The sequence below is a fragment of the Myxococcus guangdongensis genome (genome assembly GCF_024198255.1).
GTDB lineage: Bacteria > Myxococcota > Myxococcia > Myxococcales > Myxococcaceae > Myxococcus > Myxococcus guangdongensis.
Genome location: NZ_JAJVKW010000001.1, coordinates 742728 through 800398 on the forward strand (window position 1 = coordinate 742728; position 57671 = coordinate 800398).

General features: G+C 70.2%; 48 protein-coding genes and 1 tRNA gene (2 of these 49 cut by a window edge). 23 read left to right on the top strand and 26 right to left on the bottom strand.

Translation table 11 applies throughout. The annotated features are described in order from the left end of the window. Positions 1–129: the start of a hypothetical protein gene (locus LXT21_RS03010; RefSeq protein WP_254036561.1), read on the bottom strand. Its footprint begins 780 nt before the window's first position; the window shows 129 of its 909 coding nt (coding positions 1–129); the start codon lies at positions 127–129; its stop codon lies off the left edge, out of view. 66 nt (positions 130–195) lie between these two features. After that, entirely contained in the window at positions 196–1329 is a 1134-nt protein-coding gene (locus LXT21_RS03015) for a hypothetical protein (protein ID WP_254036562.1), read from the bottom strand. Between the two features lie 236 nt (positions 1330–1565). Here LXT21_RS03015 and LXT21_RS03020 point away from each other — a divergent pair, with 236 nt between their 5' ends. The 4 genes from LXT21_RS03020 (at position 1566) to LXT21_RS03035 (ending at position 5907) form a co-directional block, all read left to right on the top strand. Beyond that, positions 1566–3128, top strand: coding sequence for a hypothetical protein (locus LXT21_RS03020; protein WP_254036563.1), 1563 nt, complete (start codon positions 1566–1568; stop codon positions 3126–3128). Between the two features lie 150 nt (positions 3129–3278). Further along, positions 3279–4832, top strand: coding sequence for a fibronectin type III domain-containing protein (locus LXT21_RS03025; protein ID WP_254036564.1), 1554 nt, complete (start codon positions 3279–3281; stop codon positions 4830–4832). Positions 4833–4874: 42 nt separating this feature from the next. After that, entirely contained in the window at positions 4875–5399 is a 525-nt protein-coding gene (locus LXT21_RS03030; RefSeq protein WP_256571219.1) for an alpha/beta hydrolase family protein, read from the top strand. A gap of 79 nt (positions 5400–5478) precedes the next feature. Then, positions 5479–5907: a CC0125/CC1285 family lipoprotein gene (locus tag LXT21_RS03035; protein ID WP_254036566.1), complete on the top strand. Its 429-nt coding sequence runs from the start codon at positions 5479–5481 to the stop codon at positions 5905–5907. Between the two features lie 17 nt (positions 5908–5924). On the opposite strand, the gene LXT21_RS03040 is transcribed toward LXT21_RS03035, so the two are convergent. Both LXT21_RS03040 and LXT21_RS03045 read right to left on the bottom strand, forming a co-directional pair. Next, on the bottom strand, positions 5925–6290 hold the full coding sequence (locus tag LXT21_RS03040) for a cupin domain-containing protein (RefSeq protein WP_254036567.1): 366 nt from the start codon (positions 6288–6290) through the stop codon (positions 5925–5927). Between the two features lie 202 nt (positions 6291–6492). After that, a complete protein-coding gene (locus LXT21_RS03045) occupies positions 6493–6696 on the bottom strand; it encodes a cold-shock protein (RefSeq protein WP_046715299.1) in 204 nt (67 codons plus the stop codon). Between the two features lie 351 nt (positions 6697–7047). Between LXT21_RS03045 and LXT21_RS03050 the strand changes: the two genes are divergently transcribed. Genes LXT21_RS03050 through LXT21_RS03065 form a run of 4 tightly spaced genes read left to right on the top strand, consistent with a single transcriptional unit; the run spans position 7048 to position 10135 of the window. Next, positions 7048–7563: a periplasmic heavy metal sensor gene (locus LXT21_RS03050; RefSeq protein ID WP_254036568.1), complete on the top strand. Its 516-nt coding sequence runs from the start codon at positions 7048–7050 to the stop codon at positions 7561–7563. 36 nt (positions 7564–7599) lie between these two features. Further along, complete coding sequence (locus LXT21_RS03055) at positions 7600–7842, top strand: hypothetical protein (protein WP_254036569.1); 243 nt, start codon at positions 7600–7602, stop codon at positions 7840–7842. A gap of 14 nt (positions 7843–7856) precedes the next feature. After that, positions 7857–8537 (top strand): response regulator transcription factor, encoded by a 681-nt coding sequence (locus LXT21_RS03060; RefSeq protein ID WP_254036570.1) that lies wholly within the window; start codon positions 7857–7859, stop codon positions 8535–8537. Continuing rightward, positions 8537–10135, top strand: a complete 1599-nt coding sequence (locus LXT21_RS03065; RefSeq protein ID WP_254036571.1) for a sensor histidine kinase — start codon at positions 8537–8539, stop codon at positions 10133–10135. Before LXT21_RS03060 ends, LXT21_RS03065 begins: the two co-directional genes overlap by 1 nt. Positions 10136–10146: 11 nt before the next feature. Here the strand turns inward: LXT21_RS03065 and LXT21_RS03070 are convergent, their stop codons facing one another. The 5 genes from LXT21_RS03070 to LXT21_RS03090 form a co-directional block, all read right to left on the bottom strand. Continuing rightward, positions 10147–10986 carry a carboxypeptidase regulatory-like domain-containing protein gene (locus tag LXT21_RS03070; protein ID WP_254036572.1) on the bottom strand — a complete coding sequence of 280 codons (840 nt, stop codon included), beginning with the start codon at positions 10984–10986 and terminating at the stop codon, positions 10147–10149. Between the two features lie 83 nt (positions 10987–11069). Beyond that, positions 11070–11927 (bottom strand): ABC transporter permease, encoded by an 858-nt coding sequence (locus LXT21_RS03075; RefSeq protein ID WP_254036573.1) that lies wholly within the window; start codon positions 11925–11927, stop codon positions 11070–11072. Beyond that, a complete protein-coding gene (locus tag LXT21_RS03080) occupies positions 11924–12913 on the bottom strand; it encodes an ABC transporter ATP-binding protein (RefSeq protein ID WP_254036574.1) in 990 nt (329 codons plus the stop codon). The genes LXT21_RS03075 and LXT21_RS03080 overlap by 4 nt, the downstream gene beginning before the upstream one ends. 31 nt (positions 12914–12944) lie before the next feature. Then, positions 12945–13829 carry a heme o synthase gene (gene cyoE / locus LXT21_RS03085; protein ID WP_254036575.1) on the bottom strand — a complete coding sequence of 295 codons (885 nt, stop codon included), beginning with the start codon at positions 13827–13829 and terminating at the stop codon, positions 12945–12947. Positions 13830–14117: 288 nt separating this feature from the next. Then, positions 14118–16490 carry a tetratricopeptide repeat protein gene (locus LXT21_RS03090; RefSeq protein ID WP_254036576.1) on the bottom strand — a complete coding sequence of 791 codons (2373 nt, stop codon included), beginning with the start codon at positions 16488–16490 and terminating at the stop codon, positions 14118–14120. 193 nt (positions 16491–16683) lie between these two features. Here LXT21_RS03090 and LXT21_RS03095 point away from each other — a divergent pair. The 4 genes from LXT21_RS03095 (at position 16684) to LXT21_RS03110 (ending at position 22201) form a co-directional block, all read left to right on the top strand. Then, positions 16684–16759, top strand: a tRNA-Ala gene (locus LXT21_RS03095). 106 nt (positions 16760–16865) lie between these two features. Then, a complete protein-coding gene (locus LXT21_RS03100; protein WP_254036577.1) occupies positions 16866–17474 on the top strand; it encodes a DUF2760 domain-containing protein in 609 nt (202 codons plus the stop codon). Positions 17475–17535: 61 nt separating this feature from the next. Next, positions 17536–19398: an Hsp70 family protein gene (locus LXT21_RS03105; RefSeq protein WP_254036578.1), complete on the top strand. Its 1863-nt coding sequence runs from the start codon at positions 17536–17538 to the stop codon at positions 19396–19398. Positions 19399–19423: 25 nt separating this feature from the next. Beyond that, complete coding sequence (locus tag LXT21_RS03110; RefSeq protein WP_254036579.1) at positions 19424–22201, top strand: Hsp70 family protein; 2778 nt, start codon at positions 19424–19426, stop codon at positions 22199–22201. A 204-nt stretch (positions 22202–22405) separates the two neighbouring features. Here LXT21_RS03110 and LXT21_RS03115 read toward each other — a convergent pair whose 3' ends face one another. From LXT21_RS03115 to LXT21_RS03125, 3 genes are all read right to left on the bottom strand, one after another. Continuing rightward, positions 22406–22798: a hypothetical protein gene (locus tag LXT21_RS03115; protein WP_254036580.1), complete on the bottom strand. Its 393-nt coding sequence runs from the start codon at positions 22796–22798 to the stop codon at positions 22406–22408. 224 nt (positions 22799–23022) lie between these two features. Beyond that, the gene (locus LXT21_RS03120) at positions 23023–24816 is read right to left on the bottom strand and encodes a bifunctional metallophosphatase/5'-nucleotidase (protein WP_254036581.1); all 1794 of its coding nucleotides are present in this window, start codon (positions 24814–24816) and stop codon (positions 23023–23025) included. Positions 24817–24861: 45 nt separating this feature from the next. Further along, complete coding sequence (locus tag LXT21_RS03125; RefSeq protein WP_254036582.1) at positions 24862–26154, bottom strand: myxosortase-dependent phytase-like phosphatase; 1293 nt, start codon at positions 26152–26154, stop codon at positions 24862–24864. 140 nt (positions 26155–26294) lie between these two features. On the opposite strand from LXT21_RS03125, the gene gmd reads away from it, so the two are divergent. The 3 genes from gmd (at position 26295) to LXT21_RS03140 (ending at position 28789) form a co-directional block, all read left to right on the top strand. Continuing rightward, on the top strand, positions 26295–27269 hold the full coding sequence (gene gmd, locus LXT21_RS03130; protein ID WP_046715314.1) for a GDP-mannose 4,6-dehydratase: 975 nt from the start codon (positions 26295–26297) through the stop codon (positions 27267–27269). After that, positions 27270–28202, top strand: coding sequence for a GDP-mannose 4,6-dehydratase (locus LXT21_RS03135; RefSeq protein ID WP_254036583.1), 933 nt, complete (start codon positions 27270–27272; stop codon positions 28200–28202). It abuts the gene before it with no gap. A 77-nt stretch (positions 28203–28279) separates the two neighbouring features. Then, a complete protein-coding gene (locus LXT21_RS03140) occupies positions 28280–28789 on the top strand; it encodes an NADAR family protein (protein WP_254036584.1) in 510 nt (169 codons plus the stop codon). A 9-nt stretch (positions 28790–28798) separates the two neighbouring features. Here the strand turns inward: LXT21_RS03140 and LXT21_RS03145 are convergent, their stop codons facing one another. The 3 genes from LXT21_RS03145 to LXT21_RS03155 form a co-directional block, all read right to left on the bottom strand. Next, positions 28799–29524 (bottom strand): hypothetical protein, encoded by a 726-nt coding sequence (locus tag LXT21_RS03145; protein ID WP_254036585.1) that lies wholly within the window; start codon positions 29522–29524, stop codon positions 28799–28801. 34 nt (positions 29525–29558) lie between these two features. After that, complete coding sequence (locus LXT21_RS03150) at positions 29559–30059, bottom strand: hypothetical protein (protein WP_254036586.1); 501 nt, start codon at positions 30057–30059, stop codon at positions 29559–29561. Positions 30060–30156: 97 nt separating this feature from the next. Continuing rightward, on the bottom strand, positions 30157–31260 hold the full coding sequence (locus tag LXT21_RS03155; protein ID WP_254036587.1) for a glycosyltransferase family 4 protein: 1104 nt from the start codon (positions 31258–31260) through the stop codon (positions 30157–30159). Positions 31261–31289: 29 nt separating this feature from the next. Between LXT21_RS03155 and LXT21_RS03160 the strand changes: the two genes are divergently transcribed. The 4 genes from LXT21_RS03160 to LXT21_RS03175 all read left to right on the top strand — a co-directional run bounded on the left by LXT21_RS03160 (position 31290) and on the right by LXT21_RS03175 (position 39373). Continuing rightward, positions 31290–33524 (top strand): glycosyltransferase, encoded by a 2235-nt coding sequence (locus LXT21_RS03160; RefSeq protein ID WP_254036588.1) that lies wholly within the window; start codon positions 31290–31292, stop codon positions 33522–33524. Continuing rightward, on the top strand, positions 33521–34156 hold the full coding sequence (locus LXT21_RS03165) for a hypothetical protein (RefSeq protein ID WP_254036589.1): 636 nt from the start codon (positions 33521–33523) through the stop codon (positions 34154–34156). Before LXT21_RS03160 ends, LXT21_RS03165 begins: the two co-directional genes overlap by 4 nt. Before the next feature lie 224 nt (positions 34157–34380). After that, positions 34381–35184: a glycosyltransferase gene (locus LXT21_RS03170; RefSeq protein ID WP_254036590.1), complete on the top strand. Its 804-nt coding sequence runs from the start codon at positions 34381–34383 to the stop codon at positions 35182–35184. Between the two features lie 409 nt (positions 35185–35593). Next, a complete protein-coding gene (locus LXT21_RS03175; protein ID WP_254036591.1) occupies positions 35594–39373 on the top strand; it encodes an FAD-dependent oxidoreductase in 3780 nt (1259 codons plus the stop codon). Positions 39374–39398: 25 nt separating this feature from the next. Here the strand turns inward: LXT21_RS03175 and LXT21_RS03180 are convergent, their stop codons facing one another. Continuing rightward, the gene (locus tag LXT21_RS03180; protein WP_254036592.1) at positions 39399–40073 is read right to left on the bottom strand and encodes a hypothetical protein; all 675 of its coding nucleotides are present in this window, start codon (positions 40071–40073) and stop codon (positions 39399–39401) included. Between the two features lie 155 nt (positions 40074–40228). On the opposite strand from LXT21_RS03180, the gene LXT21_RS03185 reads away from it, so the two are divergent. Continuing rightward, positions 40229–40762 (top strand): SixA phosphatase family protein, encoded by a 534-nt coding sequence (locus LXT21_RS03185; protein WP_254036593.1) that lies wholly within the window; start codon positions 40229–40231, stop codon positions 40760–40762. Between the two features lie 16 nt (positions 40763–40778). Further along, positions 40779–41111, top strand: coding sequence for an iron donor protein CyaY (cyaY, locus tag LXT21_RS03190; protein ID WP_254036594.1), 333 nt, complete (start codon positions 40779–40781; stop codon positions 41109–41111). Here cyaY and LXT21_RS03195 read toward each other — a convergent pair. From LXT21_RS03195 to secA, 6 genes are all read right to left on the bottom strand, one after another. Next, positions 41099–42067 (bottom strand): diguanylate cyclase, encoded by a 969-nt coding sequence (locus LXT21_RS03195; RefSeq protein WP_254036595.1) that lies wholly within the window; start codon positions 42065–42067, stop codon positions 41099–41101. The two genes, cyaY and LXT21_RS03195, sit on opposite strands and share 13 nt — an antisense overlap. Further along, a complete protein-coding gene (frr, locus tag LXT21_RS03200; protein WP_254036596.1) occupies positions 42067–42624 on the bottom strand; it encodes a ribosome recycling factor in 558 nt (185 codons plus the stop codon). The genes LXT21_RS03195 and frr overlap by 1 nt, the downstream gene beginning before the upstream one ends. 44 nt (positions 42625–42668) lie before the next feature. Further along, positions 42669–43421, bottom strand: coding sequence for a UMP kinase (gene pyrH / locus LXT21_RS03205; protein ID WP_254036597.1), 753 nt, complete (start codon positions 43419–43421; stop codon positions 42669–42671). 215 nt (positions 43422–43636) lie between these two features. Then, on the bottom strand, positions 43637–44290 hold the full coding sequence (tsf, locus tag LXT21_RS03210; protein WP_254036598.1) for a translation elongation factor Ts: 654 nt from the start codon (positions 44288–44290) through the stop codon (positions 43637–43639). A gap of 159 nt (positions 44291–44449) precedes the next feature. After that, the gene (gene rpsB / locus LXT21_RS03215; RefSeq protein ID WP_407666952.1) at positions 44450–45430 is read right to left on the bottom strand and encodes a 30S ribosomal protein S2; all 981 of its coding nucleotides are present in this window, start codon (positions 45428–45430) and stop codon (positions 44450–44452) included. A gap of 367 nt (positions 45431–45797) precedes the next feature. Beyond that, complete coding sequence (gene secA, locus LXT21_RS03220) at positions 45798–48647, bottom strand: preprotein translocase subunit SecA (protein WP_254036599.1); 2850 nt, start codon at positions 48645–48647, stop codon at positions 45798–45800. 343 nt (positions 48648–48990) lie between these two features. On the opposite strand from secA, the gene rlmM reads away from it, so the two are divergent. After that, positions 48991–50013, top strand: a complete 1023-nt coding sequence (gene rlmM, locus LXT21_RS03225; RefSeq protein WP_254036600.1) for a 23S rRNA (cytidine(2498)-2'-O)-methyltransferase RlmM — start codon at positions 48991–48993, stop codon at positions 50011–50013. A 57-nt stretch (positions 50014–50070) separates the two neighbouring features. After that, the gene (locus tag LXT21_RS03230; protein ID WP_254036601.1) at positions 50071–50778 is read left to right on the top strand and encodes a nucleotidyl cyclase domain-containing protein; all 708 of its coding nucleotides are present in this window, start codon (positions 50071–50073) and stop codon (positions 50776–50778) included. A 343-nt stretch (positions 50779–51121) separates the two neighbouring features. Here the strand turns inward: LXT21_RS03230 and LXT21_RS03235 are convergent, their stop codons facing one another. The 4 genes from LXT21_RS03235 to LXT21_RS03250 form a co-directional block, all read right to left on the bottom strand. Continuing rightward, the gene (locus LXT21_RS03235) at positions 51122–52033 is read right to left on the bottom strand and encodes a M23 family metallopeptidase (RefSeq protein WP_254036602.1); all 912 of its coding nucleotides are present in this window, start codon (positions 52031–52033) and stop codon (positions 51122–51124) included. A 219-nt stretch (positions 52034–52252) separates the two neighbouring features. Then, positions 52253–53050 carry a Stp1/IreP family PP2C-type Ser/Thr phosphatase gene (locus LXT21_RS03240; protein ID WP_254036603.1) on the bottom strand — a complete coding sequence of 266 codons (798 nt, stop codon included), beginning with the start codon at positions 53048–53050 and terminating at the stop codon, positions 52253–52255. Between the two features lie 60 nt (positions 53051–53110). Further along, entirely contained in the window at positions 53111–54850 is a 1740-nt protein-coding gene (gene recN, locus LXT21_RS03245) for a DNA repair protein RecN (RefSeq protein WP_254036604.1), read from the bottom strand. Between the two features lie 145 nt (positions 54851–54995). Further along, positions 54996–57671 carry the 3' portion of a DEAD/DEAH box helicase gene (locus LXT21_RS03250; protein ID WP_407666953.1) on the bottom strand. It continues 594 nt past the right edge of the window, so only the last 2676 of its 3270 coding nucleotides appear in the window; the start codon falls outside the window, past its right edge — the gene reads right to left on this strand; its stop codon occupies positions 54996–54998.

Here is a 57671-nt window from a genome sequence, read left to right on the forward strand (position 1 = left end):
CGGCGGCACCTTCCAGCGCAGCGTCACCGGCGCGCTCGCCCCGGCCCCGGACGCCGCGACCGCCAACCCCGGCAACAGCAGCGACAGGGCGAAGAACCACGCGAGGCGGCGTTCCGAGCAAGGGGCCATGGCGCCATCATCAGGGGCCCGCCCGCCGGAACGAAAGTCCCCCTCCAGGGGACGGGCCCCGGGTCATCACTGAATCGTGGAGTTCGTGACGGTGATGGGCGTGTCCGAGTGATTCGAAATCTGGGGATGCGTCACGTACCAGGAGCCGCCCAGGTTGTTCTGGATGACCGAGCGGTCGATGCGGATGTCGCCCGAGTGGTCATTGCTCACGAAGAAGATGGCGCTGCCGTGGGCGTTGACCTCGTTGTGCTCGATTCGCGTGCCGCACAGGGACAGCGTCATCGTGTTGCCGTCGTTGTAGATGGCGCCGCCGCTGCCCCCACCCGGAGTCCCCGGGCGCGAGGGATTGGCGCCGTTGCCGATGGCCCGGTTGTGGGAGAACAGGCTGTTGATGACGGTCCACGACACGCCGATGCTGCTGATGCCGCCGCCGTTCGAGCAGGCGCCGCCGTAGCCCGCCTTGCCGCCGAAGGTCGTGTTCACCACGAACACCGGCAAGTCGTTGTACTGGTCGAACACGCGCAGCGCGGCGCCGCCCACGTCGGGCCCCACGTCCGCGCACGCGTTGTTGAAGAAGCGGGTGTTGATGACCTTCACCCGGCCGCCGCGCACCCAGACCGCGCCGCCGCCGTCGAACTCCGTCTCGCTCTTGGAGCTGGCGTCGATGAAGGTGAGGTTCTGGAGCGTCAGCCGGGGGTGGTCCTGGTTGTCGCAGTGCGAGGTCGTCCAGACCTGATTCCTGTCACAGGTGTTCATGTACAGGATGCGGTGCCGGCCCGCGCCGCTGAGCGTCACCAATCCCTTGCCGTCGATGACGATGTCCGGCCCCTTGTCGTTGAAGACCTTCGCCGTCCTGTCGAGCGTGAGCGTCACCGGCTCCGGCCCGCAGTCGAAGGTGATGACCCCGCCCTTGGCCACGGCGTCGATGAAGGCCGCGCTCGTACAACTGGCGGGCGTCCCCGTTCCGACGACGGTGGTGGGCCTGGAGACATCCGCGAGCCCCGCCTCCGCGGGGACGCTGCAGGTGGCCTCCGCGTTCGGGTTGCCGGCCGGGGGACCGTCCTTGGGGTTGGTCAGCGGGTTGGGCACGTCCACGCCGGGCTCATCGTCGCTCGAGCAACCCGCCGCGACCAGGAGCGCGACGCTCATTCCGAGCACCACGGAGCGAGAAGACCATCGATGACGCCTCTTCGGATGCATGGAGTCTCCAGGAGGCGGTTGGGGGCCACGCCTCGGCGCGAGGATACCCCACGGCGCACCTCCTCCTGAAAGCGCGGTTCCTGGAAGGACGGAGCCCACGCGGGGAAACGCAGGCAGCCTGCGGGCGTATCGGCCGGGCCGGGAATGATTGCGCCGTGAAGGCCCGTCCGCGACTGCAGAAGCAATCGTGCTACCGAGGCTCGGAGCAAATCCAACCCGTGGAGAGGTGGTCTTCGATGATGCAACTGCTGAGCAGGTCGCTCCTGCGGGGGGCGACGTGTGCCCTCTGCGTGATGGGATGTGGGAGCGGACCATCCGACGCCACGAAGCTGTCTTCGGCCCACGCGCCGCTCGCCGAGGACGAGGTGCTGGTGACGAGCACCTCGCGCTTCCACACCTCGGTGGGCATCGCGGAACGACTGGACGACTTGTCCGCGAATCCTCCGGAGATCCATCTCCAGACGGGCGCGTCCTTCATCCGCATCACCGGCACTCCGGTGGCCGGAGGGTGGCTCTTCACGGGCGTCCCCAGGACGGAGTACTACCTGCGCACGCACCCACTCAGCCGGGCAGACATCCTCACATCCGCCCGCCACGTGGACATCGGCACCCACCACATCGGGCGCGCCGACGCGGAGTACCCGGGAGTCGACGGGGTCCCCGTGCAGCTCAACCTGCGCAACCTCTCTCCCTGGCGGCGCCTGACAGGGCAGTATCAACCGGGCTCCAGCCTTCAGGCGGTGGCCACGGACGTGGACATGGTCGGAGACCTGCTCGTTCCAGAGAACACTCCCGAAGGAGCGACCTCCATCGTCACCGACGAGTCCTTTCTGGTCGCCTACAACCTGATGAGCATGCCCGTCTTCCAGGCGAACGCCGGGGACCGGATGTATGTCCATCAATCCAGTGAGTTCACCGCCGGAGGGATGCCGGATGGGACGCGGGTGGGCTACTCCTCCGTCGAGCGCTCCGTGCACCTGCCACCGCTCGACTTCGTGCCGGAATGGGGCCCGTCCCCCCTGACCATCGACGCGGAGCTCCAGCCGCTGCCGCTCCAGGAGTTCCCGCTCGACTGGCGTCTGTCCGAGTTCGCGCCGCAAGCCTCGCAGGTCCACCCTCGCGCCCTTCCGGGCACCATCTGGTTCGAGATCCATCCCACGCCCCACACGTCCGCGGAGCAATGGATGGGCTTCACCCAGCCCCTGCTCCGGCTGCTCATTCCCCGAGGAAGTGCTTCGGATTTCGCGGCCCATCTGAGGTACGGCAATCCGTACCCCTCGAGCTGGGACGTGGTCGGACGGGTCAACTACAGCACCGTCTATGCCGCGCAGATGTCGGGCAATCCCTCACGCACCATCAACCTGGTGGGGGGCTATACCGCCGTCGAGAAGCTCGAGGACCTCGCCTCCGGCCCCATCGCGCCCAAGCTGTCGCCGCCCCGCTCCCTTCGCATCGATTGGAAGTCGGCCAGTACGTCGCGCGAAGTGAGCTCGGTCCACCCCGTGATTTCGTGGCGCCCGCCAGCCGTCGGCACCCCCACGGCCTATCGGGTGATTGTCCGACAGCTCTTTTCCCAGTTCGGAACGACCTCGACCACGGGCTCCATCAGCGTGCCAGCTTCCATCCAGGAGCTGCGCCTGCCGCCCGGCCTGCTGACCTCAGGCCCCCAGTTCTACGTGAGCGTGATTGCCGTCAACGCTCCCCACTGGGACGTGGAGCAAGCACCGCTCTCCACGCAAGAGCGGGTGCCCTACCACTCCGCCACCGCCTACAGCTCCATCTTCACCGTGGCGCCGTGAAGGGCCCGACGTAGGGCGCGCGAAGATGTCTCGGGCGGTCCCGCGAATACTTGCACCGTGAAGGGTCCGCCCAAGCCTCCCCGCGCCCTCGTGCTATCGGCCCGGTGAAGCAATCCCCACGTGTATGGAAGGTGGTTCTCGATGATGCGAATGAGCAGGTCACCCCTGCTGGGGACGGCGTGTGTCCTCTGGCTGGCGGGATGTGGAAGTGAGCGGTCCGACGTCGCGAAGGCGTCTTCGTCCCAGGCGCCGCTCGCCGAGGACGAGGTATGGGTGACGAGCACCACGCGCTTCCACACCTCGGTGGGAGTCGCGGAGCGGCTGGAAGACCTGTCGGAGAATCCTCCCGAGATCTACCTCCAGAGCGGTGCGTCCTTCACCCGAATCACCGGCACCGCGGCGGCCGGTGGATGGCGCTTCAGAGGGGTGCCGCGGACGGAGTACTACCTGCGCCTGGCCTCGTCCTACAGGGTCGACGTCGTCACGTCCGCGCGCCACGTGGACATCGGCGCCCACCGCATCGGTCGCTCCGACGCGGAGTACCCGTGGGTCGACTGGGTCTACACGCAGCTCGACCTGCGCAACCTGTCTCCCTGGAGGCACCTGAAGAGCCCGCAGCTACCGGGCTCCAGCCTCCATGTGGTGTCCACGGACGTGGAGACGTTCGGGGAGCTCATCGTCCCGGAGGAGACTCCCGAAGGAGCGACCTCCATCGAGACCGACGAGGCCCTCCTGTTCGCCTACAACACGGACAGCCTCCCCATCTTCCGGGCAGACGCCGGAGACCGGTTGTATGTCCATCAGCTCAGTGAGTTCATCGCGGGGGCGCTGCCCGATGGGACGCGGGCGGGGTACTCCGCCATCGAGCGCTCCGTGCACCTGCCGCCGCTCGACTTCGTACCGGACTGGGAGGTGACGCCCCTGCCCATCACCACGGAGCTGCAGCCACTGCCGCTCCAGGAGGTCCCCCTGGATTGGCGTCTGTCCGAGTTCGCGCGCCTGGTCCCGCAGGTCAACGCTCGCGCCCTTCCAGGTTCGATCTGGTTCGAGGTCCTCTCCACGCCCCATACCTCCACCCCGGAGCAGCGCGTGGCCGAAAGCCTGCCCATGCTCCGAATGGACCTGCCCAGGGGGAGTGCCTCCGACTTCGCGGCCCCCCTGCGATTCGGCAATCCCTACCCTTCAGACTGGGGCGTGGTCGGACGGGTGAACTACAGCACCACCTATGACTTGCAGAGGCCGGACAACCCCGAGCGCTTCGTCAACGTGTTCGGAGGCTATTCCGCCATCGAGAAGCTCGAGGACCTCACCTCCGGGCCCATCGTCCCGAAGCTGTCGCCGCCGCGCTCCCTGCGCATCGACTGGAAGTCGGCCAACACCCCCCACGAGGTGGACTCGGTCCATCCGGTGATTTCCTGGCGGCCTCCGGCGGTGGGCCATCCCACGGCCTATGAGGTGGTGCTCCGACGGTACTACCCGATGTTCGGGGTGCTCGTGAACAGCGGCATCATCGACGTGCCCGCCTCGGTCCAGGAGGTGCGCCTGCCGCCAGACCGGCTGGAGCCGGGCACCCACTTCGTCGTGAGTGTGATTGCCATCGACGCCCCCCTGTGGGACGTGGAGCAGGCACCGGTCGCCACACGAGAGCGAGCCCCCTACCGCTCCTCCATGGCCTCCAGCGCATTCTTCTCCGTGGCGCCTTGAACGCACTCGACAGGCGGAGGACAGTGCCGCCTCCGCCTGTCGATGCCATCCCAGACGCCCCGGGTCCATGCCCATGCAAGTCCTTGTCATCCTCGCCATCCCGTCGAGGCGAAGAAGTATCTGGCCAGCCTCGCCTATGTAGACGGCGAGCGCGTGGCCATCCTGGGCCCCAGCTATGGCGGCTACATGGTGCTCGCGGCCATGGCCTTCCACCCCGACGTCTTCGCCGTGGGCGTGGACGCGTTCGGAATCACCGACTGGCTGAGCGCGCTCGAGGAGCTGCCGCCCCACAAGGAGGCGCTGCGCGAGGCGCTCTATCAGGAGCTGGGCAATCCCCAGACCCAGGCGGCGATGCTGCGGGAGATTTCGCCCCGGTTCCACGCGGAGCGGATTCGCAGGCCCCTGCTCGTCATCCAGGGGGCCCAGGACCCGCGCGTGCCCAAGGCCCGGACGGACGCGTTCGTGGAGGCCGTGCGGAAGAACGGCGTGGCCGTCGACTACTTCGTCCTCCCCGACGACGGCCACGGCTTCAGCAGCAAGAAGAGCGAGGCGGAGACGTCCTCGTGAATCCTCTCCTTCCTGGAGCAACACCTCCGGACACCTGAGGCACGACCAGGAAGCGAGGCTGCGTCCGAATAGACAGAGGATGACCTTCTCGCGCCGAGCCCTCGCCGCCTGCGTGCCGCTGCTCTGCGGCGCGTGCGTCACGCCGTACCAGCCCATGACCGGCTCGGGCGGCTATCACGACATGGAGGTGGCCCCAGGCGTCCTCCAGATTGAAGTGCGCGGCAATCCGCAGACGCACCTGGGCACGCTGCAGGGCTACTTCCACCGACGGGCCGCAGAGCTGTGCCAGGGGCGCGAGTACGACTGGTCCTTCGACACGGGGAGCCAGGGCGGGCCGCTCCTCTTCGTCGGGAAGAGCTCGAGCACGTCCCTCATCGTCACGGACTCGCCCGTGAACCGGCGCCACTGGGTGAAGGGCACCATCCAGTGCCGCGACGCCACGCAGGCGACCTCCGACGTGGCACTGGAGGCGGCGGAGCCCCTCGAAGAGGCCCCGCCGGAGCCCTGAAGCCCCACGGCCCTCCGTCACGCCTTCGCGGGCTTCTGCTCCGCGCCCTCGTCGCGGCCGTGCACGGCGGCGGGAGGACTGGTGGCCTCCACCGCGGAGAACGTCTCCAGCACCTTGTACGTGTGGCTGGCGCCGCGCGGCACGAGCCACGAGTCGCCGGGGTTGAGCAGGATGAGCTGTCCCTCCAGGTGCAGCTCCGCGCGGCCCTTCAGCACGAAGCCCACCGTCTCGTAGTCGCGCGGCGCGGCCGGCTTGGGCTCCCCTGGCGGCTCGTCCTCCCACAGCCGCATGGACACCCGTACGCCGGAGGCCAGGTACTTCTGCCCCATCTCTCCCCGGGGCGAGTGCCGGCTCTCCACCTTCTTCACGCTGGTATCCCCCATGGCTCGTCTCCTTCGCCCTCGGGCGTCAAGGCGGCGGATGCGCCGCGCGTTCCCGTCGAAGGTAAGCCCCGCGTCCGGGACACACGCACGCCACGCTCACGCCCGCCTGCCCGACGGGCCGGACCCCGCAAAGACGAAGGCCCAGCCTCCCCTAGGGAAGACCGGGCCTCGGGCTCACTCAAGGGTGGCCAGGATGACGCGATTAACCCGCTGCGCGGACGTTCTGCGCCTGCAGGCCCTTGGGGCCACGGGTCACCTCGAACTCCACCTTCTGCCCCTCCTGCAGGGTGCGGAAGCCATCCATGTTGATGGCGGTGTGGTGGCAGAACACGTCCTCACCGCTGTCCTGCGCGATGAAGCCGAAACCCTTGGCGTCGTTGAACCACTTCACAGTACCGAATGCCATGTGACCTTCTTCTTTCTGCTAGACGGCGACCCGGGACCAGCCGGACCGCCAGTGCGGGGCGGACATCGCTCCGACACTGAAGCGAGAATCTACCTCAACTTCTCCTTTGTCCACCCGACCCCCACCCAGCGGGCAGGCGGTCGTCGGCCAGAGGACAGTCCGAGGGGCTGAAAATCGCTCCAGAGGTCAACAGCCTACACTCGCTCCTTCATCCCGAGAAGGTGCGAAAGCGCTTCATGTTTCTTCACGGGGTCCCGGGCGTTGGCTTCACACCCGCCCTCTACCTTCCTGCCCATCCAAGACGGAAGCGCGCCATCCCGGCCCGCTCCGCTGGGAAGGAGCAGGACCCTCATGTTCGGATTTCTGTTCGGCTCGGCCTGTCTGGCCGGCCTCTTCTACACCGTGCGGGGTGGCCGCGGCTGGCGCCACCAGGGGCCTCGTCGGGGCGGCCGCTTCGGATGGCGGATGCGCCTGCGCTGGCTGTTCGAGCGGCTGGAGACCTCTCCGGGCCAGGAGAAGGTCATCGTCCAGGCGACCGAGGAGCTCACCGAGGCCTTCGACAAGCTGCGTGACGAGGTGCGCCCCAGCCGTGCCGCCATGGGCGCCGCGCTGAGGGGGGAGCACTTCGACGGGGCCGCGTTGCGGGAGCTCTTCGCGCGGCACGACGTCGCGGTGGAGAACGCGCGCAAGACGCTGCAGGGCGCGCTCTCGCAGGTGCACGAGGCGTTGGACCCGCGCCAGCGCCGCGAGCTGGCGGACCTCCTCGAGCACGGCTGGGGCCATGGCTACGGCGGAGGCCCCGGGTGGCACGGGCGCCGCTGTGGCGGGCACCGGGGCTGGCGAGGCGATGACCACCCGATGGTCTGAAACCCATTCACCCACGAATCGGAGAACCCCATGTTCATGATGCGACCCCGCCGCGGCATCCTCATCGTCGTCCTCACCCTGGGCGTCATCGGAGGCTTCATCTCCGGCTTCCAGAGCCTCTCCCGCCATGACAGCCCCTGTCGCGGCGACAGGGGGGCGGAGCGCTGGGGACGTCGGGCGCCTGCGGCCAACGGGCCCGAGTGCCCCCCGGACGCCACCGCGGCCGCCGACTCGCCGCCCTCCACCACGACCCAGGCTCCAGCGCCCGGGCCGCGTTAATATCGACTCCGTCCATGTCCACACGCGTCCTGCTCATCGACGATGACACCCGCATGTATGAACTGCTCGCGCAGTACCTCGGGCAGAACGGCGTCAGCGTGACGCATGCCCCGGATGGAGGTCGGGGGCTCGCGGCGTTGGAGGCCAGTGCCTACGACGCGGTGCTGCTGGACGTGATGATGCCGGGCATGGACGGCCTCGAGGTGTGCAAGCGCATCCGCGCCAAGAGCCGCATCCCCGTGGTCATGCTCACCGCGAAGGGGGACGAGACGGACCGCGTGGTGGGGTTGGAGTTGGGCGCGGACGACTACCTGCCCAAGCCCTTCAGCCCCCGGGAACTCCTGGCGCGGTTGAGGGCGGTGCTGCGGCGCTCGCAGCCGTCGGCGGTGGCGGACCGGCTGGAGGCGGGCGGGTTGTCCATCGACGTGGCCGGGCGCGAGGTGCGCGCGGAGGGCAAGCTGGTGGACCTGACGGGGCTGGAGTTCGACCTGCTGGTGGCGCTGGTGCGTCGCGCGGGCCGCGTCATCCCCCGGGACGCGCTGCTGGGTGAGGCGGGCCGCAGCGACACGGTGGTGGGCGAGCGCACGGTGGACGTGCACATCTCCCACCTGCGCCAGAAGCTGGGCGACATCGGCGCGCGGCTCATCAAGACGGTGCGTGGCGTGGGCTACGTCTTCGCCAAAGAGGGCCTCTGATGGGCCGCCGGAACGACAAGGGTGGCAAGGGCGAGCCGAGGCGCTCCTCCCCCTGGCGCCGCGACGACTGCGGCCCGTGGGACTTGAGCTGCGAGGAGGCCGAGGAGTTCTCACGATGGCTCCACCGAGAGGTGGAGGAGGCCCGGGCCCAGGGACAGGGCGGGCAGTGGGCGAGCGATGACTCCGCGTCGGACAAGCGTCCGGGCTGGGGGCGACGTCCATCCGGAGGTTGGGGGAAGCATCCCCGGCACGAGCACATCGAGCGGTGGAGGCGACACCACCAGGCGCACTGGAGCCACTGGCGCATGAGCCGGCTGGGCCACTTCGTGCGGGCCCGGCTGCACCGGCGCCTGTTCATGTGGTTCGGGTTGACCATCTCCCTGACGGGCCTGGTGGTGGGCCTGGTGTTCAACATCGTCGGGGGCACCACCTGGAAGCAGGAGATGGTCCGGCTCAAGAACTTCGCGAGCCACCGCTTCGAGGAGGTCTGGGACGAGCCCGCGCGCAGGGAGGCGCTGGCGCAGTCCGTGGCCCGGGATCTGGACATCGACGTGGAGCTGAAGGACGCGTCGGGCAAGCTGCTCGTGCTGGCCGGAGGGCTGTGCAACAGCACGGAGATGTCCCTCCCCGTGGTGCGCGGAGACACCACGCTGGGACAGGTGCGACTGTGCTACGGGAGCGAGCGCGCCAAGAACAAGATGAAGTTGATCCTCCCGCTGGTCGCCGCGTGCCTCATGTTGTGGATGGCCTCCGGGAAGATGGCGCGCAGGCTGGCCAAGCCCGTGGATGCGCTGGTGCAGGCCACCAAGGCGCTGGGCGCTGGACGGCTCGACGCTCGCGCCGAGGTCCTCCCCCACGCGACGGGTGAGTTCACGGTGCTGGCGGTCGCCTTCAACGACATGGCGGGGCGCATCGAGAAGCAGGTGGCGGACCAACGCGAGCTGCTCGCGGCGGTGTCCCACGAGCTGCGCACGCCGCTGGCGCGGATGCGCGTGCTGACGGAGCTCCTGCGCGACGGCGGGGGGAATCCCAAGACGTTGGACCAGGTGGACCGCGAGGTGGTGGAGCTGGACGCGCTGGTGGGCGAGCTGCTCGCGAGCTCGCGGCTGGACTTCGGACAGCTCACGCCCCGGGTGCTGGACGGGCGCACGCTGGCGAGTCAGGCGCTGGAGCGCGCGGGGTTGTCGTCTGATTTGCTCGACTCGGAGTTGCCGGAGGCGGTGCTGGTGGGCGACGCGACGCTGCTGGGGCGTGCGCTGGCCAACCTGCTGGACAACGCGCGCAAGCACGGCGGCGGCGCGAGCACCCTGCGGGTGGAGGAGCGCGAAGAAGACATGTGCTTCTGCGTGGAGGACCGGGGCCCGGGGCTCCTGCCGGGTGAGGAGGAGCGCGTCTTCCAGCCCTTCTACCGGAAGGACCGGGGCGGAGAGGCCCGTGAGGCGGGCTCGCTGGGGCTGGGGCTCGCGCTGGTGCAGCGCATCGCGAAGGCGCACGGCGGCGAGACGTTCGCGGAGAACCGCGAGGGCGGCGGCGCGCGCGTGGGCTTCACGGTGAAGAAGGCGGGGCCGCCGGGCGCGCTGGAGCTGCCGGCGGCGTAGGCCTGTCGGCCCTACTTCTTCGCGGACGCGTCCTCGGCGGTGAACGCGAAGGCGACGGTGGCCGGCGCGTCGTCCTTCACCGTGACTTCGGCGCTCTTCGTGCCGAACGTCTCGTGCCAGGCCTCCAGGGTGTACGTGCCCGCGGGCAGGCCCTGAATCGTGAAGGTGCCGTCCTCGCCCGTGGTGGCGAAGAACGGGTTCGGGTTGCTCACCACGAACGCGGTCATCCACGGGTGCACGTCGCACTTGAGCTTCAGCACGTCATCCGCGGCGGGCACGGACTTCTGCACCGGCGCGCCCGAGGGCGGCTGGGCCACGTTGAAGGCCGACTTGGTGCCCACCACGCCGCGCACGTTGTGCAGCGTGCCGTCGCTGTTCTTGAAGACGACGGGCTGCCCCGCCACCGCGCCCTGCACGCGCGGCACGTAGGTGCACTTCGACTGGTCCACCACCACCGGCTCCGTCGGCACGGCGGAAGCCCCCGCCACCGCGCCACGCACGCGCACCAGCACGTTGCGCAGCTTGCCGTCCTTCACCAGCACCGCTTCGTCCTTGGACGCCCGCCCCTCACAGGCCGGGTCGCTGCTCGGCGGCAGGTCCGCCGCGGCCGGCGCCGTGCCCGTGAAAGTCACCGTGCCCTTCACCTCGCCCTTGCCCACGGCGACGTTCGTCGTCTGGCCCGGCGCCTGGATGGGCGTGGCCGCGTGTGGCGCCTTCTCCTCGGGTGCGCGCGCCGCCTCGGCGGGCGCGGCGGGCGGAGGCGTGGCCGGGGCCTCCTCCTTCTTGCAAGCGGGCAGGGCCAACAGCCCCGCGGCTCCCAGCATCGACAGGCCGAGCGTGCGCAGCGTCATGTGCCATCTCCTCGGTGAACCAGTACTTCGTCCGCGCTCCCTCGTAGTCAAAGGACGCGAACCTGTCCAACGGCCCGTCCGCGCTATTCGCGCCGGCTGACGCTCACCGCCGCCAGCCCCAGGAACACCGTCGCGAACGCCAGCAGCACCGGCACCTCCCAGCCCGCGCCGGACAGGGGCGAGCCCACCGCCACGGACGCCTCGGCACCGTACAGCGCGCGCCGCACGCCCTCCACCGAGAAGCGCATCGGGTTGAGCACCATCACCCACGACAGCCAGGTGTCCGCGCCCTTCAGCGGGAACATGGCCCCGGACAGCACCCACATGGGCAGCATCACGATGCTCATCACCGCGTGGTAGCCCGCGCTCGAGCGCACCCACCACGCCAGCGCCATGCCCATGCCTGTCAGCGCCAGCGCCGTCAGCACCATCACCGACACGAGCAGCGGCAGGTTCAGGGTGGCCGCGCTCACGCCCGCCAGCGGCGCCAGCAGCAGGAACAAGGACGCCTGCATCAGCGCGATCGCGGACGAGCCCAGCGCCTTGCCCAGCACCACCGCCAGCCGCGAGCCCGGCCCCGCGAGCACCGCCTGGAGGAAGCCCTCGCGGCGGTCCTCGATGACCGTAATCGTGGCGAAGATGGCGCTGAACAGCAGCACCATGGTGACGACGCCCGGGAAGAAGAACTGCTGGTAGCCCAGCCCCTGCGCGCCCTCGACGCGGAACGAACCCGCGAAGCCCGAGCCGATGACGAACCAGAACAGGATGGGCTGCGCCAGCGCGCCCACGACGCGGCTGGGCTGACGGAAGAAGCGCACCACGTCGCGCGCCATCAGCACCCGCACCGTCGCCCACTGCAGGGCCAGCGTGCCCGGAGCATCCGGAGCCCGCGCGTCCTCGGCCACAGGGGGCGGCTGCGCGGTGGAAACCTCGGCGTTCATCGGCGTCTCCTCGGCGCGGCCTCCACGGCCGGCACGTCGGCGCCCAGCGCGCGCCCGGTGAGCTGCAGGAACACATCCGCCAACGTGGGGCGGCGCAGCGCGACGGACGACATCCGCCCCGCCGGGAAGGACTCCACCAACCGGGGCACCAGCGCGTGGCCTTGCTGGGCCTCCACCTGCACCCGCCCCTCCACCACCTTCGCGTCCACGCCCAGCTTCTCGCGGACCTCCCGGGCCAGCGTCTCCGGCTCGAGCGCCTCCACGGTGAGGATGTCCCCGCCCATGCGCGCGGCCAGCGCGGCCGGCGTGTCACACGCCACGAGCTTCCCCGCGTCGAGCACCGCCAGCCGGTCGCACACCTCGGCCTCGTCGGCCCGGTGCGTGGTGAGCAGCACCGTCAGGCCCTCCGCGTCGCGCAGCCGCTTCAGGTGCGCCCAGAAGGTGCGGAAGGCGGCCTCGTCCAGGCCCTGCGTGGGCTCGTCCATCAGCACCACGCGCGGCTGGTGCACCAGCGCCCGCGCCAGCTCCAGCCGGCGGCGCATGCCTCCGGACCACGTGCCCACCCGCTCGTCGCCCCGGTCCAACAGGCCGATGAGTCCCAGCATCGACTCCACCCGCTCCCGGGCCCGCTCGCCCGTCAGCCCGTACAGGCGGGCCCCGAGCATCAGGTTCTCCCGCGCGGTGAGCAGGTCATCCAGGCTGCCGCGCTGGAAGATGATGCCCATCTGCCGGCGCAGCGCCGGGTCGCTCAGCGACAGCTCGCGTCCGGCGAAGCGCACCTGCCCCGCGTCGGGCGCGAGCAGGCCGGCCAGAATCTGGAAGGTGGTGGACTTGCCGGCGCCGTTGGGGCCCAACAGGCCCAGGATTTCGCCGGACCGCACCGACAGCGTGAGGCCGTCCACGGCCACGCGGTCCTTGAACCGTCGGGTCAGTCCCTCGAGGTGGAGCAGCGCGGGTGGAGGGGTGTGAACCGAGGTATCAGGCATGGGCGGACTTTCCGCCGGCTGCCCCGCGCACCTAGCCGCGGGGAACGCGGTCCAGGCTCAGCGCCGCGAACAATCCGGTGAGGTAGATCAACGAAAAGAGAAACGTCTGGCGCGCCCAGGGCTTCCCCAGCCGGCGGAAGAACCCCCACGCCCCCACTCCCAGGAAGCTCAGCCCCAGGCACACCGCGGCCGCCAGGTACCAGGAGCCGGCGATGTGGAGCTGGAAGGGCAAGAGCGTCATGGGCACCAGCGCCACCAGGTAGAGGACGATCTGCGCGCGGCTGGACTCGTCGCCGTGCTCGATGGGCACCGACTTGAGGCCCGCCGCCGCGTACTCCTCCTTGCGGAACAGCGCGATGGCGATGAAGTGCGGCATCTGCCACAGGAAGAGGATGGCGAAGAGCGCGAAGCCGCCCGCGTCGATGCGGTCCGTCACCGCCGTCCAGCCCATCAGCGGGGGCAGCGCGCCCGGGACGGCGCCCACCAGCATGGCCACCGAGGTGCGCGCCTTGAGCGGCGTGTACGCCAGCACGTAGCTGAGCAGCGCGAGCAGGCCCAGCGCCGCCGTCAGCAGATTCGCGCCCAGGGCCAGCGCCGGCAGGGACACCGCCGCCAGGGAGATGCCGAACCACAGCGCCACCGCCGGCTCCATGCGTCCGGAGGGCAGCGGGCGGTTCTGGGTGCGCGCCATGAACTTGTCGCTGTGGCGCTCCCAGTAGCAGTTGAGCGCGTTGGCCGCGCCCACCGTGCCGGCCGTGGCCAGCAGCGTCACCAGGGCGTTGCCCGTGGACAGAGGACCTGGGGCCAGCCACATGCCGCCGGCCGTGGTGATGAGGACCAGGCTGGAGAGCCGGGGCTTCATCAGGGAGATCAGGTCGGACGCGGTCGTCGACACGGACTCGGCACGCGCGATCAAGCGGACTCCAGGGGAGAGCGTGACAGGGACGCTGCCGACGCGGGAACCGCCCTCCCATACAGGCACCACCGGGGGGTGGGCAAGGACACGTCACCGCGACGCGCCCGACACGAACGGCCGCCCGCCCTGCGCCACGGGGTGGCTCGGGTCCGGGTCCTCGTGTCCTGGAGAACGTGGGAAGGCAAACACCCGGGGCATAACCCCACTCGCGGGGGGCATCAACCCGGGCGCCCCGGGGCCGTGCGCGCCCTGCTGGCCGCGCGCATCAGCCCCGCTTGTAGGCCCCGCTCACCCCCCGGAGAGGGAGCGCGCCGCGGTGGCGTGCTCGCCGCTCGGGTCGCGCTTGAGGTACTCCTGCGCCAGCATCTTCGCCTTGGGCCCCTGCTTGGCGTCCTTGGAGAGCAGCGTGGCGTAGAAGTAGTACGCCGGGGAGAAGGCCTCGTCGGCGTTGAGGGCGCGCTGGTACGTCTCGTCCGCCTTCGCCGCGTCGCCCTTGCCCTGGTAGACGCGCGCCAGCTCCGTGAGCGCAATCGCCGAGCGCTCGGGCTGGCCGACGAACTCCTGGCTCGCCTTCTCCAGCTGCGTCTGCGCGTTCGTCCAGTCGGAGCGCTCACGGTAGATGGCGCCCATGGCCAGGCGGGCCTCGGGGTTCTTCGCCTTGGGGTCCTTCACCGCGCGCTCGTACTGCTTGAGCGCGTCATCCAGCTTGCCCTGGCGGCGCAAGGCGTTGCCCAGCATGACCACCAGCTTGGGACTGTCGCCCATCGTCTTGAGGGCCGTCTGGAGCGCCTCGGCGGCTTCCTTCTCGCCGCCCTGCTTGCCCATGAGGGCCTTGGCCAGCTCGACGTGGAACTGGGCGCGCGAGCCGTCCACGCGGATGGCCTTGCGGATCTCCTCGGCGGCCAGGTCGAAGTTGCCCTCGGTGAGCAACCGGCGGCCCTTGATGAGGTGCAGGTCCGGGTTCTGCTTGTCGAGCGTGAAGCCCGTCTCCTCGCTCTTGAGCATCTCCGCGCGCGCCTTCTGCGCGTCCAGCGGCACGCCCGTGGCCTCCACCAGCTTCTGCTGCGTGTCCGGCTTCTCGTTGGGCAGCGCCGCGGAGACGCGGCTGACCAGCAGCGAGCGCGCCATGTGCGCGGCGGCGAGCTGACGGGGCGACGGCGGCGGCTCGGCGTCCAGCAGCTTCTTCAGCATGGACTGGACCATGGGGTAGTTGGGCGCGTCCTGGTCCAGCATCAAGAGGGAGCGACCCAAGAGCGACTCCGGGTGGTCCTTCTCGTAGCGCAGGGCCAGGTCGTAGTTCTTCCAGGCCGTGTTGTCCTGGCCCAGCCGGCGGTACACCGCGCCCAGGCCCGAGTAGATGCGCGGGTCGTCCGGCGCGAGCACCTGGGCGCGCTCCAGCGAGTCGCGGCCGCGGTCCAGGTCACCGGCGTTCATCTGGATGAGGCCGAGCGTCAGGTAGAGCAGCGAGCTGGAGCGCCCCTGGGCGTCCAGGCCCTTCACCGTCTCCTCCAGCTTGCCCAGGGCCTCCTTGCCCTTGCCACCGTAGGTCTGCACGAGCGCCTCGGCCGCGATGAGCTGCGAGCTGACGTCGCCCGCCTTCATGCCCGCGGCCAGGTGCTCCTCGGCGCGGCGGCGCGCTTCGTCGCCGCCACCGTGCTCGCCCCAGCGGATGGCGTAGGCGTACGCCAGGTAGCCATGGGCCAGGCCGGAGTCGGAGTTCACCTCCAGCGCCTTGTCGGCCTCCTCACACGCCTTCTTGTAGCTGTCGAAGGAGTCGCGCTTGAGCAGCTCCGCGGACGCCTCCAGGTGCTTCTTCAGCTCCCGGGCGACGTTGCGGGTGTGCCGCGTGTACATCATGTAGCCGGGGATGAAGAGCACCAGGGCGCCCAACAGCGCCACCGTCACCCACTTGCCCTTGCCCCCACCCTGCTGCGAGTTGCGGCGGCCACGGGGCGAGTCGTCCTCGTCGTCGTCCTCGACCTCGTCCGCCACCACCGGCTGCGGGCGGCGGGGCTGGGCCGGGGCCTGGCGCTGGGCGGCCGGCTCGGCGCGCACCGGCGCCGAAGGACCCGAGGGCGCGCGCGGCGTGGCCGCGGGCTTGGGCGTGGCGACAGGCTCGGAGGTGCCCGCGGTGGCGGCGACGCCACTGGCCAGCGACGCGGCGGACTGCTGCGTGGCGGTGGGCGCGAGCACGGGCGGCGCGGCGACGGGCGCCGGGGGCGCGGCCGGACGCGGCGGGTCGATCTTGTGCTGCTGGAGCAGCGTGACGGTGTCCGGATCTCCCGGGTCCACGCTGTAGGCCTTGAGGAGGTTCGCCTTGCCGGGCTCGGCTTCACCCGTCTTCAGCTGGAGGGCGCCGGCCATGCGCAGCGCGCCCTTGTCCTCGGGTTGGACCTGGAGCGCGCCGAGCGCCTCTTCCAGGGCCTTCTTGTCCTTGCCCTGCTCCGCGTACACGCGGGCGAGCAACAGGCGAGGGTCGGCAGCGTTCGGGTGCGCCTTGACGCCCTTCTTGCAGACGACCATCGCCTCCATGAAGCGGCCCATGCTCAGGTACGCTTCGGCTAGAGGCTTGTAGGCGGCGGACGAGGGATCGGAAGCGAACGCGTGTTCGAGCTTCGCGAGCTCTGCCGGGCTCAACGTCTTCGAAGGGGAGGTAGACATTACCGGGGGGAGGGACACCGGGCGGAAAGGGTACGCCTGAGAAGAGGGGTTTTTATGGCATCCGCTGCGCGGCACGTCAATCGCACGGATGAGACCCGAAGGCTTGCGCTTGACAGCAGGGAAGGGGTCCGGTACTAGCCCGTTCACCTTCGGCGGCCCAAAACGCCAAGGCGCAGCACGCAGGGCCCGTTGTGGGGGTGTAGCTCAGTTGGGAGAGCGTCGCGTTCGCAATGCGAAGGTCGTCGGTTCGATCCCGTCCACCTCCACCATGCAGCAAACGAAGGGCCTCACGGGAAACCGTGAGGCCCTTTGCATTTGGGGCATTTCGAGCAACTGCCGAATTGCAAAGCAGGCGGGCTTTGTTATCCGGAGCCGATGACTGACCCGTCCGCCTCCCTGTCGTTCTTCGCGCGGTTCTGGCTCGCCTGGCTCTGCTTCTGGCGCTGCCTCGTCTCCGGAGACTTCGCCCGCGCCGTGCTTCCGGCCAGCCGGGCCTACGACGCCGGACAGCTGAACCTGCTCCCCTCCGGTGAGGCCACGCCCGCCCCCCCGGCCCCGGCGGTGAAGCCCCCCGAGCCGCCCCCCGCCCTGCCGCCCGAGCGCGAGCACGCCAGCGCCCTGACGCTGCTGGCGATGCTGCAGCGGGAGGGGCGGCTGGTGGACTTCCTCCAGGAGAACGTGGCCGCCTACTCGGACGCCGAGGTGGGGGCCGCGTGCCGCACCGTCCATGAGGGGTGCCGCAAGGTGCTCGGCCAGTACTTCACCGTGAAGCCGGTGCTGCCCGAGTCGGAGGGCGCGTCGGTGACGGTGCCCGCGGGCTTCGACGCCCAGCGCATCCGCCTCACCGGCAACGTGACGGGCACCCCGCCCCACACCGGGGCGCTGCGCCACCATGGTTGGGTGACGACGGAAGTGAAGTTCCCGGCGGTGAGCACCGCCATGGACCCGCGAGTGCTTGCTCCGGCGGAAGTCGAGCTCGCCTGAGCGTCACCCGGCGGACAGGCAGACCGGACAAAAGGGAGCCCCCCAGGAGTTCAAGCCCGATATGGCCCGCTATTCCATCGGCATCGACCTTGGCACCACCCACTCGGCGGTGTCGTACTTCAATCTCGAGGACGGCAAGCCTCGGGGCCGCTCGCAGTCCATGCTGCCCATCCCGCAACTGACGGCGCCCGGTACCGTGGAGGCCCGTCCGCTCTTGCCCTCCTTCTTGTACCTGCCCGCGGCGCAGGAGTTCCCACCCGGGAGCCTCGCGCTGCCGTGGAACCCGGACGCGTCCTCGGTCATCGGCGAGCTGGCGCGCTCGCACGGGGCCAAGGTGCCCACGCGGCTGGTGTCCTCGCCCAAGAGCTGGCTGTCGCACCCGGGCGTGGACCGGCGCTCGCCGCTCTTGCCCTGGCAGGCGCCGGAGGACGTGCAGCGGGTGTCCCCGCTGGATGCGTCCGCCCGGTTCCTTCGCCACCTCAAGGAGGCGTGGGACTCCACCTTCGCCCAGGGGCGCGAGGAGGCCGGCAACCAGCTGGCCCGTCAGGACGTCATCGTCACCGTCCCCGCCTCGTTCGACGCGGCGGCGCGCGAGCTGACGCTGGAGGCGGCCAAGGCGGCGGGCATCGAACACCTCACCTTGTTGGAGGAGCCGCAGGCCGCGCTGTACGCGTGGCTGGAGGCGATGGGCGAGACGTTCCGCCAGCAGGTGAAGCCCGGCGAGGTCATCCTGGTGGTGGACGTGGGCGGCGGCACGTCCGACTTCTCCGTCATCACCGTGAAGGACCGGGACGGCGAGGTGGAGCTGCTGCGCGTGGCGGTGGGCGACCACATCCTGCTGGGCGGCGACAACATGGACCTGGCGCTGGCGCACACGCTCAACCAGCGCCTGGCGGCCGAGGGCAAGAAGCTGGACCCGTGGCAGTTCAACGCCCTCACCCATGGATGCCGGCAGGCGAAGGAGACGCTGTACGCGGACACCTCGCTGGACAAGGTGCCCATCTCCATCCCGGGCCGGGGCTCGTCGCTCATCGGCGGCACGCTGCGCACGGAGCTGACGCGCGAGGAGCTGGACCGGGTCCTCACCGACGGCTTCTTCCCGGTGACGCCGCTGGCGGAGCTGCCTCGCACCGCGCGGCGCACGGGCCTGGCGCAGATGGCGCTGCCCTACGCGCAGGACGCGGGCGTGTCGCGGCACCTGGCGGCCTTCCTCACCCGGCAGGCGCAGGCGCTGAAGTCCAGCCACGACGCGCCGGTGGACGTGGGCGACAAGTCCTTCCTGCACCCGACGGCGGTGCTCTTCAACGGTGGCGTCTTCAAGGCCGGGCCGCTCAAGGCGCGCGTCATGGAGGTGCTCAACCTGTGGCTGAGGGCGGACGGCGGCCAGCCGGCGAAGGAGCTGGAGGGCGCGGACCTGGACCTCTCGGTGGCGCGCGGCGCGGCGTATTACGGCTGGGTGCGCCAGGGGAACGGCCTGCGCATCCGCGGCGGCACGGCGCGCGCGTACTACGTGGGCGTGGAGTCGTCGATGCCGGCGGTGCCGGGCTTCGAGCCTCCGGTGAAGGCGCTGTGCGTGGCGCCCTTCGGCATGGAGGAGGGCACGCAGGCGGACGTGCCGCCGCAGGAGTTCGGGCTCGTCACGGGGGAGCCCACGAGCTTCCGCTTCTTCTCCTCGTCGATGCGGCGCGATGACCGCGTCGGAATGATGGTGGAGGACGTGGCGGACGAGCTGGCGAAGGGGGAGATGGAGGAGCTGGCCCCCATCGAGACCACCATGCCCGGACAGCCCGCGGCCTTCGGCGATTTGACGCCCGTCAACCTGCAGGCGGCGGTGACGGAGGTCGGGACGCTGGAGCTGCGGTGCCTGGAGAAAGGTGGCGACGGACGTTGGAAGCTGGAGCTCAACGTCCGCATGAAGGAGTAGAACGCCGACCGGCAACCGGAGGTGTATGCGAATCGTCGGCATCGACCTGGGCACCACCCACTGCGCGGTGGCGTCCGTGGACCCCGCCCGGGGCGCGAGCGCGCCCGTGGAGGACTTCCCCGTCTCGCAGCTCGTCCGACAGGGGGAGGTGGCGCCGCGCGCGTTGCTTCCCTCCACCGTGTACGTGCCCGCGGGCCACGAGCTGAGCGCGGAGTCGCTGCGCCTGCCCTGGGGCGATGACGGCGGGCCGTGGGTGGTGGGAGAGCTGGCGCGCTGGCAGGGCTCGCGCGTGCCGGGCCGGCTGATCGCCAGCGCCAAGAGCTGGCTGTGTCACCCGGGCGTGGACCGCTCCGCGCCCATCCTCCCGTGGGGCGCGCCGGCGGACGTGGCGAAGCTGTCCCCCGTGGACGCCAGCGCGCTCCTGCTCACGCACCTGGCGCGCGCGTGGGACTTCGCGCACCCGGAAGCGCCGCTGTCGCAGCAGGAGGTCGTCATCACGGTCCCCGCCTCGTTCGACGAGGCCGCGCGCGCGCTCACCGTGAGCGCCGCTCGCAAGGCGGGGCTGGAGAAGTTCACGTTGTTGGAGGAGCCGCAGGCGGCCTTCTACGACTACACCGCGCGCCACCGCTCGGACCTGGAGCAGACGCTCTCGCACGTCCGGCTGGTGCTGGTGGTGGACGTGGGCGGCGGCACCACGGACTTCACGCTGGTGCACGCGGGGGTGTCGCCCGAGGGCCCCATGCTGCGGCGGCTCGCCGTGGGCGACCACCTGATGCTGGGGGGCGACAACATGGACGCGGCGCTGGCCCGGCGCGTGGAGGAGAAGCTCTTCTCCGACGGGCGGCGGCTGTCCGCCACGCAGTGGACGCAGGCCATCCAGGCCGCGCGCACCGCGAAGGAGGCGCTGCTGGGCAAGGCGCCTCCGGAGAAGTACGGCGTGTCGCTCGTGGGCGAGGGCAGCCGGCTGTTGGGGGGCACGCTGTCCTCCGAGCTGTCTCGCGAGGAGGCGCACGCGCTGGTGCTGGATGGGTTCTTCCCGCGCACGCCGCCCACGGAGCGGCCTCGCCGGGCCGCGCGCATGGCGCTCCAGGAGCTGGGCCTGCCGTACGTGCAGGACGCGGCGGTGACGCGCCACCTGGCGGCGTTCCTCGCGCAGCACGCGGCGGCGGGCTTCGCGGCGCTGGGCGAGACGCCCGCGTTCGAGGGGGCCCTCCCCCGCCCCGACGCCATCCTGCTCAACGGCGGCGTCTTCAACTCGCCCTGGATTTCGGAGCGGCTGGTGGAGGCCGTCTCGGGGTGGTGGCCGGACGCGCCGCGCATCTCGCTGTTGCGCCACGAGTCGCTGGAGCTCGCGGTGGCGCGGGGCGCGGCGTACTACGGACTGGTGCGGCGTGGGCATGGCCTGCGCATCGGCGGAGGCGCGGCGCGCGCGTACTACGTGGGCCTGCAGCGCCCCGCGGACAGCGCGGAGCAGCCCGCCCTGTGCCTCATCCCTCGCGGCTTCGAGGAGGGACAGAAGGTGGAGCTGGGCGAGCGCCCATTCACGCTCACCCTGGGCAGGCCCGTACAGTTCCAGCTCTACTCGACGACGAGCGACCGCATCGACAAGCCTGGAGACCTCGTGCCGCTGGCGGAGGACCTGAAGCCGCTGCCGCCCATCCACACGCTGCTCAAGGGGGCGGCGGGCAAGGTGGCGGAGGTGCCGGTGCACCTGCAGGCGGCGCTGACGGAGATTGGCACGCTGGAGCTGTACTGCGTCTCCGACGTCGCGGACGAGCGCTGGCGGCTGGAGTTCGAGCTGCGCGGCACGGGGGGCTCGCACGAGCTGACCGTCACCGAGTCCATGCCCGCGCGCTTCGTGGAGGCCAAGGACAACATCGAGCGCGTCTACGGCAACAAGCCGCTGCCGTTGGGTCCCAAGGACGTGAAGCAGTTGGGGCGGACGTTGGAGAAGGCGCTGGGGCCGCGCGAGACGTGGCGAGTGCCAGTGCTGCGCGAGATGTGGAGCACGCTGTACGCGGGCGCCAGCAAGCGCCGTCGCACCGAGGACCACGAGCGTGTGTTCTACAGCCTCACGGGCTTCTCGCTGCGCCCGGGCTTCGGCTATCCGCTGGATGGCTGGCGCGCGGAGCAGACCTTCAGCCTGTTCGACGCGCTGGTGCAGCACCACACGGACAAGGCGGTGTGGACGGAGTTCTGGGTGATGTGGCGGCGCATCGCCGGTGGGTTGACGGAGGCGCGGCAGCAGAAGCTCTACGCGTATCTGCAGCCGCACCTGTCGAGGAAAGTGCCACCCAACGCACCCGCCGCCGGCAAGCTCAAGGGCATCCAGCCCGAGGGGCTGGAGGAGATGGTGCGCACCGCGGCGTCACTTGAGCACCTGTCGCTTGGGGACAAGGCGGAGCTGGGCCGGTGGATCGCCGAGCGCCTGAAGGCCGAGGCGAAGTCCGGAGGCCCGTGGGCGTGGTCGCTGGGACGACTGGGCGCGCGCGTGCCGCTCTACGGCAGCAGCCACAAGGTCGTGGACGTGGAGACGACCGAGGCGTGGCTGACGCTCTTGCTGGAGATGGACCTGCGCAAGATCGACGGGGCGCCGTTCGCGGCGGCGCAGCTGGCGCGGCTCACCGGGGACAGGACCCGGGACGTGGACCCGGCGCTGCGCGAGCGCGCGGCCCAGGCGCTCGTCGCGGCCAAGGCGTCCGAGACGTGGGTGCGGATGGTGCGCGAGGTCGTGGCGCTGGAGGCGGCGGACGAAGCGCGCGCGCTCGGCGACACGCTGCCCGCGGGGCTCCGACTGTCCTGAATGAAGGGGCGGCTCCACGGGGCACCGAGCCCCGTGTGAGCCGAAAGCGCCCTCACGGGTCGGTGCAGCGCACGCGACCTCGCGGGAGTCACACTTCGAGACTTCGACGAACGCTCAAGCCGCGTGAGCCAAGAGGCCTCCCCTGAGGGTCGGTGCGGGGCACGCGACCTCGTGGGAGTCTTCGCTGGAGCCTCGACGAGGCGATCAGCCCCGGACGGCCGGGAGCACGTCGGCCGAGGCGGGCTCGGCGACGGCCTTGGGCGCGGCGCGCTCGACGACCTGGAGCACCGGCGCGGGCTCGGAAGGCGCGGCGGCCTCACCCTTGCCCGCCTTGGGCTTCTTGGTCCCCGCGCCCGAGCGGCACGTGCGGCACCAGGGCTGGTTCCGGATGGCACCGTCCGCCATCTTCCGCAGCCCGAACTGGGCCAACGGCTTCAGGGTGCGGCACTTGATGCACATCAACGAGATGAGGACCTCGTGACCATCCGCGTCGTAGACAGCGGACTTGCGCCGCTTGCGCGGCTGCGGTTGCCCCGGGTCACGCGGCTTCGCCTTCTCCGGCGGCGGCGGCATCATCGGGGTCACTTTGTAGAGCATGTCAGTCCCTCCCGCTCTCGGGGGCCCTCGCACGCAGTCCCTGATGGGGCCACCTCGGCACGGGCACTCGCGAGACATAGAGTAAGGCCCCTTCCTCCCGTTGAAAACTGATCCCAGGCCGAAAATTCGGCCCGGGAGCGTTTTCATCGAAGTTTCCAAGGGTTGGACGAGCCCGTTCACTCCCAGCGGATCAACCCCCGGGCGAATTTTCAGCCCTGGCTCCCTCAACGCGAGGCGGTGGGACACAACTCCGCGACACCGCTGTAGCGCACCCGTCCCAGGGCCGGCGTGGGCAGGACGCCCCCATGGGAACGGCCGTAGGCGATCAACGCCTCGCGCAGGTCCATTCCCTGGAACGGGGCCAGCTCCGCGCGCTCGGGCGGCAACGGCCGCGTCACGCCCTCCACCCCGTCCCCGCCCCGCGCGAGGAAGTCCGGCACCGCCACCCGGTAGCGCCGCTCCGCGACCAGGGGCGCTCCCCCCTCCAACGTCACGGACAGCAGTCGCCCCGGTCCCGGGCAGCGCGCCAGCGTCAGCTCCAGCCCGGACACCGCGAACACCGCCCCGCGCTCCACGCCGTGCGCCAGCTTCAAGAGGTGCACGAGCTCCGTGCCGGAGAGCGTCAGCACCGCCACCGTGTTGTCGAAGGGCAGCGCCTGGTAGACGTGGCCGAAGGACAGCGTCCCACCCGGCAGGTCCGCGCGGATGCCACCGGGGTTCATCACCGCGGCGTCCGCGCCCACCGCCTCGCGCAGCGCGTCCGCGACGAGGTTGCCCAGCGCCCCCTCCTCCGTGAAGCCCCGGGCCAGCGGCGACGTGCACGACACGCCCGCCTCCCGCCGCTGCGCCGCGTCCACCTCCGCCAGCGTGGGCGCGAGCAACGCCTCCACGTCCGAGTCCGGCCGCACCTCGGCGCCCAGGAACCTCGACGGCACCAGCTTCACCTCGGCGCGCTCGCGCAGCCTGCGGCCATCGCAGTCCCCGTGGACCGCATCCACCTGAGCGCACAGGGGAATCGCGGCCTGGATGCGGGTGAGCGACGGCTCCACGCGTCGGCGGACCGGGTCCACGAACAGCTCCACCACCCCCACCGAACGCGCCTGCCCGGTCGTCTCGATGACGGGCACGCCCTGGATGAAGTGGCCCATCACCTGGTGCGTGTGCCCGGCGACCACCGCGTCCAGCGTGCCCGGAGGCAGCGCGGCCAGCATGTCGACAATCTCCGCGTCACCACGCTCGCAGCTCGCGGTGTCACGCGGATTCGACAGGTCCGGGCAATGCCCCCCCGCGTGCGCCACCGCCACCACCACGTCCGCGCCGCGCGCTCGCAGGGAGCGAGAGGCCTCCAGCGCCGAGGACGCCAGCGGCAGGAACCGCAGGGAGCCGACGTTGGCGGGGTTGGTGACGCTCGGCGTGGACTCCGTGGTGAGCCCCAGCACGCCCACGCGCACGCCCTTCACGGTGAGCAGGTGCGTGCCGTCATTGCCGAGCCACGCGGGCGTCTTGCCCGTGGCCGCGTCCCGGAGATTGGCGGACAGCAGCGGGAAGCGCGCCTGCCTCACCCGGGCCTTCAGCGCACCGAGCGGGTCCTCCTCCGGATTCGACGCCATCGGCGAGGCGCCCACCGGGCCGTAGTCGAACTCGTGGTTGCCGATGGCCGCCGCGGTGAAGCCCAGGTGGTTGTAGACGTCCACCACCACGGCGCCCTCGGTGAGGTTGGAGGCCAGCGTCCCCTGGAAGAGGTCCCCACCATCCAGCAGCAGCACACCGTCCGGGTTGTCCGCGCGCAGCCGAGCGACATACGCGGCGAGGGTGGCGGCGCCGCCCTCCTCCACCACGCGCCCGTCGGCGAGCCGCGTGCGGTGTGGCTCCACGTTGCCATGGAAGTCGTTGAGCCCCACCAGGGTGAGCCGCACGGGCTCGGCCGGGGACGCGGAGGGCGTCGGGGTGGCGGGTGTGCCAGCACAGGCGGCGGCACAGGTCGCGAGCGCGACGAGGAAGGGACGCGGTGAACGCATGAGCGTCCGCACTTCACCCCGCCGCGCGCCGTGATTCAACGCGCTTCAGCGCTCGCGGCGACGGCGCACCGACAGGCCCAGGGCCAGCAGCCCGAACAGCACGCTGCCAGGCACCGACGCGGAGGCGCACGTGCAACCCGACCCATCGTCCGAGTCGCCTGGGATGCCACCCCCTCCCGGGATGCCCGGCCCGGGCCCACCGCCCCCACCTCCACCGCCGTCCGAGCCCGCGTCGGAGCCGCCATCCGTGCCGCCGTCCCCCTGCGAGGGTCGCGTGTCGATGCGCAGGGGCGGCGTGAAGGCCTGCGCCACCTTGTCCCAACCCACCAGCTTCAGGTTCTGCAGGTTGCTGTTGTTGGAGTCCTGCGCGACGAACAGGCCATCGAGGAACTCGGGGCCCACCGGCCGCGCGGACACCGCCAGCGCGAGCGGCGACTCCACCGCGCCGATGCCACCATCCCCCGCCACCATCTGGAACGACCCCAGGAAGGCGTACGTGCGGCGGTCCAACACGCCGAACGAGTTGGAGTCCGTATCCGCCGCCAGCAGGTAGCCCTGCGCGTTGGCCCCGCGGTACAGCGCGAGCCGGTTGACGGTGCCGGACAGGTCACGGTTCGAGCCCGTCAGCGAGGCGACCTCGGTGCGACTGCTGCCACCGTCGGGCTCCGCGCTGTAGCGCCAGATGGCCACGCCGGACTGGACCACGTAGACGTAGCCCAGCTCCTCGTCCGCCACGAGCCCGGTGATGGCGCCACCCACGGCCAACGCATCGCGCGCCAGGGTGGCCGACATCCCGCCGTCCTCACCGGACAACTCGAACTGCTGGAGCGTGCCGGACGGGTTGCCCGCGAACACGAAGAACCGACCGGAGGTGGGGCTGCGATAGAGCGCCACGCTGGTGAACTGCGTGCTGTTGTTGACGAGCGGCGCCAGGTTGATGCGCTCCACCTTGTTGTTCGCGCGCTGACCATCCACGCGGTAGGCCGACAACCCGTTGACACTGTTCGCCGTCACCGCGAGCGACAGGGTGTCGTTGCCCAGCCGGAAGCCGTCCCGCAGCGAGATGCTCAGCGTGGGTCCGTCGAACTCCGACTCCACCTGTTGACCATTCAACCCGAAGGTGAAGAGCCCGGAGTTGGCATTGTCATACGCCGTCAAGAGCAGGCTGTCGGCGCCGCCATCCGCGCTCCCGACCCAGATGGCGACGTCGCGCAGGGTCGCTCCGCTGGCGCCAGGGTCCGGAGTCGTCTGACGGACCGGGGACACCCGCACGGGCTGGGCGAAGGCGGTCGCTCCACTGAGGAGCGCCGCCAGGGCGAGGATGAGAGGGTGACGCATGACCAGGCTCCAGGCAGGTGGGTCCGTCGTAACTTCGCACGCGGAGGGTGCCTTTCAAGTGCGAAGGCTCCGGGAACGGTTGGCTCCGGCCAACCGTGTCGAGTACAAAGTGCGTCTTCCAGCCAACAGCGAAAAAGACCATGGCGACCAAGCGCGCACTCATTACGGGCATCACGGGACAGGACGGCAGCTATCTGGCGGAGCTGCTCCTTTCGAAGGGCTACGAGGTGCACGGAATGGTGCGCCGCTCTTCCGAGGAGAAGTTCGAGCGCATCCAGCACCTGCACGGGAAGATTCAGCTCCATCAGGGCGACTTGCTGGACCAGTTCTCGCTCGCGGCGCTGCTCAACCTGGTCAAGCCCGACGAGGTCTACAACCTGGCGGCGCAGTCCTTCGTGCCCACCAGCTGGAACCAGCCGGTGCTCACCGGTGAGTTCACCGCGCTGGGCGTGACGAAGATGCTGGAGGCCATCCGCCACACGCGTCCGCAGGTGCGCTTCTACCAGGCGTCCTCGAGCGAGATGTTCGGCAAGGTGCTGGAAGTGCCGCAGACGGAGGACACGCCCTTCTACCCGCGCAGCCCGTACGGCGTGGCCAAGGCGTACGGCCACCACATCACGGTGAACTACCGCGAGTCGTTCGGCCTGTTCGCGGTCAGCGGCATCCTCTTCAACCACGAGTCGCCGCGCCGGGGCCTGGAGTTCGTCACGCGCAAGGTCACCTACAACGTGGCGCGCATCAAGCACGGCCTCCAGGAGAAGCTGCCCATGGGCAACCTGGACGCCAAGCGCGACTGGGGCTTCGCGGGTGACTACGTGGAGGCCATGTGGCTGATGCTCCAGCAGGACAAGCCGTCCGACTACGTGGTCGCCACCAACGAGACGCACACGGTGAAGGAGCTGGTGGAGATTGCCTTCCAGCGCGTGGGGCTGGACTGGGAGAAGTACGTCTTCACCGACCCGGCCTTCGTGCGCCCGGCCGAGGTGGACCTGCTCATCGGTGACCCGGCCAAGGCCAAGAAGGAGCTGGGCTGGGAGCCCAAGGTGCGCTTCAAGCAGCTGGTGGAGATGATGGTGGACGCGGACCTGGAGCGCGTGAAGGCGGGGCAGCGGTAGATGCGCATTCTCGTCACGGGAGCGGATGGGTTCGTCGGCAGGCATCTGTGCGCGCTGTTGCGCGCCTGCGGCGATGAGGTGGTGGAGGCCCACGGGCCCCGCGGCGAGGGTGTGAGCAGCAGCGCCCTGCATTTCGACGTGGCCAACGAGGCCGCCGTGAAGGCGGCCGTCGCCGAGGCCCGGCCCGAAGGCGTCATCCACCTGGCCGGCTTCAGCTCGGTGGCCAAGAGCCACCACAACCCCTCGCGCGTGTTCGCGGTGAACACCATGGGGGTGGTGAACCTCCTGACGGCGCTCCGCGAGAACGCGCCGAAGACGCGCGTGGTGCTCGTGGGCTCGGGCGAGGTCTACGGCCCCGTCCCCGAGGGCACGCGCGCCCCCGAGGACACGCCCGCCGTTCCGCTGAGCCCCTACGCGGCCTCCAAGTCCGCGGCGGAGCTTGCCGGCGTGCAGTTCCACCGCAGCTACGGGCTGGAGGTGATGATGGCCCGGCCCTTCAACCACCTGGGCGCGGGGCAGGACCCGACGTTCGTCGTGCCCTCGTTCGCGTCGCAGATTCGCGCCATCGGCCTGGGCACGGTGGACCCGGTGCTGCGCACGGGCAACCTGGACGCGGTGCGGGACTTCTCGCACGTGCGCGACGTGGTGGAGGCCTACCGGCTGCTGCTCGACAAGGGCGAGCCCGGGCAGGCGTACAACATCTGCTCCGGCGAGGGCCGCACCATCCGCAGCCTGCTGGAGGAGATGCTCCAGTTGGCCGGCGTGGACGCGCGCATCGAGCTGGACCCGGCGCGCCTGCGCCCCTCCGACATCCCCAGCCTCATCGGCTCGCCCGACAAGCTGCGCGCGCTGGGCTGGTCCCCCAAGCTGACCGTCACGGACGCGCTGCGCGACGTGCTCGGCCCCAAGGTGCCCGGCGCTCAGCGCGCCTGAATCCTCCCCGGAACGTCTGTCAGGATGCCGGGCCCCTGGGCGTTGGTGTAAAACCAACACGAACCAGGAGGCTCGGCATGGCAGGCACGCGGCGGCAGGACAGGTTCACCTTCTTCTGGACCCAGGAGTCCCCGTTCTCGCAGTGGCATCCCTGTGAGTTCGTCGTGGACGGGGTCCGCTACAACTGCATGGAGCAGTACATGATGGCGGGCAAGGCGCGCCTCTTCGCGGATGAAGAGATGCTCGCGCGCATCATGGCGTCCGCGTCCCCCAAGTCGCAGAAGGCGCTGGGCCGCAAGGTGAGTGGCTTCGTGGATGAGACGTGGGTGAAGGAGCGCGAGCGCATCATCTACGAGGGCAACCGCGCCAAGTTCACGCAGAACGCCTCGCTGCTGGAGGTGCTGCTCGCAAGCCAGGGCACGGAGCTGGTGGAGGCCAGTCCCATGGACCGCATCTGGGGCGTGGGGCTCGGCATGGATGACGCGCGCATCCTGGACCCGTCCAAGTGGCGTGGGCTGAACCTGCTGGGCAAGGTGCTCACGCGGCTGAGGGATGACCTCATCGCGCAGGGCGTGGTGGCGCGCTGACCGGGTGGCTCAGCGCTCCACGCGGGCCCAGGCCGCCAGCCGCCTGTCCAGGGCGGTGAGGGTCCACAGGTCCGCGGGGTTGTCGGGGCGCACCGCGTCCAGGGCCGCCTTCAAGGGAGCCCTGGCGCGCGCCTCGCCCCACTCGGAGAGCACGCGCAGCGCCATCAACGAGGGCTGACGCGAGAGCAGCCCGAGCAGTTCCTCCACCACGCGAGGGCTGCGCTCGTCGGCGAGGCGCTGCACCGTCTCGTGTCGCTCCTCCGGCGTCGAGGCGGGGGCCCTCAGTCGCTCCGCGAGCGCATGGAAGCGAGCCTCGTCCAACAGCTTGCGCGGGCCCGGCGTGTCCCAGTGCTCCACGGTGACGCTCGTGCGCGCGAAGGCGACACACTCGCGGCGCAGGCCGTCATCGTCGAACAGGCCCATGAGGCGCTCGGGCGCGGGCCGTCCGCCCACGAGCAGCCCCGCCGCGCGCTCCGACAGCCCGTCCGCCACGCCCAGCAGGTGCACCCGGAGCACCGTGGCCTCCGCGTCGGCCCGGGCCTCGACGGGCACCCGCTCCGACTTGAGGAACACCTCCGCGAGGCCGCGCTGGGACACGTACCAGCGATACTCCAGCCACACCGCGCTCGGGCGCTCGATGAACCTCGCGTCCTCCGCCTCGACGAGCCGGGGGGCGCCTTCCGCCACGCCGCCGAACCACCGCTCCAACAGCACCCGGGCCTCGGTGAGCTTCATGTCGCGTCCACGCGCATCAGGTCATCGCTCCCGCTCAGAACGAGTACGACACGGGCGCGGACACGCCGAGCAGCGCCAGGTCCACCGTCCCATGCGCGTTGCTCTGACCGGACTGCTCCTTGGCGATGGCGCTCACGTCGAAGCGCAGCTCGGCGAACTTCATCGCCTTGCACCTGTCTCCATGGCCGTCGTGAATCAGGACCAGGTTCGCCACCGGCGTGGCCCCGGCCTTCGACTGGAGGTTCCCGTCCCAGGCCAGCTCGTACGTGTGCTCGGCGCAGCCGCCCCCGTGCGCGACATTGAGCGTCAGCACGTTGCCTTCGATTTTCGCGCTCTCGATGTTGATGGGGTCCTGGGGCCGCGGGTCCGCCTTCACCATGAGCGGCGTGGCGCCGGTCCGATTCGCCGAGGACGCGCCCTCTGCCGCGGGCGTCTCCGCCTCCGGGTTGATCGCCACGTCCTGCTCCACCGTCGGCTCCACGGGCTCCTGCCGCGTGGGCGTGCTCGCACAGCCGATGAGAAGACCGCTCAACACGAGGCCACTCCACCTGAGCTTCCGCATCCGCATCCTCCCGTCACGACGCCTCGGCGGAGCCCGATTGCCCGCCGACCCGACAACACCCTCTGGAGCCTCAGCGTCGAAGCGCGGCCTCGTAGGCCGCCAGCGTTCCGTCGGCCGTCCGTTTCCAGGTGAACTCCGCGGCCCGCGCGCGGCCCCGCTCCGCGAAGGCCTTGCGCTCCTCGGGCGAGCACAGGAGCCGGTGGATGGACTCGGCGAGCCCCTCCGCGTCGTCCGGGCGCACCGCCAGCGCCGCGTCGCCGCAGACCTCCGGCAGCGAGCCCGCCGTCGAGACGATGGCGGGTGTCCCCAGCCGCATCGCCTCCAGCGGAGGAAGACCGAAGCCCTCGTAGCGCGACGGGAAGACGAACAGCGCCGCGCGCCGCATCAGCTCGTAGAACACGGGCTCGGCCTGATAGCCGAGCGGGCGGATGTCATGGCCCTCCGCGCGCAGCCGCGCGATGCGGGACTCCACGCGGCCGGAGCCGAACCAGCTCTGCCCCGCGAGCACGAGCGACGCGGGCCGCCCCTGCGCGCGAAGCCGCTCCATCGCATCCAGCACCAGGTCCACGTTCTTGCGGACATCGAGCGAGCCCGCGTACAGCACGTAGTCCTTGGGCAGCGCGAGCGAGCGCAGGTAGTCCGCGCTCGTCGCGTCCAGCACGGGCGCGTTCACATGGTCCACGCCGATGGGCACCACCACCGCGCGCGAGGCGACCTCGGGGAAGCGCTCCAGCAGGTCATCGCGCGTGCGCGCGCTGATGCACACCACCTGGTCCGCGAGCAGCAGGCTGCGCGACAACCACAGCCGGAACTGCCACCGGAACTTCGCGGACACGGTGTCCGGCATGATGAGCGGAATCAGGTCCAGCACCGTGAGCACGTAGGCGGTGCCGGGCACGCGCGTCAGGGGCAGGTTGAAGTTGCCCAGCGCGTGGTAGAGCGCGGGCCGCGAGCGCTCGAGCAGCTTGGGCAGCCGGGCGAGCGTCCAGGCGGTGCGGCCGCCGTGGCCCCTCGGATGGTCGCCGGAGTCGCGCGCGCCCAGCTTCTCCAGCGTGACGCCTCGGGCCTCGAGCGCGCCGGCGAGACAGCGGGTGTACAGGCCGATGCCAGTGGTGGGCTCATCCCAGAGCGTGGCGTCGAAAGCGATGGAGCCGATGGACACGGGGCGCCTCATAGCACGGCCGTGTGATAGGCAGGGCGCGCATGGCGATCCACCAGTTGATAGCGAGCTTCGTGCCCGGCGACGCCACCGGGCAGGCCGCGCTGCACCTCCAGCTCCTCCTGCGCCGGCTGGGCGTGTGGGGCGGCCTGTACGCCGACGAGGTGGGCCCCGGACTCGAAGGACTGGCGAGCCCCGCGTCCGAGCTGAAGCCGATGCCGGATGACCTGGTGCTGTACCACCACGGCATCGCCTCGCCGCTGAGCAGCCGCCTGATGCACCTGCCCTGTCGGCGCGGGCTCGTCTTCCACAACATCAGCCCCGCGCGCTTCTACACGGGCCTGTCGCTGGAGAACGCGCTGCTCGCCGGACGCGCACAGCTGGCCGCCATGGCGCCCTTCGTGGACGTGGCCATCGGAGTGTCGGACTACAACGCCGCGGAGCTGCGCGTCGCGGGCCATCGCAACGTCCACACCGTGCCGCTGCTCATCGAGCCCGAGCGCTTCGGGCCCGACCGCGCCGACGCGAAGCTCTTGAGCAGGCTCGCGGGCCCGGGGCCGGTGCTGCTCGGTGTCAGCCGGGTGATGCCGCACAAGCGCTTCGAGGACCTCATCGCCCTGCACCGGGAGGTGCTGCGGCTGCGGCCCCAGGCGCGGCTGTTGATGGTCGGCGGCTATGAGCCGGGCAGCCGCTACTTCCGCTCGCTCGAGAAACAAGCCAAGGGGCTGAGCGGCGTGAGCTTCCTGGGGCGGCTGAGCCACGCGGAGCTGGTGGCCGCGTACCGCTCCGCGTCCGTGTTCGTGTCGATGAGCGAGCACGAGGGCTTCGGGGTTCCGCTCATCGAGGCCATGGCGTCGGACGTGCCGGTGCTGGCGTATGGCGCCGCCGCCGTGCCGGAGACGCTGGGTGGCGCGGGCATCGCGTTCGACCAGAAGCGCTTCGCCTTCCTCGCGGAGCTGGCGGTGGACCTGAGCGAGGACCTCTCGCTGCGCGAGCCCGTCATCGCGGGCCAGCGTCGCCGGCTGGAGCACTTCTCCGCGCCCTCGGTGCGGCGCGCGCTGGCCCGTGCGCTGGAGCCCTTCCTGCCTCCGCCGCGAGTCCGCCGGGCGGCGCCGAAGCGCCCCCGGGTGGCGGTGGTGGTGCAGCGGTATGGCGAGGTGACGGGCGGCGCGGAGATGCTGGCCGCGCAGGTGGCCGAGCGGCTCACGCCGCACTGGGACCTCACGGTGCTGACGACGTGCGCGAAGAACCACCTGTCCTGGGAGAACCACTTCCCGGCGGGGCCGGACCGGGTGCGCGGCGTGGACGTGCTGCGCTTCCCCGTCACGCGCGTGCGCAACATCCGGGGCTTCAACGGGCTGTCGCGCAAGCTCTTCGACAAGAGCAACGAGCGGCTGCGCGAGGAGCAGTGGGTGGCCGAGCAGGGTCCGCTGTCACCGGGGCTGCTCCACCACCTGGCCTCCACGCGCGACGCGTATGACGGCTACCTGTTCTTCACGTACCTCTACGCGCCCACGGTGTGGGGCATGCCGCTGGTGGCGGACCGCTCGCTGCTCGTGCCCACCACGCATGACGAGGCGCCCATCCGCTTCGATGCGTACCGCGACGTCTTCGAGCTCCCCCGCGCGCTGCTCTGCCTGACGCCGGAGGAGCTGACCATCATCGAGAAGTACTTCCCGCACCACGCGAGGACGCGCGTGGTGGGCGTGGGCGTGGAGCGGCCCTCGGCGGAGGGGGCGCGCTTCCGACAGAAGCACGGCGTGCACCGCGACTACCTCCTGTATGTGGGACGTCAGGAGCCGGGCAAGGGCGTCCCGGAGCTGCTCGAGTTCCATCAGGCGTTGAAGCACCGGTACGCGGACGCGCCGGACCTGGTGCTCGCGGGTGACGCCCACATGTCCCTGGAGGGCGAGGGCGTGCGTTATCTGGGACGCATCCCCGAGCAGGACAAGCACGACGCGCTGGCCGGGGCGCTGGCGGTGGTGGTTCCGTCGCGCTACGAGAGCCTGTCGCTCTTGACGTTGGAGGCGTTCGCGCAAGGGACGCCGGTGTTGGTGAACGGGCGCTCGGACGTGCTGGTGGGACAGGTGGAGCGCAGCGGCGCGGGGCGGGCCTATACGGACCTGGCGTCGTTCATCCAGGGGCTGCGCGAGGTGGGCGAGGCGCGCGAGGCGTTGGGGGCGAAGGGGTTGGCGTACGTGAAGAAGCAGGGGTGGCCGCAGGTGGTGGCCACCTACCGGGACGAGATGCAACGCATCCTCGAGGAGAAGCACCGATGAAGCTGCTGGGACGCGACATTCCCGCGCGGGAGCTGCTGGCCCGTATCGAGGAGCGCCTGCGAACGCGCGGGCTGCCCACCTCCGAGCCGGTGGAGGTGCCCGCCGAGGGCGTGGAGCCCCGGCTGGAGCCGCTGACGTTCAACCTGCATGCGTTGGAAGAGAACGCCGACGCGACGCGCGCGCTGCCGCTGCAGACGCACCGGGGCGGCGTGGGGCAGCTCGTGGTGGTGGCGAAGTGGGCGTTCCGCAAGTCGTGCCAGGTGTTCATCAACGAGGCCCTGGGACGGCAGCGCGTGTTCAACGGGCACGTGCGCGACTCGTACGCCCAGCTCTCCGCGGAGGTCCTCCGACTGCGCCGCGAGGTCGAGCAACTGCGCGCACGACAGGCGAGCGCCCCGGTCGAGGAGTCACGGGGTCCCGTGACGACGAGCACTCCGGTGACGACGGCGCAGCCCTCGTTGCACGCCGAAGCGGAGCCCTCGCGGAGACCTGCCGCGGAAGTCCTGCCCAAGCCTCGCGCCGCCAAGGCGGAGCCCGCGACGTCGACGAAGAAGGAACAAGCGCCACCGACCGGCAAGTCCGCTCGCCCCAAGGATGGCGCCAAGTCCCGCACCCCCAAACGCCGTCGTTAGGCCCCGGCGCTCCGCGCGACGTACGGGCGGCTTGAGGCCCGGGATGCCTCATCCCCATCGCGCGAGAGCCCGCCCTGCCGCGCTGGTGGATACCGCAACCCCGTTGCATATTCACGCATCGCCGGCGCACGGAGTCCGGCGAGCCTCGCGCCGCCCGAGGTACCGGGCACCCCGCCCGCCACCTCGCGTTGACGCCCCTGCCCCTCCGTGCTCAAACCCGGCGCGTGGGAGTTCCCTCCATCAGCGTCGTCATCCCCGCGTACAACGAGGGGCAGCGCCTGCCTCGCTTCGTGGCGTCGCTCACCCAGGTCGCCCTCCAGCAGCCGACGCCACAGGTCGAGTTCCTCGTCGTCGACGACGGCAGCGCGCCCGAGCACTCCACCCTCCAGCGCGCCAGCGTCGAGCAGGCCCAGGCCCAGCTCTCCGCCTCGGGCTCGCACCACCGCTTCACCTACGTCGCCGCGCCCCGGAATGGTGGAAAGGGCTCCGCCATCCGGCTCGGCTGGCGCCATGCCTCCCCCGATTCCACCTGGCTCGCGTTCCTCGACGCGGACGGCGCCATCAGCGCTGACGAGCTCTTCCGACTGGCCCGCCTGACCCACGCCCCCGAAGCGCAGGCCGTGGACGTGCTCGCCGGCTCGCGCATCCTCATGGCCGGCCGCCGCGTGGTGCGAAACCTCGGCCGCCACCTGCAGGGCCGCATCTTCGCCACGCTGACGGACATGAACTTCGGCCTGCGCTTCTACGACACGCAATGTGGCGTGAAGCTCATCCGGGCCTCCCTGCTGCACCCGCTCCTCGACGTGCTGCGCGAGGAGCGCTGGCTGCTCGACGTGGAGCTGCTCGCGCTCCTCAAGCGGCAGGGCGCTCGCTGCCTGGAGGTCCCCATCGACTGGGAGGACTTCGGCGGCTCCAAGGTCGTCCCCGGGCTCGACGCGGCCCGCATGTTCTGGGGCCTGTTCAGGCTCCGCCGCCGACTGGACCAGCTCACCCTCCCCGCCATCCCGCGCCCAACCGACACCCGGTAACAGCCGCAGCGGAATGGCCGAGCCCCCCCGGGTGCGCCGCGCCCTCCCCAGGGAGACATGTCGGATGGGTGTGGAGCACCCTCTCCCGAAGGGCGAGCGGCCAGCGCGCCGTCCGAGTCACCCGCCCCTCGTCGGGCCAACCCGTTGGCCTCATTCCATCCCACGAGCGCCCCGGTGCGGGCCGCGCGAGCCATGGCGCATCCTGCCAACGGCCCCGACGTGTCCCGGAGGCCAGCAGATGGAGGGAGGCTGATGTCCGCCCTCCGCGTTACAACCCCAGGGCAGCCACTTGCTCCCATCGCCCGGTTTCACGCGGCGTCGCGAGGCCGCTTGCTTTCCGGGCGGCTCACCGCGAAATAGGCCCCGCACGCGAGCCGTTGCTCCGGGTTCCTCCTACACCTTCAGTGATATGCGCGCCCTGACCGACCTGCCCAATGACCCTGGCCCCTCCCTCCAACTGGGCCTGCCGGGCTTCACCTTCGAGGACCTCTACCGCCCGCGCGGGCTGCGCCGGCTGGCCCAGAGCTTCGACGCGCGGCTCGCCGAGGACGAGCCGGAGCTGTTCCAGGCGTTCGACGCCTATCGCAAGTCCCAGGGCAAGAGCCTCACCGGCCCCGCCGAGTCCGACCTGCTGGTGCGCGTGGCCCGCCACATGTCGCGCTTCGTGGCCCGGCTCTTCCGCGTCGAGTCCGAGCTCGACCGGTTGATGGGCCACCTGAAGGGGGAGCTGCCGCTCTTCGACTTCAAGCGCGAGTTCATCACCCGCCGCGTCTTCAAGAAGGGCGCTCCGGACCGGCCCACGCTGGCCGAGTTCCCCTCGCTGGACGGCCGCATGCGGCGGATGCTCCAGCTGGGCTTCCCCGAGGCGCTCTCCACCGGCGACTTCGAGCGAGGGCTCGCCGAGTCCGTCCTCAGCCTGATGGAGTTCGAGCGCCTGTTCTCCGGCAACCTCCCCGCCGAGCAGCAGGAGAAGGCCCCGGCTCTGCGCGAGCGCTGGGCGGCCCTGCGCGGCGCGCTCCTGGCGACCCCAGAGGGCCGCGAGGGGTTCGGCTCCAGCCTGGTCACCCAGGGCGATGACGCCGCGGAGCTGCAGGCCGTGCGCGCCCTGTTGTCGCTGGCGGACCGCTGGACGTATGCGCGCGCGCTGCACCCGGAGACCAAGGACCAGTTCCACACGTGGCCCACCCACCGCGTGCCCAAGCCGCTGGTGTTCGACCAGCTCGTGCACCTCCAGCGTCCGGACGCCGAGCTGCCCGAGGCCACCGAGGGCCTGGAGCACCACCTGCGCCACCGCGACGGCTTCAAGCTCACGGACCGGCGGGGCACCCAGCGCGACGTGATGAACGAGGTGGACTACTGCGTGCTCTGCCACGAGCGCCAGAAGGACTCCTGCTCCACCGGCTTCCCCGCCAAGGACAAGGTCGCCGAGGGCCACAGCTACAAGAAGAACCCCCTGGGCATCCCCCTGACGGGCTGTCCCCTGGATGAGCGCATCTCCGAGGCCCACCTGCTCAAGCGCGAGGGCAACTCGCTGGCGGCGCTGGCCATGGTGACGCTGGACAACCCGATGTGCCCGGGCACCGGCCACCGCATCTGCAACGACTGCATGAAGGCCTGTATCTTCCAGAAGCAGGAGCCGGTGAACATCCCCCTGGCGGAGACGGCCGCGCTGACGGACGTGCTGGACCTCCCCTGGGGCTTCGAAATCTACGGGCTGCTCACGCGCTGGAACCCGCTCAACGTGCGCCGGCCGTACGCGCTGCCCTACGTGGGCCGCAACGTCATGGTGGTGGGTCTGGGCCCCGCCGGCTACACGCTGTCGCACTACCTGCTCAACGAGGGCTTCGGCGTCACGGGCGTGGACGGCCTCAAGATTGAGCCGTTCTCCGACGAGCTGGTGGGCCGCAACGGCCATGCGCTCGCGCCCATCCGCGACTGGCGCTCGCTCACGCGCGAGCTGGACGAGCGCGTGCTCGAGGGCTTCGGCGGCGTGTCCGAGTACGGAATCACCGTGCGCTGGGACAAGAACTTCCTCACGCTCATCCACCTGACGCTGGCCCGGCGCGAGGGCTTCCGCATCCACGGCGGCGTGCGCTTCGGTGGCACGCTCACCATCGAGGACGCGTGGGAGCTGGGCTTCGACCACGTCGCCATCGCCGCCGGCGCCGGGCGTCCCACCATCATCGGGATGAAGAACAACCTCATCCGGGGCATCCGCAAGGCGAGCGACTTCCTCATGGCGCTGCAGCTCACCGGCGCCTTCAAGAAGGACTCGCTGGCCAACCTCCAGGTGCAGCTGCCCGCCATCGTCATCGGCGGTGGCCTCACCGGCGTCGACACCGCCACGGAGCTGATGGCGTACTACCCGGTGCAGGTGGAGAAGGCGCTCGCCCGCCACGAGAAGCTCTCCGCGGAGCTGGGCGAGGAGGCCGTCATCGCGCGCCTGGACGCCGAGGAGCGCGCCACCTACCAGACCTTCCTGGAGCACGGCCGCGCGGTCCGCGCCGAGCGTGAGCGCGCGAAGGCCGAGGGCGGCACACCCGACTTCATCAAGCTGGTGCGCGCCTGGGGCGGCGTCAGCCTGGCCTACCGCCGCAGCCTCACCGAGTCCCCCGCCTACCGCCTCAACCACGAGGAGGTGACGAAGGCGCTGGAGGAGGGCATCCGCTTCATCGAGCGGATGAGCCCCGTGGAGGCGATTCCGGACACGACGGGCGCGGTGCGCGCGCTGCGCTTCGAGCGCATGGTGACCGTCGACGGCAAGCTCAAGGGCAGCGGCCAGTTCTTCGAGCTGCCCGCGCGCACGGTGTGCGTGGCCGCCGGCACCTCGCCCAACGTCACGTACGAGCGCGAGTACCCCGGCACCTTCCAGCTCGACGAGGGCGGCGACTACTTCCAGGGACACTCCTTGGTGGAGACCGAGGACGGCTTCACGCTCGAGCGCGTGGAGGCCAGCGAGGACCTGGACTCCCAGGTGGGCTTCTTCACGTCGTACGCGAAGGACGGCCACTTCATCTCCTTCTACGGCGACAACCACCCCACCTACGCGGGCAACGTGGTGAAGGCCATGGCCAGCGCGAAGGACGGCTACGGTGAAGTGGCCCGCCTGTACGCGAAGGAGGTGGCCGCGCTCGACTTCGACGACGAGGTGGCGCAGGCCCGCCGTGAAGAGCAGCGCGCGGCGCACTTCGCGAAGCTGGACTCCGCGTTCAACGCCACCATCGTCGCCGTCAAGCGTCTGACGCCGACGATTGTGGAGGTGGTGGTGAAGGCGCCCTTCGCGGCCAGCCACTTCCAGCCCGGCCAGTTCTACCGGCTCCAGAACTTCGAGCGGAACGCGCCCGTGGTGGACGGCATGCGCCTCACCATGGAGGGCCTGGCCCTCACCGGCGCCTGGGTGGACAAGGAGAAGGGGCTGATGGGCACCATCGTGCTGGAGATGGGCTCGTCCTCGCGCCTGTGCTCCGCGCTCACCCCGGGCGAGAGCGTGGTGCTGATGGGCCCCACGGGCGCGCCCACCGAAATCGGCCACAACGAGACGGTGGTGCTCGTGGGCGGCGGTCTGGGCAACGCGGTGCTCTTCTCCATCGCCCGCTCGCTCAAGGCCGCGGGCTGCCGCGTCGTCTACTTCGCGGGCTACCGGCTCAAGTCGGACTCCTTCAAGCAGGACGAAATCGAGGCCGGCACGGACCAGATTGTGTGGTCGGTGGACACCGGGGAGACGATTGAACCCCGCCGCCCGCAGGACTCCGCCTTCCGAGGCAACGTGGTGCAGGCCATGCTGGCCTACGCCGAGGGCAAGCTGGCCGCGCCCTCGCTCATCCCGCTCTCGGAGGTGGACCGCATCATCGCCATCGGCTCGGACCGGATGATGCGCGCGGTGGCCGAGGCCCGCCACGGCGTGCTCCAGCCGTACCTGAAGCCGGACCACGAGGCCATCGGCTCCATCAACTCGCCGATGCAGTGCATGATGAAGGAGATCTGCGCCCAGTGCCTCCAGCGGCACGTGGACCCGCGCACCGGCAAGGAGACGTGGGTCTTCTCCTGCTACAACCAGGACCAGCGCCTGGACCAGGTCGACTTCGTCAACCTGAACCAGCGGCTGCGCGGCAACACGGTGATGGAGAAGATCGCCGACCTGTACCTGGCGCAGCTGCTCAAGAAGGCCCCGCACCTCAAGCGCGTCTGAGCGCGCTTCGAAGGGCCCGACGTCTTCACCGGCGCGTGCCGGTGAAGACGCGCAGCATCTCCTGGTAGTTCTTCATCAGCTCGTCCTCGCGCGTGAGGACCACGTCCACGTTGGCGTCGCCGTACTCGCGGCGCACGTCGGTGAGCTTCTGGAAGGACTCCACCTGGCGGCGCATGGAGGCCACCTGCGCGGCCAGCTCCTCGCGCTGCTCCGGCGGCAGCTTCTGCTGGAGCTCCTCCAGCTTGCGCAGCTCGTCCTCGTACTGGAGCGTGCGCCCCAGCTGCCGCTGGCCGATGACGGCCGTCACCACCTGGGCCAGCCCGTTGATGTCCGCCACGCTCAGCCCCGCGGACGCCCGGGCCTCCGCCTCCGCCTTGGCCTTGGCCTCCACCACCTTGAGGCCCGCGCGCACCTCCGCCATCGCCTCCGGCGTGCCCGCGTCCACCAGCACCCCCAACCCCTGCAGCCCCTTCACCTGCGAGCCGTACACCTCCAGCATCCGCCGCTGGTAGGCCACGTAGGCCGTCAGCTTCTCGGGCGTCACCCCATAGGCCCCGGCTCCGGCCTCGGCCGCCTCCAGGGCGTCCAACCCGGCCGCGCCCGCGTCCTCCACCCCGGGTACATCGCTACCCGCGGCCCCATCCTTCTTACATCCCGAGAGGGCCAGCGCCCCCGCCAGGACCCACAGCGCCTTGCGCATCCGGACTCCTTGCCAGACAGACGGCTCGTCAGCCCCCGCGTGTATGCTGCGCGGACGCGTGCGGAGGAGGACGGCCTCCTCCTGTCTGTCACGTCGAAGGTTGTTCAGGCCACTGAACAATCGCCGCATTACCTTTGACCAACCCGGCGGCGGTCGTGTACGAACCGCGGTCCGGTTGCTCCGGTGGAGGGACTTTGAGGATTTTCCTGGTTAGGCACGGCGATGCGGACGCGGAGATCCCCGAGGGTCTCGGCGATGAAGCACGCTGGCTCACGGCGAAGGCGCGCGCGAACACGGCGGCACACTTCGCATCGTTGTCCGAGCGCATGGGGCCCATCAGCCTCATCCTGACCAGTCCGCTGGTTCGCACGGTGCAGACGGCGCAGATCCTCGCGTCCGCGCTGAAGTACGAGGGCCTGCTCCAGGTGCACAAGAGCCTGCTGCCGGACATGCCCGTGGGCACGGTGGACTCGCTCATCAAGGAGCACGAGGGCGAGAACCTGGTCCTGGTCGGCCACCAGCCGTCCGTGGGCGCGTTGGCCACCCACCTGCTGGGGATGCAGTCGAGCCCGAAGGCCGTCAACCCGGGCACCGTCATCGCCCTGGAGCGCACCGAGGGCGAGAGCGCGCAGTACAAGCTCCTGTTCTACGCGGCCCCCGGCCACCCGGTGCTCGACGTCATCCAGTGAGGGCCTCCCGTCGGCCATGATGGACGAAGCACGCTACAACCAGCGCGTCGCCGCCGTGTTCAAGCGGATGCTCGCCGCGGCGGACGCCCTCGACCCGGACCTCCTGGAAGCCGAGAGCACGGGTGACATGCTCACCCTGACGGCCCGCTCCCGGGAGAAGTGCATCGTCAACACCCAGCGCGCCGTGAAGCAGATCTGGGTGGCCGGCCAGGGTCAGGGCATCCACTTCAGCTACGACGAGGCCACCGGCACCTGGCTGGATGACAAGGGCCGGGGCCTGGAGCTCTTCCGGTTCGTCGCCGACGTGGTGCACCACATCAGCGACGTGGACTTCATCTACCCGTCCTGATTCCGGCTGGCGTCGCTGGCCACCTCCACCCAGTCGCCTCCCGCCGCCTGCGCGCGTCGCAGCGCGTCTCCGGCGTCCTTCAGCATCCCGCCGAAGCTGATCTGCTGGACGGCCGCGCCCGGCCCCGGGCCCTTGCCCGCCGGAGGCTCCGACACGGACACCCCCACCGAGGCCGTGCCCGCGGGAAGCGTGGTGACGCTCTTGAGCTTCTCGCGCAGGCGCTCGGCCACCACCCGGGCTCCCGAGCGGGGCGTGTGCGGCAGGAAGACGACGAAGCGGCTGTCCGCGAAGGGCACCGCCACGTCGATGTCGCGCACCCCCGCCACCAGGAGGCCCAGCGTCTCCGCCAGGGCGCCCTTGCGCGCGGCGGGCGCCAGGGACGAGGCCCGCTCCTGGAAGCGGTCCAACTCCACCATCAGCAGGGCGATGGGGTAGCGGTAGCGGCGGCTGCGCTTCACCTCCATGAACATCAGCCGCTTGAGGAACTCGAAGTCCGCGGACGTCGCCCCCACGGGGGCCTGCGGCGCGCGCGGCGCCTGGGGCTCCACCGGCACGGGGGTGACGGGCATCGGAGCGGCCCGCGGCGCGCGCCGGGCCTCCTCGCGCTGCAGCAGCAGCGACACGCACGTCAGCACGGTGGCGCGCTTGAGCGGGCCCACCAGGCAGCCATCCGCACCCGACTGCTGGGCGCGCTCGTCGGCGTGTTCTTCATCCGGCGGGTACATGAGCAGCACGGGCGCCGTGAGGCCCTGGGCGCGCGCACCCCGGCACAGCGCCTCGCCATCCAGCGCGCCCATGCCAGAGGCGAGGAGCACGGAGGGCGGACGCTCCCGGGCGGCGCGCAGCGCCTCGTCGACGCTCGCCACCCACGCCACCTCGTGGCCGGCGCCCTCGAGGTACCGGCGCAACACACCCGCCACCGGGGCGGCGGGCTCGGCCAGGAGCACGAAGGCCATCAGACCGACATGACCTCTTTCTCCTTCGCCTGGACGATGGAGTCGACCTGCTTGACGCCGTCGTCGGTCTCCTTCTGGACCTTCTCGGTGATGCGCTTCTGGTCGTCCTCGGTGATCTTCTTGTCCTTCAGCTGCGTCTTGAGGACTTCGTTCGTGTCGCGGCGGATGTTGCGGATGGCGACCTTGTGGTCCTCACCCTTGGTCTTCACCTGCTTGGCGATTTCCTTGCGGCGCTCCTCGGTGAGCGGCGGGAAGGGCAGGCGAATCATCTCCCCGTCATTCATGGGGTTGATGCCGAGGTTGGCCTCGCGCAGGGCCTTCTCGATGTCCTTGAGGACGCTCTTCTCCCACGGCTTGATGATGATGAGCCGGGGCTCCGGGGCGCTGACGCTGGCCACGCCGGACAGGGGCGTGGGCGTGCCGTAGTAGTCCACGCGGACGTTGTCGAGGATGGCGGTGTTGGCGCGCCCGGTGCGCACCTTGGTCAGCTCGCGCTTGAGGTCCTCGAGCGTCTTGGTGATGCGCTCCTTCAGCTCTTTGACGAGGTCGTCGCTCATTTGCGTGTTCTCCTTGAACTCGGAATCGGGATGAGTGCGTGAGGTCAGGCCCAGGCCGTCTCACTGCCGCCCACGACGGTACCAATCTCACCGCCGCCCAGCACCGCGCGGCCGATGTTCCCCGGCACGGTGAGGTCGAAGACGATGATGGGCAGCTTGTTGTCCATGCACAGCGAGATGGCCGTGGAGTCCATCACATTGAGGTTCTGCTTCAACACATCCATGTACGTCAGCGAGCGGTAGCGGCGCGCGGTGGGGTCCTTCTTCGGGTCCGCGTTGTAGATGCCGTCCACCTTGGTCGCCTTGAGGATGACCTGGGCGTTGATTTCCATGGCGCGCAGCGACGCGGCCGTGTCCGTCGTGAAGTACGGGTTGCCCGTGCCCGCGGCGAAAATCACCACGCGGCCCTTCTCCAGGTGGCGCACCGCGCGCCGGCGGATGTAGGGCTCCGCAATCTGCTCCATCTTGATGGCGGACAGCACGCGCGTGTGTAGGCCCTTCTTCTCCAGCGCGTCCTGCATGGCCATGGAGTTGATGCACGTGGCCAGCATGCCCATGTAGTCCGCGCTGGCCCGGTCCATGCCCTCCGTCGCCCCGGCGACGCCGCGGAAGATGTTGCCTCCGCCAATCACCAGGGCCACCTCCACGCCCGCTTGCGCCAGCTCGATGACCTGGTCAGCGATGGCGCTGAGGGTGGGTGGGTGGATGCCGTACTTCCCCTCTCCCATCAGGGCCTCGCCCGAGAGCTTGAGGAGAATGCGCTTGTATCGGAGCGGTTGGGTCGTGTCGGAGGACATGCGCGTCCGCTTCTATCCCCCGGATTGCGGCATATCAACGCCCGAGTCGGACAAGGCGGCCACACCGTCCACGGCCAACGCCCCGAAGGGCCCTGGGAGCCGTCCAGGGGCCCCAAAAGAGAAGGGCCGCGTCCCCCGCTCCCCAAGAGGGAGTCGGAAGGGTCGCGGCCCTCGGGGCCAACCGGGAGGACCTCTCAGGGAGGTCCCCGGAGGGCTCAGCCCTGGCCCAGCGTCTTGGCCACTTCGGCGGCGAGGTCGTCCTTCTTCTTCTCGATGCCCTCACCCACCTCGAAGCGGACGAAGCGGCGCACGGAGACCTTCTCGCCAATCTTCGCGGCGCGCTCGGTGATCATGTCGCCGACCTTCTTCTTGTCGTCCTTCACCCACAGCTGGTCCACGAGGCAGACCTGCGTGTAGTACTTCTCCATCTTCCCGACGAGGATCTTCTCCAGCATCGCCTCGGGCTTGCCCTGCTGCTTGAGCAGCTCGCGCTCGATCTCGCGCTCCTTCTCAAGGTTCTCGGTGGGCACTTCCTCGCGGCGGACGAACTTGGGGGCGGCGGCGGCGATCTGCATGGCCACCTCCTTCACCAGGTCCTGGAAGTCCGGGTTGCGCGCGACGAAGTCGGTCTCACAGTTGACCTCCACCAGCACGCCGATGCGACCGCCGTGCACGTAGGTGCCCACCAGACCTTCGGCGGCGACGCGGCCTTCCTTGCCGGCGGCGCGGGAGATGCCCTTCTTGCGCAGCCACTCCTCGGCCTTCGCGAAGTCGCCGCCGGACTCGGCCAGCGCCTTCTTGCAGTCCATCAGGCCCGCGCCGGTCCGCTCGCGGAGGTCCTTCACCATCTGGGCGGTCACTTCGGCCATGTTCTTCTCCTGCCTCCGCCACCACGTGGGCGCCATGCGCCGGGCGGAGCATTGATGTTCAAGGGGTACGGAGTACGACGGGAAACACGGACGGCCGGGTGACAGGCGTTCTCTTCCGCCACCCGGCCGCCACGAAGACACTGGAGTGAAACGGGGGGATTACTCCGCCGCCGTCTCGCCCGCGGGCGCCTCGCCGCCCTCGGCCGCGGGCTGCTCGGCGACGGCCGGCGCGCCCTTCATCTCGACGAGGGGGCCACGGCGCTCGCCGCCACGGTCACGGTCGCCACCACGGCGGTCGCCGCCGCGGTCATTGCGGCGCGGGCCACGGCGGTCATCACGCTCACGGCGGTCGTCACGGCCCTCGCGCTCCTCCTGCTCGTCGCGGTCCGCCGCGCCGGAGGCACGGTAACGGGCCGCGCCCTCGATGCAGGCCTCGGCGATCTTCGACGTGAAGAGCTTGATGGAGCGGATGGCGTCGTCGTTGCCGGGAATCACGAAGTCGATGCCGTCCGGATCGCAGTTCGTGTCGACCAGGCCAATCACGGGGATGCCCAGACGGGTCGCCTCGTGGATGGCGATGTGCTCCTTCTTCGGGTCGATGATGAAGACGCAGCGGGGCAGCTTGGACATCTCCTTCACGCCGCCAAGGTTCTTCTCGAGCTTCTCGCGCTCGCGCTCCAGCGAGGCGACTTCCTTCTTGGGCAGGCGCTCGAAGGTGCCGTCCTCGGCCATCTTCTCCAGCGTCTTGAGCCGGTCGATGCCCTGCTTGATGGTCTTGAAGTTGGTCAGCGTGCCACCCAGCCAGCGGCTGGTGACGAAGAACTGACCGGCGCGCGCGGCCTCCTCGCGGATGACGTCCTGCGCCTGCTTCTTGGTGCCGACGAAGAGCACCGAGCCGCCGCGGGCCGTGATGTCCGCCACGAAGCGGAAGGCCGAGCGGGCCATCGTCACGGTCTTCTGGAGGTCGATGATGTAGATGCCGTTGCGGGCACCGAAGATGTACGGCTTCATCTTCGGGTTCCAGCGCTTGGTCTGGTGGCCGAAGTGAACACCGGCCTCCAGGAGCTGCCGCATCGTGATGCCGCCGGCGGCGGCCATGGCCTGCTGCTGGTTCTGCGTTTCCTGCGTGTCGATCGACATGTTGTTTCTCCGGTTCGTCCGCCACACCCGAGCGAAGCTCCGGCCGTGACATCCGGGGCAGGGCCACTCCTCGCGGAGGGGACCTCACCCACGGGTGCACCGGCGACCGGCACGGGCGTGTGTGAAGTGGGTACGACTGAGGGTAGATACCCCCACCCCAGACTACGAGGCGGGGGGTCCTTAACAGAACCCTTCCGGGCGGCGCAAGCTTCGCCTCACCGCCCGTGCCGGGAAGCAGGCGCAAAGCCCCCTCCCCCGCCCTCCAGGCGTCCTGTGGCCCCCGGAAACACCACCGGCGCGGTCCGCCGCCCGAACCTCGGGGCGGCGCCGCGCCGGCGCCTGGACATCCCTGGGGAGGCAGGACCGCCTAGACGTTGGCCTCCGCCGCGCCATGGCACTTCTTGTACTTGCGACCGCTGCCGCAGGGGCAGGGATCATTGCGGCCCACGCGGGGGCCCTGCTGGGCCGCCGGAGGACGGGCCGCCTGGGCGACGGAGGCCTCGTCCAGCTTGCCCTCCGCCGTGCCGCGACCCTCCACCGCCTTGCGCTGCTGCTGGGCCAGCTGCCGCTGGATGCGGACGGCCTCTTCCTCGGCGCTGGTGGCCGAGCGCGGCTGCACGCGCATGAGCTGGGAGACGAACTGCGCCTTGATGGACGACAGGGTCTGGATGAAGCCCTGGTAGCCCTCGCGCTTGTACTCCTGCTTCGGGTCCTTCTGGCCATAGCCACGCAGGCCGATGCCCTGGCGCAGGTGGTCCATGCCCAGCAGGTGCTCCTTCCAGAGCCGGTCGATGGTCGCCAGGTAGTTGTACTGGAGGAAGCGCAGGAAGTTCTCGCCGAACTCCTCGTCGCGGGTGCGGAAGACCTTCTCCGCCGCCCGGTAGATGTGGTCCTGGAGCTCGTCGCGGTTGCCCACGTTGTCGAAGCTCATCTCCAGGTCGAACGTCTCCTTCACCGTCCGGGTGAGGGCGTCCAGGTCCCAGCCTTCCGAGCTCTTCGTCGGCGCGTAGGTGTCCACCGTGGAGACGATGACGTCCTCCACCGCATCCAGCACCATCTCCTTGAAGTCCGCCCAGCTCACCATCCGCTCGGAGCGGCTCTTCACCCGCGTCTTCGGGTCCTCGGTGTACTCGACGAGCGGGAGGCCCGCGCCCGCGGCCAGCACCTGACGACGCAGCTTGTAGATGGTGCGCCGCTGCTGGTTCATCACGTCGTCGTACTCGAGCAGGTTCTTGCGGATGTCGAAGTTGTGTCCCTCGACGCGCTTCTGGGCCCCCTCGATGGCGCGGGTGAGCCAGATGTGCTCGATGACCTCGCCCTCCTCCATGCCCAGCCGCTCCATCAGCCCCTGGATGCGCTCGGAGCCGAAGATGCGCATCAGGTCATCCTCGAGGGAGAGGAAGAACCGGCTGCCACCCGGGTCACCCTGACGACCGGCGCGGCCACGCAGCTGGTTGTCCACGCGGCGCGACTCGTGGCGCTCGGTGCCGATGATGAACAGGCCGCCGGCCGCCATCACCTCCTCGCGCTCCTTCTTGGTCTCCGCCTCCAGCTTCACCTGCGTGTCGGCGAGCTTCTGCTCCCACTCGGCCAGGGCCTGCTGGTACGCGGTCTGCGGGTCCGGCTGGGGCGCGGCGCCCTCGACGGGGGCCTGCGGGGCCACGGGCGCAGGGGCCTCCGGCGCGGGGCCCACGGCCGCCTTCGCCAGCACCTCCGCGTTGCCGCCCAGGAGGATGTCCGTGCCGCGGCCGGCCATGTTGGTGGAGATGGTGACGGCGCCCTTGCGGCCCGCCTGCGCGACGATGTCCGCCTCGCGCTGGTGCTGCTTGGCGTTGAGCACGTTGTGGGGGACGCCCCGCTTCTTCAGGAAGCTGGACACCACCTCGCTCTTCGCGATGGAGACCGTGCCCACGAGCACCGGCTGCCCCACCTTGTGCAGCTCTTCGATCTGCGCGGCCACCGCCTCGAACTTCTCGCGCTCCGTCTTGTAGACCACGTCCTGCTGGTCCTTGCGGATGTTGGCGCGGTTGGTGGGGATGACGCGCACGTCCAGGCTGTAGATCTTCGCGAACTCCTCCGCCTCCGTGTCCGCGGTGCCCGTCATGCCGGACAGCTTGGAGTACATGCGGAAGTAGTTCTGGAACGAGACGGTCGCCAGCGTCTGGTTCTCGTTCTCGATCTTCACGCCCTCCTTGGCTTCAATCGCCTGGTGGAGGCCGTCGGACCAGCGGCGGCCCGGCATCTGGCGGCCGGTGAACTCGTCGACGATGACGACCTCGCCGTCCTTCACCACGTAGTCCTTGTCGCGCTTGTAGAGCGTGTGCGCGCGCAGGCCCTGCTCCACGTGGTGGAGCGTCTCGATCTCACCCGGGTCGTACAGGTTGGAGACGTTGAGGCGCTTCTGGAGCTTGTCGATGCCGTCGTCCGTCAGCGACACGGAGCGGTGCTTCTCATCCAGGGTGAAGTCCTGGTCCGGGACGAGGCCGGGGATGACCTGGTCCACCCGGTAGTACTTGTCCGTGCTGTCCTCGGTGGGACCGGAGATGATGAGCGGCGTGCGGGCCTCGTCGATGAGGATGGAGTCCACCTCGTCGACGATGGCGTAGTTCAGCTCGCGCTGGACGTAGTCCTGCAAGCGGAACTTCATGTTGTCGCGCAGGTAGTCGAAGCCGAACTCGTTGTTCTGCCCGTACGTGATGTCCGAGCGGTACGCCTCCTGGCGCTGCTTGTCGGACAGCTCGTGGAGCACGCAGCCGGTCGTCATGCCCATGAACTTGTAGACCCGCCCCATCCACTCCGCGTCGCGGCGGGCGAGGTAGTCGTTCACGGTCACCACGTGCACCCCGCGCCCGGACAGGGCGTTGAGGTAGCTGGGCAGCGTGGCCGTCAGCGTCTTGCCTTCACCGGTGCGCATCTCCGCGATGCACCCCTCGTGGAGGAACATGCCGCCGATGAGCTGCACGTCGTAGTGGCGCTGGCCGATGACCCGGCGCGAGCCCTCGCGGATGAGCGCGAAGGCTTCGAACAGCATGCTGTCGAGCGGCCGTCCGTTCTGGATCTCCTGCTTCAGCCGAGCCGTCTCGGCAGGAAAGTCCTCGTCCTTGAGGGCCCGCATCCGGCTTTCCAGCTCGTTGATGCGGATGACCTTCTCGCGGGCCTTCTTGAGCTCACGCTCATTCTTGGTCCCGATGAGCTTCTTCAGCGTCCATTCGATCATTCGTTGACTCTCTCGCGGCCGGAGAATCCTCGAAGGACGGCGGCGAGTGAAGGGAAATCCCTGGAGATGTAAGGGAGGGCTGGTGGGAAACCACGCGCGCCTCCGTAAACTTCCTCTCGGCCGGTTGCCCAGCGCGCATCGGTTCAGAGTAAAGCGGAACCGAGCCCACGCAATGTCCCCTTCACGAAATCCCCGCCGCCGGCCTGTCCGGGGCGCTTCCGCCAAGCCCCCCGCGCGCCGCCCCGGCCCTCCGCCCTCCAGGAAGCCCTCCCCCCAGAAGGCCCAGGCCGCCCCCGCGCGCCCCACGCCGCCCCCTGCCCCACCGAGGGCGCGGATTCCCTCCATGCCCGCACAGACACAGCCGCCGGTTGCCGGGCGCTGGCTGTGGACGTGCCGGGCGGGCTTCGAGGCGCACCTCTTCGAGGAGCTTGCCTGGGCGGAAGCGGCGCCCCGGCTGCTGGGAGACGCCCTGGTGGAGAGCGAGCGCAGCCCGAGCCCTCCTCCGGCCTTCGCGCGGGCCGGCTACCAGGTGGTCGTCTCCCTGCCCCCTGGCGCGCCCGAGGTCCTGGCGGAGGCGGCGGCCCGGGCCATCGGCGTGCTTCCTGGCGCGGGCCCCTGGGTCCTCCAGTCCTTCACGCCCGACAGCCCCCGGGGCAATCCCCTGGCAGCCCTGGCGGAGGCCCTGGAGGCGGCGGTGAAGGCGCGGCTCCCCTCGGAGCGGCTGCTCGAGGACGGGGCCCGGGCGAAGGAGGCGGGCGCGCGGCTCGTCGCGCTCTGCGTCGCTCCGGACGGGGTGACGATGGTGGGCAGCGTCTTCGCGCGGGAGGCCCTGTCGCTGGCCCCCGGTGGACGTCAGCGCATGCGCCGCGAGGTCGAGTCCCCCTCCCGTGCGGCCATGAAGCTGGAGGAGGCCCTGGCCGGGCTGGCCTTCGAGCCCGGGCGCGGAGACGTCTGCGTGGACCTGGGCGCGGCGCCGGGTGGGTGGACGCAGCGGCTGGTGGCGCGGGGCGCGAAGGTGGTGGCGGTGGACCCGGCGAAGCTGATGCCGGAGCTGGCCTCCCACGGCCGGGTGAAGCACGTGCAGCAGAGCGCCTTCGCCTACGCGCCCGAGGAGCCCGCCGACTGGCTCTTCTGCGACATGGCCTGGCGCCCGCTGGAGGTGGCGCAGCTGCTCGCCAAGTGGGGGCGCCGGGGCTGGGCCAGCCATCTGGTGGCCAACATCAAGCTGCCCATGAAGGACAAGAACCCGGTCCTCGTGCGCGTGCGGCACACGCTCGTCGAGGAGGGCGGCTGGGAGGGCCTCACCGTCCGCCAGCTCTACCATGATCGGGACGAGGTGACGGTGACGGCCCACCGGCTTCGCTGACACTCGGGCGGGAAGCGCCTGCGCGAGGGCGCGTGACGCGCTAGAGAAGCGCGTGAGATGCCCTATCCGCTCGACGACGCCACCGCCACCGCCCTCATCGCCCTCTACCCCTGGGTGCTGACCCGCTCTCCCCAGGCGCCCGTGCAGGCCGCCGTCGAGGCGCTCCTCCAGGCCGAGCAGGCCCGACGCGGTCACCCCGACGCGAAGACGGGCGCGTTCCAGGTGCCCGCCCTCACCCAGGGCAGCCTCCTGAAGGAGGAGTACGACTTGTCCACCCACGCCCACCACGACGGCTGGCGCGTGGGGGCCGTCATCGCCGACGTGAAGGGGATGATTTCGCACAACGCGCGCTTCGGCTTCGCTGTCGGCGACGCGATTCTGCGCGCGACGGTGGAGTCGCTCGCCGCCCAGTACCCGGGCGCCAAGGTGGTTCGACTGCACCCGGATGCCTTCGCCGCGCTGCTCGTCCCCACCTCGCAGCTCACCGTGAAGGAGGACCTGGCGGGGCCCACCCACGAGCGCCTGGTCCAGGATGTCCGCCGCGTGCTGCCCGAAGGCACGCCCGACGCGGAGGTGCCGGCCTGGACGGTGAGCCTGCTGGAGGTGACGGTGGACGCGCCCTCGCACTGGCAGGTGCTCGGGCCCCTCATCTGGGCCGAGCTGGAGCGCGCGCACGTCATGCAGCGCAGCGGTCGGGCCGATGGGCTCCAGCGCCGACGGCTGCGCCTGGACGCCTCCATCCCCGGGCAGGCGACGTTCCTCTGACGGGAGGGGCGCATCGCCCTGGCGGCGCGCTCCCATCCCGCGCACAGCCTCAGCGTCGAACCCGCCTGGACGCGTGTATTTCCGGGCGGGTGACGCGCCTCTGGCTGGATGGAGACGTCACCTACGGCCTCGGAGTCGAACCCGCGGAGAGCCGCGGCCCCGAGTCGTGCTTCGACCAGGCTTCGCGGCCTCGTGGGGACTCTCGTGAGCCCACCTTCGAAAGGACCGCGCCTGGGACACCTGTCACCGGGGCGGACCTGGGAAGGTCCGGCGTCCCTGCGTATCGAGTGCTCCAGGAACCACCTGCCCCGAGCACGCTGCCCGGGGCCCTTCGCGCCTCGGGCTACTCCTCGAGGATGAACTTGCGCGGGTTCTGCGGGATGCCGTTGACGCGGACCTCGTAGTGCAGGTGCGGTCCGGTGGAGCGGCCCGTGTTGCCGACCGCGGCGATGAGCGCGCCGCGCTTCACCCGGTCACCGGCCTTCACCAGCATCTTCGCCAGGTGGCCGTAGCGCGTCTTGATGCCGTAGCCGTGGTCCACGACGATGACGTTGCCGTAGCCACCCTCCAGGCCCGCGAACACCACCGTGCCGTCCGACGGCGAGTACACTTCCTTGCCGTGCGGGGCCGCGATGTCGAGGCCCGAGTGCATCACCCGGTCCGCCGTGTACGGGTCCACGCGCTGACCGAAGTCGCTCGTCACCCAACCGCGCGCCGGCCACACCGACGGCGTGGAGGCGAGCAGCGACTTCTGGTCCTGGAAGTACGCCTGCAGCTCCTGGAGGCTCTGCTCCTGACGGGTGGCCTCCGCGCTCAGCTTGTCCAGCCGGCCCATCAGCAGCTTGGGCGTCTCCGTCGTGGTCAGCTGGGTGAACTGGGTGTCCGTCGTCGGCACCCGCGCTTCCGGCTCCGTGGGGCCCATCGCCAGGTTGCGCTGCGGGTCCGACAGCAGCGTCATCGCGCGCAGCTTCTGGTCGAAACGCTCCACCCGGTCCAGCGTCGAACCGATGTGCTCGATGCGCTCACGCACCGACTTGAGCTGCGAGCGCAACGTCAGGTTCTCATCCCGGAGGATGCGGTTCTCCGAGGCATCCGCGGCGACCTGGAAGTAGTGGATGCTCGCGCCCGCGCCCAGTCCCACGACCAACATCAGCCCCATCCCCACCTGCATGAGGAACGAGCGCTGGATGGTGTACCGCTTCACCGGCGCGTCGTGGTCCGGGATCACCATCAACGTGAAGGACTTTTTCGCCACGGGACAGCTCCCTGCTTGCGTGGGACATCCGGCGCCAGAAGCTAAGTCGCTCCCCGGCGCTCAACACCTCCCCCCACCGCCACACCCCGCCGGCTCCGTCACCTGACGGCGTCTGTCAGGATTGGAAACGTTTGGGCAGCTACCATTCAGCTTCCAAGAGTGTCAAGGTCAACAGTGACCTGACGAGGTGTTTGCCGGCCACCACTTCGTGAGTCGCCGTCAGGCGGCGACCCGCACCAGGATGACGGTGATGTTGTCGTCGCCGCCGCGCTCGTTGGCGAAGTCGATGAGGCGCTTGGGGATGTCCTCGAAGGACTTCGCCTGGGCCACCACCTCGTGGATCTCCTTGTCCTCGAGCATGTTGGCCAACCCGTCCGAACACAGCAGGAACACGTCGTTGGGCTCGGACACGAGGCCCATGACGTCCACCTGCACCTCCTCCTCGAAGCCGACGGAGCGGGTGATGATGTTCTTGTAGCGGGAGTGCTTGGCCTCCTCCGGCGTAATCATCCCCGCCTTGATCTGCTCGTTGACCAGCGAGTGGTCCTCGGAGATCTGCTGGATGAGGTCGCCCCGGATGAGGTAGGCGCGGCTGTCTCCCACGTGCGCGAAGAAGGCGTGCTCCTCGCGGACCACCAGGGAGATGACGGTGGTGCCCATGCCGGACAGGCGTGGGTCCTCCTGCGCCGCCGTGTAGATGGCGAGACACGCCCTCTCCACGGCCGTGCGCAGCGCCTCCGGAATCGGTGAGTCCTGGAGGTGAGGCACGGAGAGGAAGGGGTTGTCCTTTCCTTCCCGTGCCCGGCGCAGCTCCTTGTCGATGGTCTCGACGGCGATGCGCGACGCGGTACCACCCCCCGCGTGACCGCCCATGCCGTCCGCCACGACGTAGAGCTGGAGCTCATCGTCGATGAGGAAGCTGTCCTCGTTGTGATTACGCTTCCGCCCGACGTCCGTCAGGCCAGCGGAAACGACTTTCAGGCGGGAGGCCGCGGTCTGCCCTGCGGTGTTGGACACACCAAGGATGCTATGTGAGACCCAAGGATGGGGCAAGGACACGGATGACCTTGCAGTGCGTCAAGCCGTCCGCCGGAGGCGTCCCCGGGGTGCTCCCTCGGGTCCGGACTCCCGGCGGGTCCTGGGCGCCCCCAGGGAACGGTGGGCCGAGCGCACCAGGGCCTCGGCTGCTCCCAGCGCCTCGCGCGTCACCTCCACGCCGGACATCATCCGGGCCAGCTCCCGCGTCCGTTCGCTCCCCGCCGCCAGCACCGTCACCTGGGAGACGGTGCGCTCGCCCTTCACCGCCTTGCGGATGAGCAGGTGCGCGTCCGCGTAGGCCGCCACCTGGGGCAAGTGGGTGATGCAGAGCACCTGACGGTGGCCGCTCACCTCCTTGATCATCCGTCCGACGACGTCGGCAATCGCGCCGCTGACGCCCGCGTCCGCCTCGTCCAGCACGTACGAGCCGCACGCGTCGCTGTCCGCCAGCGCCCGCTTCAGGGCCAGGAGCAGTCGGCTCGCCTCGCCGCCCGAGGCCACCTTCGCCAGGGGCCGCGCCGGCTCACCGGGGTTCGCGCTGAAGAAGAACTCCACGTCGTCCAGGCCGTCCGGACGCAGCACCTCTCCGGGCGTCACGCGCACCTCGAAGGCCGCCTTGCCCATGGCCAGGTGCCCCAGGCCCTCGCGCACCTGGGCGGAGAACTCCACCGCGCTCTTCGCGCGGACCCGGGACAGGGCCAGGGCCGCCTTGCGAGCGCGCTCCTCCACCTTGCGGCGCTCCGAGGCCAGTTCCTCGAGCACCTCCTGGCGGTTCTCCAGCGTGCCCAGCTCGGTCTCGAGTTCGCCGCGCTTCTTGAGCACGCCGTCCAGCGTGGCGCCGTGCTTGCGGCACAGCCGCTTCAGGCCATCCAGCCGCTCCTCGACGTCCCGCAGGCGCGACGGGTCCGACTCCAGCCCCTCCACGTACCGGTTGAGCCGCCGCTGCGCCTCCTCCAGCTCCGACAACGCGGTGCTCAACGACTGCGCCACGGGCGCCAGCGTCGCGTCGCACTTCACCGCGTCGTGCACCAGGCCCAGCGCGCGGCCCACCGTCTCCAGCGCCGAGGACTCGTCGCCAGCCACCAGCAGCTCCGCCTCCGCGCCATGGCGCTTGAGCTTCTCCGCGCTCGACAGGCGCTTGCGCTCGGCGTCCAGCCGCAGGTCCTCGCCCGCCTCCGGGTCCAGGCGCGAGATTTCGTCGAGCTGGAAGCGCAGGAACTCCGCGCGCTCGCGCACCTTCGCCTCGTCCCCGCCCAGGGCGTCCATGCGCGCGTCCACCTCCCGCAGCGCCTGGTACTCCCCGAAGTAGGTCGCCAGCGGCGCCTCCATCTCCCCGTACCTGTCCAGGAGCACCCGGTGCAGGCCGGAGTCGAAGAGGCTCACGTGCTCGTGCTGCCCGGCGAGGTCCACCGCCCCCCGCGTCAGCTTCCCGAGCACGCCCACCGTCACCAGCGCGCCGTTGACGTAGACCTTGCCCCTTCCGGTGCGCCCCAGCACCCGGCGCACCAGCACCTCGTCGCCGAGGTCCGGCAGGCCCAGTTCCTCCAGGCGTGTGCCCAGGACGGGTGTCCGCGCGAAGACGCCCTCCACGGACGCCTCCTCGCAGCCGGCGCGGATGACATCCGCGTCCGCCCGCCCTCCCAGCAGCAAGCCCAATGAATCCACGAGGATGGACTTGCCCGCACCTGTCTCACCCGTGAGGACGGTGAGGCCGGCTCCGAACGCCACCTCCACCTCCTCGATCACCGCCACGTTCGAAATCCGCAGACCCAGCAGCACGCGCGCCCTCCAATGTCCGTACGACGGCTCTGGCACTGAACACCCTAACAGGTCCCCCTGACACTGCACAGGCATTCAGCCCCACCGGACGGATGGAGGGCGGGTGAGGGCGGGGCCAGTTGGAGCCCCAACCCTTTGTTCCGACTCAGGTCTCGGTGAAGAGCTCCTGGATGTCCTGCTCGGTGAGCGTGCGGGCCATCTCGTCGCCCTCCCCACCGAGGACGCCGGCGGCGAGGTCGCGCTTGCGACGCTGCAGGGAGAGGATCTTCTCCTCCACCGTGCCGCGGGTGATCAGCTTGTAGCTGATGACCGCGCGCGTCTGGCCGATGCGGTGCGTACGGTCCGTGGCCTGGTCCTCGACGGCGGGGTTCCACCACGGGTCGAAGTGGATGACGTAGTCGGCCGCCGTGAGGTTGAGGCCGGTGCCGCCCGCCTTCAGCGAGATGAAGAACAGGGGCGGTCCGTCCGGGCGGTTGTACTCGTCCACCTTGCCCATGCGGTCCTTGGTGCGACCGTCCAGGTAGAGGTAGCGCAGACCCTTCTTGTCCGCCTCCTGCTTGAGCAGCTCCAGCATCTCCGTGAACTGGCTGAACACGAGGGCGCGGTGGCCCTCCGCCACCAGGTCCTCCACCAGCTCCAGGAAGCGCTCCACCTTGGCGCTGGGCGGCAACAGCGTGCCGGGCGGCATCTTGAGCAGGCGTGGATCACAACACACCTGCCGCAGGCGCATCAGCGCGGCCAGGATGGACACGCGGCTGCGCTTGAAGCCGACCTTCTCGATGCTCTCGCTGACCTTGCGTTTGCTCTCCTCCATCACCTCTCGATAGAGCGCGGCCTGGCCGGGCTCCATCTCGCACCACGCGACGCTCTCCGTCTTCGGCGGCAGGTCCTTGGCCACCTCCGTCTTCAAGCGGCGCAGGATGAAGGGCTGGATGCGGCGGCGCAGCCTGTCCCGGGCCGACGCGTCGTTGGCCACCTGGATGGGCTGCTCGTAGCGGTCTCCGAAGCTGTCCGCGCTGCCCAGGAAGCCCGGCATCAGGAAGTCGAAGATGCTCCACAGCTCCGACAGCCGGTTCTCCAGCGGCGTACCGGTGAGCGCCAGGCGCGTGTCGCTCGGCAGCGACTTGCACGCCTGCGCCGTGGCGCTGTCCGCGTTCTTGATGTTCTGCGCCTCGTCCAGAATCACGAAGCGGAAGCCCACCTGGGACAGCTGGTCCAAATCCCTGCGCACCAGGGCGTAGGACGTGAGCACCAGGTCCATGCCCTTCAGGTCCTCGGCGCGCTCCTTGCGGTCCTGCCCGTGCCACACCATGGCCTTGAGGCCCGGCGTGAAGCGCTCCGCCTCGCGCTCCCAGTTGGCGAGCACGCTGGTGGGCGCCACCACGAGCGACGGCTTGCGGCCCTCCTCGTTGGCCATCTTCTGCAGCAGGCTGAGCGACTGGACCGTCTTTCCCAGACCCATGTCGTCCGCGAGGATGCCGGACAGGCCGTGGCGGCGCAGGAACCAGAGCCAGGACAGGCCCGCCTCCTGGTAGTGGCGCAGCGTCGCGTGCAGCCCGTCGGGCACCGCCACCTTCGGCACGCCCGCCGTCTCGCGCAGCTCCAGCATCGCCTGGCGCGCCTTCGCCTCCACCTCGGTGAACTCACCCAGGTCCGCGAGCAGGTCCAACGCCACCGCCTGGTGCAACGGCAGCCGCGTGCGCGAGCGGCCCGGCATGGCGCCCGCCTCCTCCAGGAGGTCCGCCACGCGCTTCAGCTCGACGGCGTCCGCCTCCGCGAAGGTGCCGTCCTTGAGCGGCACGAAGCGCCGCCCCGAGTCCAGCCACATGCGCACCGCGCCCAGGTCCACCGCCTGGTCGTCGGTGACGAACTCCGCGTCCAGGTCGAACCACTGCACGCCGCTCATGCCCACGCGGATGCGCGGCTTGAGCTTCGGGCGCAGCCGCACCTTGGGCGCCTGCACGCCGAAGCGCTCCCACTCCGCCGGCAACGACGCAAGGCCGCGCGCCCAGAACTCCAGCGCCACGTCCCCCGTCGCGTCGAACGCCTGCGACTGCTGCTCGAAGCGCAGGCCCAGGTCGAGCAGCTGCTTGCCCGCGGCGCGCTCCAGGTCCTCGCGGCGCCGGTACAGCTTGCGGCTGTCCCCACCCACGCCGCTGGCGTAGCCCAGGTGCGTGGCCGTGGGAGACACCGGCGCCGTGGTCTGCCCGTAGCGCGCGGCCAGCTGCACCTTCACCTTCTCCGGGTTGCCCTCGAGCGTCAGCACGAAGTGCGGCTCCACCGCCTCGTCGACCTCGATGTCGTCCGCCTTCAGCGACATGCGGAAGCGCGGCAGATGCGCGGCGAAGAAGGTCAGCACCCGGTCCAGCTGTCCCGAGGGGAAGGACATGTTGGGCTCGAGCAGCCACTTGCGGAGGAGGCGCGGCGGGAAGTCCGGCTCCACCGGGTGGAGGTTCTGCGCCTGGATGACCCAGGTGCGCCGCCCCGACAGGATGATGACGTCCTTGAGCGAGAAGCTGCCGCCGTCCGGGAACAGCAGCTCGATGCGCGCCGTGGCGCCGTCCGGCCGGGACTCCAGCCGGATTTGCGGGCGCACGGGCGTCTCCGTGTTGATGAGCGCGGTGCCCCGGTAGATGACCCGGCGCTGGCGCAGGATGTCCATCACCTCGCTCAGGTCCTCGTCGGAGAGCACCAGGCGCGAGTCGTAGCGGTGCTCATGACGCGAGAGCGCCATGAAGACGCGCTCGTCGGCCGGAGAGAGCCGGCCGCCCGTCTGCAGCGTGCGCTTGACGTGGATGGGGCCCTTGGTCTGCGCGTCCTG

Coding starts and splice junctions, on each gene's coding strand:
- LXT21_RS03230 (WP_254036601.1), top strand. CDS start 50,071: ATGCCCTATCCGCTCGACGACGCCACCGCCACCGCCCTCATCGCCCTC.
- LXT21_RS03075 (WP_254036573.1), bottom strand. CDS start 11,927: ATGAACGCCGAGGTTTCCACCGCGCAGCCGCCCCCTGTGGCCGAGGAC.
- gmd (WP_046715314.1), top strand. CDS start 26,295: ATGGCGACCAAGCGCGCACTCATTACGGGCATCACGGGACAGGACGGC.
- LXT21_RS03180 (WP_254036592.1), bottom strand. CDS start 40,073: ATGCGCAAGGCGCTGTGGGTCCTGGCGGGGGCGCTGGCCCTCTCGGGA.
- LXT21_RS03055 (WP_254036569.1), top strand. CDS start 7,600: ATGATGCGACCCCGCCGCGGCATCCTCATCGTCGTCCTCACCCTGGGC.
- LXT21_RS03080 (WP_254036574.1), bottom strand. CDS start 12,913: ATGCCTGATACCTCGGTTCACACCCCTCCACCCGCGCTGCTCCACCTC.
- LXT21_RS03025 (WP_254036564.1), top strand. CDS start 3,279: ATGAGCAGGTCACCCCTGCTGGGGACGGCGTGTGTCCTCTGGCTGGCG.
- LXT21_RS03045 (WP_046715299.1), bottom strand. CDS start 6,696: ATGGCATTCGGTACTGTGAAGTGGTTCAACGACGCCAAGGGTTTCGGC.
- LXT21_RS03165 (WP_254036589.1), top strand. CDS start 33,521: ATGAAGCTGCTGGGACGCGACATTCCCGCGCGGGAGCTGCTGGCCCGT.
- LXT21_RS03060 (WP_254036570.1), top strand. CDS start 7,857: ATGTCCACACGCGTCCTGCTCATCGACGATGACACCCGCATGTATGAA.
- LXT21_RS03135 (WP_254036583.1), top strand. CDS start 27,270: ATGCGCATTCTCGTCACGGGAGCGGATGGGTTCGTCGGCAGGCATCTG.
- LXT21_RS03065 (WP_254036571.1), top strand. CDS start 8,537: ATGGGCCGCCGGAACGACAAGGGTGGCAAGGGCGAGCCGAGGCGCTCC.
- LXT21_RS03030 (WP_256571219.1), top strand. CDS start 4,875: ATGCCATCCCAGACGCCCCGGGTCCATGCCCATGCAAGTCCTTGTCAT.
- LXT21_RS03160 (WP_254036588.1), top strand. CDS start 31,290: ATGGCGATCCACCAGTTGATAGCGAGCTTCGTGCCCGGCGACGCCACC.
- LXT21_RS03040 (WP_254036567.1), bottom strand. CDS start 6,290: ATGGGGGATACCAGCGTGAAGAAGGTGGAGAGCCGGCACTCGCCCCGG.
- pyrH (WP_254036597.1), bottom strand. CDS start 43,421: ATGTCCTCCGACACGACCCAACCGCTCCGATACAAGCGCATTCTCCTC.
- cyaY (WP_254036594.1), top strand. CDS start 40,779: ATGATGGACGAAGCACGCTACAACCAGCGCGTCGCCGCCGTGTTCAAG.
- rpsB (WP_407666952.1), bottom strand. CDS start 45,430: ATGTCGATCGACACGCAGGAAACGCAGAACCAGCAGCAGGCCATGGCC.
- LXT21_RS03175 (WP_254036591.1), top strand. CDS start 35,594: ATGCGCGCCCTGACCGACCTGCCCAATGACCCTGGCCCCTCCCTCCAA.
- LXT21_RS03195 (WP_254036595.1), bottom strand. CDS start 42,067: ATGGCCTTCGTGCTCCTGGCCGAGCCCGCCGCCCCGGTGGCGGGTGTG.
- LXT21_RS03015 (WP_254036562.1), bottom strand. CDS start 1,329: ATGCATCCGAAGAGGCGTCATCGATGGTCTTCTCGCTCCGTGGTGCTC.
- LXT21_RS03070 (WP_254036572.1), bottom strand. CDS start 10,986: ATGACGCTGCGCACGCTCGGCCTGTCGATGCTGGGAGCCGCGGGGCTG.
- LXT21_RS03090 (WP_254036576.1), bottom strand. CDS start 16,490: ATGTCTACCTCCCCTTCGAAGACGTTGAGCCCGGCAGAGCTCGCGAAG.
- LXT21_RS03105 (WP_254036578.1), top strand. CDS start 17,536: ATGGCCCGCTATTCCATCGGCATCGACCTTGGCACCACCCACTCGGCG.
- LXT21_RS03115 (WP_254036580.1), bottom strand. CDS start 22,798: ATGCTCTACAAAGTGACCCCGATGATGCCGCCGCCGCCGGAGAAGGCG.
- secA (WP_254036599.1), bottom strand. CDS start 48,647: ATGATCGAATGGACGCTGAAGAAGCTCATCGGGACCAAGAATGAGCGT.
- LXT21_RS03120 (WP_254036581.1), bottom strand. CDS start 24,816: ATGCGTTCACCGCGTCCCTTCCTCGTCGCGCTCGCGACCTGTGCCGCC.
- LXT21_RS03140 (WP_254036584.1), top strand. CDS start 28,280: ATGGCAGGCACGCGGCGGCAGGACAGGTTCACCTTCTTCTGGACCCAG.
- rlmM (WP_254036600.1), top strand. CDS start 48,991: ATGCCCGCACAGACACAGCCGCCGGTTGCCGGGCGCTGGCTGTGGACG.
- LXT21_RS03035 (WP_254036566.1), top strand. CDS start 5,479: ATGACCTTCTCGCGCCGAGCCCTCGCCGCCTGCGTGCCGCTGCTCTGC.
- LXT21_RS03145 (WP_254036585.1), bottom strand. CDS start 29,524: ATGAAGCTCACCGAGGCCCGGGTGCTGTTGGAGCGGTGGTTCGGCGGC.
- LXT21_RS03050 (WP_254036568.1), top strand. CDS start 7,048: ATGTTCGGATTTCTGTTCGGCTCGGCCTGTCTGGCCGGCCTCTTCTAC.
- LXT21_RS03100 (WP_254036577.1), top strand. CDS start 16,866: ATGACTGACCCGTCCGCCTCCCTGTCGTTCTTCGCGCGGTTCTGGCTC.
- tsf (WP_254036598.1), bottom strand. CDS start 44,290: ATGGCCGAAGTGACCGCCCAGATGGTGAAGGACCTCCGCGAGCGGACC.
- LXT21_RS03155 (WP_254036587.1), bottom strand. CDS start 31,260: ATGAGGCGCCCCGTGTCCATCGGCTCCATCGCTTTCGACGCCACGCTC.
- LXT21_RS03110 (WP_254036579.1), top strand. CDS start 19,424: ATGCGAATCGTCGGCATCGACCTGGGCACCACCCACTGCGCGGTGGCG.
- LXT21_RS03020 (WP_254036563.1), top strand. CDS start 1,566: ATGATGCAACTGCTGAGCAGGTCGCTCCTGCGGGGGGCGACGTGTGCC.
- frr (WP_254036596.1), bottom strand. CDS start 42,624: ATGAGCGACGACCTCGTCAAAGAGCTGAAGGAGCGCATCACCAAGACG.
- LXT21_RS03125 (WP_254036582.1), bottom strand. CDS start 26,154: ATGCGTCACCCTCTCATCCTCGCCCTGGCGGCGCTCCTCAGTGGAGCG.